The organism is Coprococcus aceti, from assembly GCF_025567285.1.
GTDB classification, from domain to species: domain Bacteria; phylum Bacillota; class Clostridia; order Lachnospirales; family Lachnospiraceae; genus Coprococcus; species Coprococcus aceti.
Map to the genome: position 1 here is coordinate 1 of NZ_JAOQJT010000009.1, position 57,671 is coordinate 57,671.

The 57,671-nt window shown below is 45.5% G+C and carries 46 protein-coding genes (1 of these 46 running past the window's edge); 6 read left to right on the plus strand and 40 right to left on the minus strand.

The features are described 5' to 3' along the window. Nucleotides 1-88 precede the first annotated feature (88 nt). The 11 genes from OCV54_RS11545 to OCV54_RS11595 form a co-directional block, all read right to left on the minus strand. Nucleotides 89-1,090, minus strand: coding sequence for an RNA-directed DNA polymerase (locus OCV54_RS11545; RefSeq protein ID WP_055224108.1), 1,002 nt, complete (start codon nucleotides 1,088-1,090; stop codon nucleotides 89-91). 223 nt (nucleotides 1,091-1,313) lie between these two features. Continuing rightward, a complete protein-coding gene (locus tag OCV54_RS11550; RefSeq protein ID WP_082431327.1) occupies nucleotides 1,314-6,131 on the minus strand; it encodes a PolC-type DNA polymerase III in 4,818 nt (1,605 codons plus the stop codon). Between the two features lie 47 nt (nucleotides 6,132-6,178). Beyond that, nucleotides 6,179-7,228, minus strand: a complete 1,050-nt coding sequence (gene ispG / locus OCV54_RS11555; RefSeq protein ID WP_022216771.1) for a flavodoxin-dependent (E)-4-hydroxy-3-methylbut-2-enyl-diphosphate synthase — start codon at nucleotides 7,226-7,228, stop codon at nucleotides 6,179-6,181. A gap of 58 nt (nucleotides 7,229-7,286) precedes the next feature. Then, nucleotides 7,287-8,384 (minus strand): M50 family metallopeptidase, encoded by a 1,098-nt coding sequence (locus OCV54_RS11560; protein ID WP_055144682.1) that lies wholly within the window; start codon nucleotides 8,382-8,384, stop codon nucleotides 7,287-7,289. Between the two features lies 1 nt (nucleotide 8,385). Continuing rightward, nucleotides 8,386-9,528, minus strand: coding sequence for a 1-deoxy-D-xylulose-5-phosphate reductoisomerase (gene dxr, locus OCV54_RS11565; RefSeq protein WP_055224111.1), 1,143 nt, complete (start codon nucleotides 9,526-9,528; stop codon nucleotides 8,386-8,388). Between the two features lie 92 nt (nucleotides 9,529-9,620). Next, on the minus strand, nucleotides 9,621-10,418 hold the full coding sequence (locus OCV54_RS11570; RefSeq protein ID WP_055224113.1) for a phosphatidate cytidylyltransferase: 798 nt from the start codon (nucleotides 10,416-10,418) through the stop codon (nucleotides 9,621-9,623). 21 nt (nucleotides 10,419-10,439) lie between these two features. Continuing rightward, a complete protein-coding gene (locus OCV54_RS11575) occupies nucleotides 10,440-11,168 on the minus strand; it encodes an undecaprenyl pyrophosphate synthase (RefSeq protein ID WP_055224115.1) in 729 nt (242 codons plus the stop codon). Between the two features lie 45 nt (nucleotides 11,169-11,213). Beyond that, entirely contained in the window at nucleotides 11,214-11,759 is a 546-nt protein-coding gene (frr, locus tag OCV54_RS11580; RefSeq protein WP_015534829.1) for a ribosome recycling factor, read from the minus strand. Nucleotides 11,760-11,804: 45 nt separating this feature from the next. After that, entirely contained in the window at nucleotides 11,805-12,503 is a 699-nt protein-coding gene (pyrH, locus tag OCV54_RS11585) for a UMP kinase (protein ID WP_055145001.1), read from the minus strand. 250 nt (nucleotides 12,504-12,753) lie between these two features. Continuing rightward, nucleotides 12,754-14,166: an LCP family protein gene (locus tag OCV54_RS11590; RefSeq protein WP_022216776.1), complete on the minus strand. Its 1,413-nt coding sequence runs from the start codon at nucleotides 14,164-14,166 to the stop codon at nucleotides 12,754-12,756. A gap of 120 nt (nucleotides 14,167-14,286) precedes the next feature. After that, nucleotides 14,287-15,099 carry a Cof-type HAD-IIB family hydrolase gene (locus OCV54_RS11595; RefSeq protein WP_055224117.1) on the minus strand — a complete coding sequence of 271 codons (813 nt, stop codon included), beginning with the start codon at nucleotides 15,097-15,099 and terminating at the stop codon, nucleotides 14,287-14,289. A 122-nt stretch (nucleotides 15,100-15,221) separates the two neighbouring features. Between OCV54_RS11595 and OCV54_RS11600 the strand changes: the two genes are divergently transcribed. After that, complete coding sequence (locus tag OCV54_RS11600; RefSeq protein WP_015534825.1) at nucleotides 15,222-15,620, plus strand: 23S rRNA (pseudouridine(1915)-N(3))-methyltransferase RlmH; 399 nt, start codon at nucleotides 15,222-15,224, stop codon at nucleotides 15,618-15,620. A 6-nt stretch (nucleotides 15,621-15,626) separates the two neighbouring features. Here the strand turns inward: OCV54_RS11600 and OCV54_RS11605 are convergent, their stop codons facing one another. Continuing rightward, nucleotides 15,627-16,082: a 23S rRNA (pseudouridine(1915)-N(3))-methyltransferase RlmH gene (locus tag OCV54_RS11605; RefSeq protein WP_015534824.1), complete on the minus strand. Its 456-nt coding sequence runs from the start codon at nucleotides 16,080-16,082 to the stop codon at nucleotides 15,627-15,629. Nucleotides 16,083-16,097: 15 nt separating this feature from the next. Beyond that, complete coding sequence (locus tag OCV54_RS11610) at nucleotides 16,098-17,546, minus strand: SLC5/6 family protein (protein WP_055224119.1); 1,449 nt, start codon at nucleotides 17,544-17,546, stop codon at nucleotides 16,098-16,100. A 272-nt stretch (nucleotides 17,547-17,818) separates the two neighbouring features. Between OCV54_RS11610 and OCV54_RS11615 the strand changes: the two genes are divergently transcribed. After that, nucleotides 17,819-19,843 carry a Na/Pi cotransporter family protein gene (locus tag OCV54_RS11615; RefSeq protein ID WP_242859654.1) on the plus strand — a complete coding sequence of 675 codons (2,025 nt, stop codon included), beginning with the start codon at nucleotides 17,819-17,821 and terminating at the stop codon, nucleotides 19,841-19,843. 110 nt (nucleotides 19,844-19,953) lie between these two features. Here the strand turns inward: OCV54_RS11615 and OCV54_RS11620 are convergent, their stop codons facing one another. From OCV54_RS11620 to glgA, 16 genes are all read right to left on the minus strand, one after another. After that, a complete protein-coding gene (locus OCV54_RS11620; RefSeq protein WP_055224121.1) occupies nucleotides 19,954-20,616 on the minus strand; it encodes a thiamine diphosphokinase in 663 nt (220 codons plus the stop codon). Nucleotides 20,617-20,638: 22 nt separating this feature from the next. Next, nucleotides 20,639-21,301, minus strand: a complete 663-nt coding sequence (gene rpe, locus OCV54_RS11625; protein WP_055224124.1) for a ribulose-phosphate 3-epimerase — start codon at nucleotides 21,299-21,301, stop codon at nucleotides 20,639-20,641. Further along, on the minus strand, nucleotides 21,301-22,173 hold the full coding sequence (gene rsgA, locus OCV54_RS11630; protein ID WP_055224231.1) for a ribosome small subunit-dependent GTPase A: 873 nt from the start codon (nucleotides 22,171-22,173) through the stop codon (nucleotides 21,301-21,303). The genes rpe and rsgA overlap by 1 nt, the downstream gene beginning before the upstream one ends. A gap of 14 nt (nucleotides 22,174-22,187) precedes the next feature. Further along, nucleotides 22,188-24,398, minus strand: coding sequence for a Stk1 family PASTA domain-containing Ser/Thr kinase (gene pknB, locus OCV54_RS11635; protein WP_055224126.1), 2,211 nt, complete (start codon nucleotides 24,396-24,398; stop codon nucleotides 22,188-22,190). Between the two features lie 6 nt (nucleotides 24,399-24,404). Further along, nucleotides 24,405-25,139, minus strand: a complete 735-nt coding sequence (locus tag OCV54_RS11640) for a Stp1/IreP family PP2C-type Ser/Thr phosphatase (protein WP_015534819.1) — start codon at nucleotides 25,137-25,139, stop codon at nucleotides 24,405-24,407. Nucleotides 25,140-25,222: 83 nt separating this feature from the next. After that, nucleotides 25,223-26,299 (minus strand): dual-specificity RNA methyltransferase RlmN, encoded by a 1,077-nt coding sequence (gene rlmN / locus OCV54_RS11645; RefSeq protein ID WP_015534818.1) that lies wholly within the window; start codon nucleotides 26,297-26,299, stop codon nucleotides 25,223-25,225. 30 nt (nucleotides 26,300-26,329) lie between these two features. After that, a complete protein-coding gene (rsmB, locus tag OCV54_RS11650; RefSeq protein WP_070099138.1) occupies nucleotides 26,330-27,682 on the minus strand; it encodes a 16S rRNA (cytosine(967)-C(5))-methyltransferase RsmB in 1,353 nt (450 codons plus the stop codon). 20 nt (nucleotides 27,683-27,702) lie between these two features. Continuing rightward, a complete protein-coding gene (gene fmt, locus OCV54_RS11655) occupies nucleotides 27,703-28,629 on the minus strand; it encodes a methionyl-tRNA formyltransferase (protein WP_055224128.1) in 927 nt (308 codons plus the stop codon). Nucleotides 28,630-28,663: 34 nt separating this feature from the next. Beyond that, nucleotides 28,664-29,131 carry a peptide deformylase gene (def, locus tag OCV54_RS11660; RefSeq protein ID WP_015534815.1) on the minus strand — a complete coding sequence of 156 codons (468 nt, stop codon included), beginning with the start codon at nucleotides 29,129-29,131 and terminating at the stop codon, nucleotides 28,664-28,666. A gap of 20 nt (nucleotides 29,132-29,151) precedes the next feature. Further along, the gene (priA, locus tag OCV54_RS11665) at nucleotides 29,152-31,410 is read right to left on the minus strand and encodes a replication restart helicase PriA (protein WP_055224130.1); all 2,259 of its coding nucleotides are present in this window, start codon (nucleotides 31,408-31,410) and stop codon (nucleotides 29,152-29,154) included. Continuing rightward, nucleotides 31,379-32,932 (minus strand): UDP-N-acetylmuramoyl-L-alanyl-D-glutamate--2,6-diaminopimelate ligase, encoded by a 1,554-nt coding sequence (locus OCV54_RS11670; RefSeq protein WP_070099140.1) that lies wholly within the window; start codon nucleotides 32,930-32,932, stop codon nucleotides 31,379-31,381. Before OCV54_RS11670 ends, priA begins: the two co-directional genes overlap by 32 nt. Before the next feature lie 137 nt (nucleotides 32,933-33,069). Beyond that, the gene (gene rpoZ, locus OCV54_RS11675) at nucleotides 33,070-33,309 is read right to left on the minus strand and encodes a DNA-directed RNA polymerase subunit omega (protein ID WP_015534811.1); all 240 of its coding nucleotides are present in this window, start codon (nucleotides 33,307-33,309) and stop codon (nucleotides 33,070-33,072) included. Between the two features lie 77 nt (nucleotides 33,310-33,386). Then, nucleotides 33,387-34,025: a guanylate kinase gene (gene gmk, locus OCV54_RS11680; RefSeq protein WP_015534810.1), complete on the minus strand. Its 639-nt coding sequence runs from the start codon at nucleotides 34,023-34,025 to the stop codon at nucleotides 33,387-33,389. A gap of 27 nt (nucleotides 34,026-34,052) precedes the next feature. Continuing rightward, nucleotides 34,053-34,931, minus strand: a complete 879-nt coding sequence (locus OCV54_RS11685; protein ID WP_022216788.1) for a YicC/YloC family endoribonuclease — start codon at nucleotides 34,929-34,931, stop codon at nucleotides 34,053-34,055. A 95-nt stretch (nucleotides 34,932-35,026) separates the two neighbouring features. After that, the gene (locus tag OCV54_RS11690; protein ID WP_055224234.1) at nucleotides 35,027-36,772 is read right to left on the minus strand and encodes an Rqc2 family fibronectin-binding protein; all 1,746 of its coding nucleotides are present in this window, start codon (nucleotides 36,770-36,772) and stop codon (nucleotides 35,027-35,029) included. A gap of 94 nt (nucleotides 36,773-36,866) precedes the next feature. Then, nucleotides 36,867-38,303, minus strand: a complete 1,437-nt coding sequence (gene glgA, locus OCV54_RS11695; protein ID WP_055224132.1) for a glycogen synthase GlgA — start codon at nucleotides 38,301-38,303, stop codon at nucleotides 36,867-36,869. A 182-nt stretch (nucleotides 38,304-38,485) separates the two neighbouring features. On the opposite strand from glgA, the gene OCV54_RS11700 reads away from it, so the two are divergent. Both OCV54_RS11700 and htpG read left to right on the plus strand, forming a co-directional pair. Continuing rightward, entirely contained in the window at nucleotides 38,486-38,983 is a 498-nt protein-coding gene (locus OCV54_RS11700; RefSeq protein ID WP_055144706.1) for a DUF5721 family protein, read from the plus strand. 249 nt (nucleotides 38,984-39,232) lie between these two features. Beyond that, on the plus strand, nucleotides 39,233-41,191 hold the full coding sequence (gene htpG, locus OCV54_RS11705; protein WP_055224134.1) for a molecular chaperone HtpG: 1,959 nt from the start codon (nucleotides 39,233-39,235) through the stop codon (nucleotides 41,189-41,191). 122 nt (nucleotides 41,192-41,313) lie between these two features. Here htpG and OCV54_RS11710 read toward each other — a convergent pair whose 3' ends face one another. The 9 genes from OCV54_RS11710 to OCV54_RS11750 all read right to left on the minus strand — a co-directional run bounded on the left by OCV54_RS11710 (nucleotide 41,314) and on the right by OCV54_RS11750 (nucleotide 53,076). Then, complete coding sequence (locus tag OCV54_RS11710; protein WP_055224136.1) at nucleotides 41,314-42,186, minus strand: methionyl aminopeptidase; 873 nt, start codon at nucleotides 42,184-42,186, stop codon at nucleotides 41,314-41,316. Between the two features lie 113 nt (nucleotides 42,187-42,299). After that, entirely contained in the window at nucleotides 42,300-44,405 is a 2,106-nt protein-coding gene (locus OCV54_RS11715) for an LTA synthase family protein (RefSeq protein ID WP_055224138.1), read from the minus strand. Nucleotides 44,406-44,517: 112 nt separating this feature from the next. Continuing rightward, nucleotides 44,518-45,192 (minus strand): orotate phosphoribosyltransferase, encoded by a 675-nt coding sequence (gene pyrE, locus OCV54_RS11720; RefSeq protein WP_055224141.1) that lies wholly within the window; start codon nucleotides 45,190-45,192, stop codon nucleotides 44,518-44,520. Nucleotides 45,193-45,271: 79 nt separating this feature from the next. Beyond that, a complete protein-coding gene (locus tag OCV54_RS11725; RefSeq protein ID WP_055224142.1) occupies nucleotides 45,272-48,808 on the minus strand; it encodes an EAL domain-containing protein in 3,537 nt (1,178 codons plus the stop codon). Between the two features lie 43 nt (nucleotides 48,809-48,851). Beyond that, nucleotides 48,852-49,754 (minus strand): dihydroorotate dehydrogenase, encoded by a 903-nt coding sequence (locus OCV54_RS11730; protein ID WP_172678748.1) that lies wholly within the window; start codon nucleotides 49,752-49,754, stop codon nucleotides 48,852-48,854. A gap of 11 nt (nucleotides 49,755-49,765) precedes the next feature. Further along, nucleotides 49,766-50,530 (minus strand): dihydroorotate dehydrogenase electron transfer subunit, encoded by a 765-nt coding sequence (locus OCV54_RS11735; protein WP_055224146.1) that lies wholly within the window; start codon nucleotides 50,528-50,530, stop codon nucleotides 49,766-49,768. Nucleotides 50,531-50,603: 73 nt separating this feature from the next. Next, the gene (pyrF, locus tag OCV54_RS11740; RefSeq protein ID WP_055224148.1) at nucleotides 50,604-51,530 is read right to left on the minus strand and encodes an orotidine-5'-phosphate decarboxylase; all 927 of its coding nucleotides are present in this window, start codon (nucleotides 51,528-51,530) and stop codon (nucleotides 50,604-50,606) included. 30 nt (nucleotides 51,531-51,560) lie between these two features. Beyond that, a complete protein-coding gene (locus OCV54_RS11745; RefSeq protein WP_022216797.1) occupies nucleotides 51,561-52,424 on the minus strand; it encodes a chorismate mutase in 864 nt (287 codons plus the stop codon). A 100-nt stretch (nucleotides 52,425-52,524) separates the two neighbouring features. After that, complete coding sequence (locus OCV54_RS11750; RefSeq protein WP_015534779.1) at nucleotides 52,525-53,076, minus strand: VanZ family protein; 552 nt, start codon at nucleotides 53,074-53,076, stop codon at nucleotides 52,525-52,527. Between the two features lie 161 nt (nucleotides 53,077-53,237). Here OCV54_RS11750 and OCV54_RS11755 point away from each other — a divergent pair, with 161 nt between their 5' ends. After that, nucleotides 53,238-54,233, plus strand: coding sequence for a DUF6709 family protein (locus tag OCV54_RS11755; RefSeq protein ID WP_055224149.1), 996 nt, complete (start codon nucleotides 53,238-53,240; stop codon nucleotides 54,231-54,233). Nucleotides 54,234-54,360: 127 nt separating this feature from the next. Here the strand turns inward: OCV54_RS11755 and OCV54_RS11760 are convergent, their stop codons facing one another. Both OCV54_RS11760 and OCV54_RS11765 read right to left on the minus strand, forming a co-directional pair. Then, nucleotides 54,361-54,951, minus strand: a complete 591-nt coding sequence (locus OCV54_RS11760; protein ID WP_055224152.1) for an NADH peroxidase — start codon at nucleotides 54,949-54,951, stop codon at nucleotides 54,361-54,363. Between the two features lie 342 nt (nucleotides 54,952-55,293). Then, nucleotides 55,294-57,123 carry a GGDEF domain-containing phosphodiesterase gene (locus OCV54_RS11765; protein ID WP_055224154.1) on the minus strand — a complete coding sequence of 610 codons (1,830 nt, stop codon included), beginning with the start codon at nucleotides 57,121-57,123 and terminating at the stop codon, nucleotides 55,294-55,296. Nucleotides 57,124-57,337: 214 nt separating this feature from the next. On the opposite strand from OCV54_RS11765, the gene OCV54_RS11770 reads away from it, so the two are divergent. After that, nucleotides 57,338-57,671: the beginning of a sodium:proton antiporter gene (locus OCV54_RS11770; RefSeq protein WP_055224156.1), read on the plus strand. Its footprint extends 1,112 nt past the window's final position; 334 of the gene's 1,446 nt are visible here — the first part of the coding sequence; its start codon is at nucleotides 57,338-57,340; its stop codon lies beyond the right edge, outside the window.

Here is a 57,671-nt window from a genome sequence, read left to right on the forward strand (position 1 = left end):
ACAAAATGGATGCCACCTGTACAATACAGGATAGCATCCATGTGTTCAGCCTAGTTCATAAATATGTGTCCAGGATTCTGGGTACATATCATTCATACATATCAACATATGACATGTTATATATACTCTTTTGAATCTCCGTTTTGTTATTGTTTATTCTAAGTCTATACTTATTCAAAATTCTTTGTACTAAAGGCAGTTTAGAATATATTTTCTCTAAAGAGTCTGAAAAAAAAGTTAAATCATCAACATATCTAATGTATGACACACCATCACCTATTACATTGTTTATTTCATAATCTACACAGAGCATAAGCAATTCAGCTGATATAGTTGAAGAATACACGCCTGACACAATTCCTTTTGTTTGATTATTATTTATTTTCATATTATAGTAATCTAAAAAATCAAAATAAGTGTCACACTCTATATTCCCCTTATACGGCTCTACATCCTTAATTTTACTAAGATAATGTGTGTATACATTTGGATAAAAAGACTCTATATCGACTTTAACTGAATACAGTTTTGCCCCTTGCTTTTTTAAGTATCTTACATTGTTTTCTTCAAGTGCAAGTTGTCCCGTGTTTTTATTATTCTTTACAGCAAATATGCCATGTTCAATAATTTCTTCACTTCCGTCATATAGTTTATACACATTAAATAACTCATTAAATAATATATAAGAGTTTGAATTGCAAACATATTTATCAAACTCCGGTTGATTATATAATTTGCTAAAAAGTTTATCGTAAACAGCAATTGTATTATAAACAAATGTGCAATAATATTTTAAATTAGGAATTTGCATCTCTCTTAATGCACCATTTTTCTTAAATTCAAAAAAAGTTACAGGCTCTATACCATCATTAAATATATATGTCGGCGACTCAGTATTTTTGTATTCGGTTATTAGACCATCTACTTTGTAAAAATCTTCATATGCATCTTTATCTATATTTTCTATTACTTCTTTTATTGAGTTCTTCATATTTTCTATATCAAGAATCGGTGGCAAATCCTCATACCAATATCCTTCTATTAACAAGTCAATGTTCATTTTTTGTATTCTATCATTTTTATCTATCATCATCTTCTCCATAAGCAATTGTATTGTTAGTTATTTAATAAACGTAGCTTGTGAATATAATATCATTTTTCAACTATTTCTGCATTATCTTTATAGCATAATAAAGTATTATAAATATAATTGTTTTTGTTTCTCTAAATCTTTTTCTCCCCAATAGAGTAATCTATTCCTTAACGAAAAATCCAGCCCCCAGTTTTTTTCAACTGGATGCTGGATTTTTATATTACATAAAATCAAACAGCGACAGCTGATTTGTCTCCGGCATTCCGTCCAGGATGCCCAGCTCACTCATCTTCTCGATGGTTCCCTTGCCGATCTTTGCACGCTCATTGATCTCCTCCTTGGAGAGGAACGGCCCCTTCTGGGCGGCATCGTAGAGCTGCTGTGCAGCCTTCTCTCCCATTCCTTCTATGGATGCGAAGGATGGCATGATCTTGCCGTCTATTATCTGGAACCTGTCAGCCTTTGCCTTGTATATATCTATTGGAACAAAGTCGTAGCCTCTTGCGTACATCTCGAGAACTATCTTCAGATCCTTGAGCTTGCCCTCGTCCTTGGCTGATCTCTTGTTCTTGTCCACCTTGCTTATCTCATTGATATGGAAGAGAACTCTCTCCTTGCCAAAGCACATCATCTCGTAGCTGAAATCATCAGCTCTGATACTGAAGAATGCTGTATAGTATTCAAGCGGATAATTGACCTTGAACCAGGCAATTCTCCACGCCATCATGACATAAGCCGCCGCATGGGCCTTTGGGAACATGTACTTAATCTTCTGACATGACCATACGTACCAGTCCGGTACTCCGTGGGCAGCCATCTCCGCCTTCCAGTCATCCCATTTGTCACATTTGCCCTTGGCAACTATTCCCTTACGAACCTTCTCCATGATGTTGAAGGCAAGTCCGGCATCAAGTCCCATGTGTATCAGATAAACCATAATATCGTCACGACAACAAATGGCTGTCGATATGGTACACTTGCCCGACTTGATGAGCTCCTGCGCGTTGCCCAGCCATACATCGGTTCCATGCGCCAGACCCGCTATTCGCACAAGATCTGAGAAACATGTCGGCTTGGCATCTATAAGCATCTGCATAGCAAAGTCCGTTCCGAACTCCGGCACCCCCAGGCTTCCAAGAGGTATCCCATTGATATCCTCCGGTGTGATCCCCAGAGACTTCGTGCTGTGGAAAAGCTCCATGACATCCTTGTCGTCAAGTCTTATCTTCGTGGCATCAAGTCCCGTCAGATCCTCAAGTCGCCTGATCATGGTCGGATCATCGTGTCCAAGAATATCGAGCTTCAGCAGGTTATGATCGATTGAATGGTACTCAAAATGTGACGTTATGATATCCGATGTCACATCATTTGCCGGGTGCTGTATAGGTGTAAATGAATATATCTCCTCGTGTCTCGGGAGAACTATCATACCACCCGGATGCTGACCCGTAGTTCTTCTGACACCAGTACATCCAAGAGCCAGACGCTCCATCTCACACCTTCTCTTTGTAACTGTTGCATTCTCCTCAGCGTACTTCTTCGCGGATTTCTCATCCATTCCGGATGCCTTGGCCTCCGCCATAAGCTCCTCTTTGGAGTGATCCTTGAAATAATTGTACACATATCCAAATGCTGTCTTTTCCGCAACACCACCTACGGTTCCCGCCTTGAATGCCTTGCCCTTGCCGAAGAGTACCTCGGTGTATGCATGTGCCTTCGACTGATACTCACCCGAGAAGTTCAGATCGATATCAGGCTCCTTGTCTCCGTTGAATCCAAGGAATGTCTCGAATGGTATATCGTGTCCTTCCTTTATAAGCGGTGTTCCACAATTCGGACAGTCTCTGTCCGGCATATCACATCCGCTCATTCCCGAATACGACTTTACAAGCTCTGAATCAAAATCCACAAAGTGGCATTTCGGACAGATATAGTGAGCCGACAGCGGATTTACCTCCGTGATACCGGCCATTGTTGCGACAAATGAAGATCCAACCGAACCTCGAGAACCAACCAGATATCCGTGGTCATTGGAATCCCACACAAGCTTCTGTGCGATGATGTACATAACCGCAAATCCATTTGAAATGATGGAGTGCAGCTCCCTGTCAAGTCTCTCCTGAACCTGAGGTGGCAGGTCTGGGCCATATATCTCATGTGCCTTGGTATAACATATATCCGTAAGTGTCTGATCCGAATTCTCGATGATAGGAGGCGCCTTGTCCGGTCTGACCGGCTCTATCCTCTCTATCATGTCCGCTATCATATTCGTGTTTGTGATGACGACCTCCTTGGCCTTGTCACTTCCAAGATACTGGAACTCTGCCAGCATCTCCTCCGTGGTACGGAAATACAGCGGTGGCTGCATATCAGCATCGTCAAAGCCCTTGCTCTTCATGATGATCGCCCTGTATATATAATCCTCAGGATCAAGGAAATGCACATCACAGGTTGCGACCACTGGCTTGTTGAACATCTCTCCGAGCTCCACGATCCTCTTGTTGTATCCGATCAGATCGTCCATGGTCTTTGGATTCCTTGTATCCCTCGTCATGAATTCATTGTTGCCAAGCGGCTGTATCTCAAGGTAGTCAAACCAGTTGACCAGTCTCACTATCTCCTCATCCGACGCATCATCAACTATGGCACGGAACAGCTCTCCCGCCTCACAGGCAGAGCCTATTATCAGACCCTCTCTGTATTTGTTGATGAGACTCATCGGCATACGCGGCCTTCGCGCAAAATATGTCAGATGAGACTCAGATATGAGCCTGTACAGATTGACTCTTCCTATCTCGTTCTTTGCCAGGATGATTCCGTGATATGTCTTATCCTTTTTGATCGCATCAGGTGAGGTGCTTCCAAGGACATTTAGATCATCCATGGTCTTAACATCTCTCTCCTTCAGCATGTCGAGCAGCTTGAAGAATACTTTCGCCGTGGCCTCCGCATCGTCTATGGCTCTGTGGTGATGCGCATTCACGACTTTGAGTTCCTTACACACTCTGTCCAGAGTGAATTTTCCGAGCTCCGGCAGCAGTATATGGCTGAGCGTCATGGTATCCAGAACCGTGTTGTCGAACTTAAGTCCAAGCTCCTCCGCATTCATTCTCACAAATCCCGTATCAAATGACGCATTGTGGGCAACCACGATATCGTCACCGCAGAACTCCACAAATCTCGGCACGATCACATCGAACATCGGCGCATCCTTTACCATATCATCATTGATGGATGTGAGCTGTTCTATCTGGTATGGGATAGGCACACCCGGATTTATAAATTCCGAGAATGTATCTACGACCTCTCCGTCCTTCACCTTGACCGCACCGATCTCTATGATCTTGTTGTGCTTCTTGGAAAGTCCCGTTGTCTCTATATCAAATACCACGTATTCCGAATCAAGGCTCTGATTCCTTGAGTTCTTGACCAGATCCTTCAGGTCATCGACAAAGTAACCCTCGACACCATATATGATCTTGAAATCTTTTCTGAGTCCCTTTGTATGGTTTGCTATAGGGAAAGCCTGAACAACACCGTGATCCGTGATCGCTATGGCAGGGTGTCCCCAGTCGCTGGCACGCTTCACGATGGTCTCTATATCGACCACGCTGTCCATCTCGCTCATCTTGGTATGCATGTGAAGCTCGACACGCTTCTCAGGATATGTATCCATACGAGGTACACGGAAGTCCTGAATGTGCTTCATACCGAGCACTCGGCATATCATAACCTCCTTGGCATACGAGTCGAACTCGGCAAGGCCCTTCATCCTATAGAACTTACCCTTCTGTATCTCCTCGCGGTAGACCTCCATATCCTCAGGACTGCAGAACATCTTGAAGCCTATGGTGTCTGTGAAATCTGTTATATATCCCGTCAGTATGATCTTGCCATTTCGGAGCTCTCTCTCCTCAGTGCTCATGATCTGTCCGTGGATGACGACCTCTCCGATACCATCGTTGATGCTGGATATCTCAAGCAGCTTGCCCTCCACATCTCTTCCTATGAACACCTCTGGATCATCTGAATATCTTCGCCTTCTTCCGAACTTCTCCTTTTCACCGCCATTTTTCTGGCCTGAATCGCCGCCGGATGATGCAGGAGCAGCCTTCTTCTCATCAGGCTTGTGTCCCTCGCTCTTCTTATTCTTATCTTCCTTCTTCGACACTCCGAGCTTATCCTTGTCCACGGCCTTTCCATCCACGATGATGTCGCCATGATCCCTGAGGTTGTTCAATATGGCATCTATCTTCTGCTGCTCAACAAGTGCACTGGCTCTCCTCAGCTTCTCCTTGTCCGCCTCACTGTACTCAAATGCAACATTGACATTCAGGTCAAATCTCTCCTGGAACATCTCCTCCATATACGCCTTTATTTTCTCAGCGTGTATATGCGCTATCTTACTGTCCTCTATAGCTATGGTTATCGCGTCTCCGTCACAGTACAGTTCTCCTATCGATCTGGATATAAGCCTGTAGCCCACATTGCTGAATGATCTTATATCGTAGAGTATGCTGTCCTGATATGCTTTGACTATTGCTTCGAGATTGTACTGTGTAGAAAGTGTATAGTGCTCCCGTATCTGGACCGTATACCTTTTATTGCCAAATACAAACTTACGGATACACTCCTCCGCCTTTTCTATATTCGGTCTGCTTATTATATGTCTCGATCTTATGTCAACCTGCAGGATATTTTTACTGTCATATATCGTGACTTTTGTCACATACACCTCGGTGAACAGACCTGCAAGCTCCTTAGTCATCTCCACTCCGGGGAACACCGTCATGAAGAGCTCCGCCTGCTCATTTCCGGCATCTGAAACCGCCGTTGCAGAGCCATCACTGACCACGTCTTCGGCCTCGGCATCTTCCTCCATATCATCTGCGATATGCCAGTCCGAGTCGTGAACATCCGCCTGGGTGTACGATGCGCTCTCCTGCTGCATATCAGCATACATCTGGCTCTCATACATCTCCTGTTCAGCCATCTGGGCTTCATAATCCATCTGAGTCTGCATCTCATCGGCATACATCTGATCTATATTCTCTTGTTCCAAAATACGATCTTCGTTGTTCAATCCTATTCACTCCAATTATCTAACTCGCGCTTCAGCGCCGGTATAAATTCATCCTCACTGAGTTTGCCAACTATCTCACCCTTTTTGATGAGCAGTCCGCAGCCCTTGCCTCCTGCAATACCAAGGTCTGCCTCCTTGGCCTCTCCCGGGCCGTTCACCACACACCCCATAACTGCGACTTTAATATTGAGATGGTCATAGTCTGACACAAGCTTTTCAACCTTGTTTGCAAGTCCGATAAGGTCAATCTCAGTACGTCCACAGGTCGGACATGACACAAGCTCTACTCCACCCTTTCTGAGTCCAAGAGCCTTGAGAATAAGCTTTGCCGACAGGATCTCATCCACCGGATCTCCTGTCAGGGACACTCTTATCGTATCGCCTATTCCCTCATGGAGTATGATTCCAAGTCCCACCGATGATTTGATATTTCCTCTTGTGACGGTTCCTGACTCCGTGATTCCCACATGCAGAGGGTAATCTGTCTTGTCCGCGATGAGCTCATGGGCTCTCACGCACATCATAACATCAGACGACTTGATGCTTATGACTATGTTGTGATAGTCAAGCTCCTCGATCATGCGCACCTTGTCAAGAGCGCTCTCAACTATTCCCTCTGCGGTCACTCCGCCGTACTTCTCCACGAGATTCTTCTCCAGAGAACCACTGTTTACACCGACCCTTATAGGAATATTTCTCTTTCTGGCAGCCTCGACTACCTTTGCCAGCTTCTCCTGTCCTCCGATATTCCCCGGATTTATCCTGATCTTGTCCACACCATTTTCTATGGCCTTTATGGCAAGCCTGTAGTCAAAATGTATGTCGCCCACAAGCGGAATGTGGATCTGTTTCTTTATAGCCGGGATTGCATCTGCTGCAGCCTCATCGTTTATCGTACATCTGATTATGTCACATCCGGCCTTCTCAAGCTGGAGTATCTGTGCAACCGTAGCCTCCACATCGCTCGTCTTTGTGTTGGTCATGGACTGTATAAGTATCGGATTGCCTCCGCCTATAACCCTGTCACCTATGTGGATCTCTCTTGTCTTCATATATACTCACAGCGCCAGTACATAAGCACTGGCGCCTTTCCTCCTTCTTTAATTGTCTTTAACTGAAAAATACATTCTTTATATCATTGAACAATATTACGACCATGAGGATCATGACCAGCACAAATCCCACAAATGTGACTATGTTTTCCTTGTCCTTCGGAACCTTCCGCCTGGTTATAAGCTCGATCAGCAGGAACAGGAAACGTCCTCCGTCAAGTCCCGGTATCGGAAGCATATTCATGATTCCAAGGTTGGCCGAGAGAAGCACTATATAGTTCATCCAGTTGAGGAGAACCGTAAGGACATCGACCTTTGCAGCCTCATTGAACGTATCGTTCATGGACTTTGCCACACCCACAGGGCCGGACACCTCATCTGAGCTGACCTGTCTGGTGACTATGAGCTTAAGGCTCAGGAACGTGGCCTTGACCCAGTATCTGACCTCATAGGCAGAATACTTCATCAGCTCGCCAAAATTCTGTGGCAAGACATAACCGCAGCTTACGATTCCCACCTTATAACCTGCACTTGTCTCCACCGGATATACAGTCGTATCGTACACCGTGCCATCCTTCTTCTGCATCTTGAGGTCTATAGGAGAACCGTCCCCGTATATCTCAAGATATATCTGAAGCTCCCTGAAGTTCTTGATCTTGCTTCCGCCGATCTCAAGGACGGTATCTCCATCCTCTATCCCGGCCTGCTCCGCAGGATAAACTCCATTGAACTCCTTGACAACATCCGCATACTCGCTTTCCTTCGCCATCTCGCTGTCGTACACCCTGCCGATAGTCGCAGGATCTGTACCACAGAAGTGGATTATGACCGCTGAAAAGATAAATGCTATAACTATGTTCATGAACGGACCGGCAAGAACCTCCGCCATACGCACCCATATGGACTTCTTCTCAAATGCGTTCTCGTCATCCTCATGACCTTCCTCGCCTTCGCTTAGCAGCATACAATAACCGCCCAGAGGTATGAGTCTCAGTGAATACTGTGTATCCTTCTTGGTAAACGAGAAGAGCTTTGGGCCAAGTCCCATGGAAAACTCAATTACCGATATATGATTGATCTTTGCGACAATAAAATGTCCAAGCTCATGAAAAAATATTATCACACCAAATACTAGAATTATGAGAATTATGTTCAATCTACCACCTGCTTTCTACAAAATCATATACCCAGCGCTCAGTGTCAAGTATCTGTGACACGTCAGGGTTTTCTATAACTGTATGACTCGCCATACACTCCTCTATTATCCTGTATATATCGAGGAAGCGTATCTTCCTGTCAAGGAATTTTGCCACTGCGCACTCATTTGCCGCATTGAATACAGTCGGCATTGAACCGCCATCTGCTATGGCAGAATACGCATACTTTAATCCCTTAAATGTATCCATGTCCGGCTTCTCAAGAAGAATCGAGTTCATAGTCCAGAAGTCCAGTCTGTCACCGGCCATGTATCTTCTCTCCGGATAACACAAAGCGTACTGTATCGGAAGCTTCATGTCCGGAGTTCCAAGCTGTGCTATGACTGCGCCATCCCTGTACTCAACCATCGAGTGGATTATGCTCTGTGGCTGGACTACCACCTGGATATTCTCCGGCTTCACATCAAAAAGCCACTTTGCCTCTATAACCTCAAGTCCCTTGTTGACCATGGTTGCTGAATCTATTGTTATCTTTCTTCCCATACTCCAGTTTGGATGCTTGAGCGCATCCTCCACCTGAACATTCTCAAGAAATGCGGTATCCTTTCCCCTGAAAGGCCCACCTGACGCTGTGAGCAGTATCTTCTCCACATCACCGTGCACATTTCCCTGAAGGGACTGGAATATAGCGGAATGTTCGCTGTCAACAGGCAGTATCGCTACATTCTTCTCCGCCGCCAGCGGCATGATGATATGTCCCGCTGTCACCAGAGTCTCTTTATTGGCAAGTGCTATGTCCTTTCCCGCATTTATGGCTGCTATAGTCGGTCTTATTCCGATCATGCCAACTATTGCCGTGACAAGGATGTCTGATGACGAAAGCTCTGCTATCTCTATCAATCCGTCCATGCCCGCAACAACTCTTATGTCAGTGTCCGCAAGGTACTCTCTGAGTCTCGCAGCATTCTCTTCGCTCCATATTCCCACAACCTCAGGCGAAAACTCCCTCGCCTGTTTTTCCAGGAGCTCTATATTACTTCCGGCGGCAAGCGCCACTATATTCAGATCTTCCTGAACCCTAACTATCTCAAGGGTCTGTGTTCCAATTGAACCTGTAGAGCCAATTATCGCTACATTCTTCATGTTATCCTCCTGTATCCGAATTTACCGGATCATCTATCCGAATATAATAGGCAGTATCCAGTGAACCCACTGGGCACTGCCCATCATGTATCCTACAGCAGATATACAAGCAGATAATAAATTATCGGTGCTGTAAATATTATGCTGTCAAATCTGTCCAATATTCCTCCGTGACCCGGAATCAGCTTTCCGTAGTCCTTGATGTCGTTATTTCTCTTTATCGCAGATGCTGCCAGATCTCCAATAACCGCCGGAAGTGCACCGACAGCGCCGACAACTGCAAAAAGTAATGGCGCATAGTTCATGGTGTCTACATACTTATCAAACAGTATGCCAAACACTGCTCCGAATACACCTGCTCCAACGATACCGCCGATAAGACCCTCTATGCTCTTCTTAGGGCTGAGCACAGGTGCCATCTTGTGCTTTCCGAGGGCTCTTCCCACGAAGTAAGCACATGTATCATTTATCCATGAGCTGACAAATATCAGCAGGACAAGTACCAGTCCATGCTCCATGTTTCTTATGAGATATACAAATGACAGCATGACACTTACATAGAAGAAATCCATAAATGCCGCCATGATCTGTTTATCACTGTATGTTGGGAATGTCAGCACATACACAGCAAGCATAACCAATAAATATACGACCATCATAGGAACAATAATGTCCATACGATCCAGGTATATGGCTATATAATACAGAACTGTCGCCAGGTAACACACGATTCCCGGAGTCTTCTTGTTCACTCCGTATACTCTGAGCAGCTCCATATTGCCCACAAGGGATACCAGAGCCATAAGGCCGCATGTTACTATCCCTCCAAAATATAATGTGATGGCCAGTATCACTACCAGAACCGCACCACTTATCACTCTCTGTTTCATTAACTAATATCCTCCGGATAACTATTTTGCATCTCCGAATCTTCTCTCTCTCTTATTGTAGTACCTCACGGCTTCTATCAGAGAATCCATGTCAAAATCAGGCCACAGTGTATCTGTGAAATAAAACTCAGAATATGCAAGCTGCCATGGGAGGAAGTTGGATGTTCTCTCCTCACCGCTTGTCCTTATTAGCAGATCAGGATCAGGCACACCCTTTGTGTCGAGATATTCCGCAAACAGGCTCTCGTCAATGTCATCCGCACTGATCTTTCCCGCATCGGCATCCTTCATGATCTTCTTCACCGCCCTGACAATCTCATCACGTCCACCGTAGTTTATCGCTATATGGAACTGAAGTCCTGTATTCCCCGCAGTCTCCCTCTCCAGCTCATCCATCTTCTGAACTATATCCTCCGGGAGGCCCTCTCGCTTACCTATGAGGTTAACCTTCATGTTGGAGTTGTTAGATCTCTCTATACTGTCAACCAGGTACTTTCTGAAAAGATTCATGATACCTGTGACTTCCTCAACAGACCTCTTCCAGTTCTCCGTGGAAAAAGCATACACTGTAAGATACTTTATTCCAAGCTTATCGCAATTTTCACATATAGCCTCTAGAGCCTTCGCACCCTCTGCGTGTCCATAGTTTCTGGGAAGAAATCTCTTCTTTGCCCATCTGCCATTTCCATCCATGATCACAGCCACGTGCTCCGGCACATTAAGTAATTCTCCGTTAATTTCTCTCTTCATATTCTCTCCGCATTCCATTTGAGGGATACATCATATCCATGATTATTATACTGTCATGATCTCCTTGGATTTTGACTCAACAGCCTTGTCGATCTGACCAACGTACTTATCTGTGAGCTTCTGGATCTTGTCCTCGTTGTCCTTGAGCTCGTCCTCGCTTATGTCTCCGTTCTTCTCCATCTTCTTGATGGCATCGTTGGCATCACGTCTGATGTTTCTTATAGCGACCTTTGCGCCCTCACCCTTCTTCTTGATATCCTTGACGAGCTCTTTTCTTCTGTCCTCTGTGAGCTCTGGGAAGTTGAGGATGATGTTTCTTCCATCGTTGTTAGGTGTGATTCCAAGATCAGAATTCATGATAGCCTTCTCTATCTCCTTGACAAGTGATGGCTCCCATGGTGCGATGACCAGTGTTCTGGCCTCTGGAACAGTTATATTTGCAAGCTGCTGCATAGGTGTTGGAACTCCATAATACTCAACCTTGATCTTGTTGAGGATGTTAGGGTTCGCTCTTCCTGCTCTGATTGTAGCATACTCAGCCTCAAGATTCTCAACTGACTTCTGCATCTTCTCTTCGTACTGTGTTAACATGATTCATTCCTCCTGGATTATATATTTTTCTTATTATTTTCCCTTTTATTCCGCATTCACATATGTTCCGGTGAAACCGCCTGTAACGGCTTTCACTATGCTGTTCTCATCATTCAGGCCAAACAGCATCATAGGCATCTTGTTCTCCATGGCAAGAACTGCTGAGGCAAGATCTATTACTCCGAGCTTGTTGTCTACTATATCGCTCATCTTCATGCTGTCATACTTCTTAGCGTTCGGATTGGTCTTAGGATCACTGTCATATACTCCATCGATGGCCTTACCTGAAAGAATGACATCTGCCTGAACCTCTATTGCCATAAGCACTGTCGCCATATCTGTTGAGAAATATGGATGGCCGATTCCACCTGCAAAAAATACGACATCTCCCTGCTCCATATATGCGATTGCCTTGTCCTTGTCAAAAAGCTCAGTCATATTACCACATACAAATGGTGTCATGATGTGTGTCTTTATTCCGCAGCTTCTGAAGCTGTCCGCTGTGTAGATACAGTTCATGACAGTTGCCAACATTCCTATGGAATCCGCCTTAACTCTGTCCATGTTGTCTGAGGTTCTTCCTCTCCAGAAGTTTCCTCCTCCTATTACTACACATACCTGTATTCCCTTGTCTACTATCTGCTTTACCTGATTGGACACATCTCTGACTGTCTCCTCGTCAAAACCATGTTTCTTATCACCGGCAAGAGCTTCACCGCTCATCTTGAGCAGAATTCTGTCCATCTTCATATCGCGATCCATCCTTTGTGTTCATATTTTATTATTCATATTATATATCGTCATATCCTGGCATGATAACCCATGCAGACATCTGCCTGACGACCTGATTCATTATAGCACATACCCTTTACATTTCAAAGTAAAAAAGAAAGGCACATATCACTGTGTACACGTGCATATGATATGTGCCTTGCTGTTATGCTTATTTCTGTTATATGTCACCCGACATCCTGCTTTCAGATCCCAGATATCATCAATAGCCATCAGAATAATCTGACTCCGTCGATACAATGGAATCCACATCATCCTGAACTGTAAATGTATCAAGATCGAGCTGATTCTCACAGCCTGAATCATTGATGATGTTGTAGCTTATATTCTGTACGGTAGCTGACGGTGTATAATTCATGTCGTCGAACAGGAATCTGTGAAGTGCTGTGGCATTCGTTGCGAGATCACAGGCAACGACATAGCTCACCTCATCCATGGTAGGACTGGCGATGGTAAACGGGAATCCTGTTGTAGTAGACAGCTTGTAGTTGAAGCAGGATTTTGCCATATCAATGATCTCTTCCTCTGTAAGGCTTGATGCAACATCATCCACAACCACGTTGATACAATCAAGCAGCTTGGAGATTCCTGCTGTCTTTGCCGCCTCTATCATCTTAGAGATAACTGTTCTCTGTCTCCATGTTCTTGTTATATCACCCTCATCTGTACTTCTGATTCTGGAGTATGCTGTAGCCTGCACACCGTTCAGATGAACGACACCTGTGTCATATACATAATCTGAATAAATACCATTTACACCCATCTGCTCGTCAATACACTGGTTGAGCTTATAAAGCTCCTCCTCCTTCAGCTCTATATCAATTCCACCCAGGGCATCGATGGCTTCTGTGAGGGCTGTGAAATTGACTGCAACGTAATCTGTTATATTCAGGTCAAGGTTCTTATTTATCATATTGACAGCGCCCTGTGCTCCGCCGTATGCGTATGCATGAGCCGCCTTCTCGTATGACTGGCTGTCATTACAGAGCTCAAGGTAAGTATCTCTGTACAGTGAGAGAAGCTTGACCTCCTGTGTATCATTGTTGATGCTGCAGATGATTATACTGTCTGAACGCACTCCTTCGTCAACCATGCCTGCATCTCTGGTATCTATACCAAACAATGCGATGTTGGTGTATCCTGTCATCTTCTTGACTGTTTCTTCATCCAGATCCTCATTTATATGAGTGTCCTTCAGCTCTTTGTACTGCATCTTGTTATATGTGTTGTTGATGTACGCCTTCACAAACAGAACGCCTATGACTATGGCTGCAACAACCTCGATTGCAAGTATGATTCCCCATACTCTGTTCTTTTTCTTTCTCTTCTGATCCTTCATATCCTGCTCTTCTTCCGCATATTCATCTTCATAATATTCATCATCCGATGTATAAGCTTCCTCTTCTGATGCCGCATCCTCTTCATCGTCTGCGCCCGGTCCAAATGCGCTGTCGGAATAATCATCCTTTGCAATACCGGTTCTGCCATGATCATCTGAATAATCGTCGGCATCGTCATCGTAATCATCTTCATCGTCAAAAAGCATCTCTCCGGCATATCTGCCCTTAACACGCTTCATATCATCGTCATCATGACCACTCATTTTATTTCCCATATTTTTCTCCTAAATATCGAATGTATCTGTCAAAATTTAACTCATATAACAATACATTTTACTACAAATATCTCATCAATTCAACGGGATACACATAATTCACACATTTTTTATACTTGATCAGTCAGCCAGGATAAACTTGTCCACCACCGGCACAAGTCCGTCCTCGTCATTTGACAATGTTATATAATCGGCATGTTCCTTCACTATGTCCTGTGCATTTGCCATGGCGACTCCCACCCCGGCATACTCTATCATCGTGAGGTCATTATATCCGTCACCGCACGCCACAAGATCCTTTCTGTCCATATCAAGGACCTCAAGAAGCTTCTCAAGGGATGTTGCCTTGTGAACATTTGGCGGCATGATCTCCACAAAATATGGCTCCGAGCGGAATATATTAAGCTGATCACCGAACTTTTCTGCAAGCTCCTGCTCTATCTTCTCCGCCTTGTCAGGATCTGCGGTAAGAAGACATTTGTTGAGAGGAAAATCGATATATTCCCTGAAGTTATCTATCCTCATGATCTCCATATGATTGATACTTGCCTCAAATGTCATGTATCCGTCTATATCAGTTCCGGTTATAACTCGGTCTCCATCGTATGTCACCATTCCGCAGCCCGCTTTCAGACAGTAATCATATATATCCCTCACCACATCATTGTCAAGCACAGCCTGATATACCACCTCGCCGGTACTGTAATCGACGATCCTTCCGCCGTTGAAAGCAAGCACATATCCGCCAAATCTGTCAAGCTCTATGGTGTCTGCTATCTTCCTTATTCCAGGCAGTGGACGTCCCGATGCTATCGCAACGATATGCCCCTTCTCCTGTGCCTCTATTATTTTCTCCAGCGTTGCCGGAGTAATATCCTTCTGAGTATTTGTCAGCGTTCCGTCAATATCAAGTGCCAGTAATTTTTTACTCATTTTATCCTCCATAATGTTATAACATAATTTGCTATATATTTTCTCCTTGATGCTATATAATGTCAGAGTTAGGATGCCGTTACGCCATCCTGCCGCCCATTTCTGACTTTAGGAGAAATCACATGGATATAAACATATACGTTAATCAGAAAAAAATCAACCCTTTGTATCAGAAAGCCATCGCCGAGTACGTCAAGAGACTTTCTCCATACTGTACTCTGTCTATAGTATGTGTTGCAGGGAAAATTAAATGCACCTCAGGGAAAAACACCACAAACTACTGCATATCCGGCTCCGATACCATCTCATCTGAGGACTACGCAGCCCGCATCAACAGTCTGACTTCAAGCGGTACCTCAAAGATAAACTTCTACATAGGGTACGATGAATCACTCACAGCTGATATGGAAAATTTCTCTCTCTGTTCAGTACAGCCGTCCGCCGAGATGACTGCCCTCCTGCTGTCCGAGCAGACCTACAGGGCATACACTATCCTGAACAACATAACCTACCACAAATAATCCCTGTCAGCTCCGGCTTATGATCGCAAGCTGCTCCGCCAGCGTCACCCTTATGAGCTGATGCGGAAATGTCATATCCGACACGCTCATCCTGTAATCAGCCCTCCTCACTATATCTGCAGCAAGTCCAAGAGATCCCCCTATCACAAATGTAACCGTGTCATGTCCGCGCTCCGATGCCCTGCGGACCTGATCGGCAAGTCCTTCCGTGGTCGTCTTCTTTCCTTCTATACACAGTGCGATAACATAGTCGTCTCTCCCGATCACATGTCTCAGCCTGTCCGCCTCGGCCTCAATGATCATGGCATTTACCTTGTCGCCAGCCTTCTGAGGTATCCTCTCGTCAGGAACCTCGCATATCTCCAGACGCCCTCTCTTGTCGATCTCCTTCTTATATTCATTTAACATCTGCGTAAAATGCTGTTCCTTTATCCTGCCGACGCAGGCAATCCTGTATATCATATGAACTCCTTCAGATCAGGCCTGATCAGCCCTCATCCTGTCAAATATCTTCAGTTCTTCCTCTGTATTTTTCTGCGTGCACACACTTACTCCAATGGTGAACAGCAGACTCACTGCAAATCCAACCACGTCACCGCTGATACCCGAGTATGCCGCCAGGCTGCCTCCGTTCACAAACGGGAGATATTTCCACATAACAAATGTGAGTATTCCTGCTATTATTCCGGCATACATGCCTTTTCCGGTCGCATGCCTGTACGTCAGTGTACAGAAAAGAGGAGCCGCAAGTGCCGCCGCACACAATCCCCAGTTTTCGGCGATCATATGCTCTCTGTTGAATTCAACAAACTCTGCCACCAGGAAAATGCAGCATCCGGTCAGCACAACAACACCTATATCTATAAGAAGCTTTGCGATTCCACCGGCTCTTGAGATTGCCGGAACAAGCCCTCTTATATGTTCGCATATATTTCTCATGAACGATTCCAGCATTACGACAACCGCCGCTATAAACACCATAAGCGCGGCAAATCTGAACACATACGCATAGGTTCCCGTTCCAAGCAGCTTCTTGAGCATCAGGTTGTACACCTGGAATGAGTTCATATTTGCCCATGCCTTCTCAGGATAGAGCACCGGTACGACCAGAAGTGCCAGTATACAGCTTGAAAGTATTGTGAACCCTTCAAAGATTACAGCCCATATTCTTCCGACATCGAGCTCCTTGTTATCCCGGATATTTAAGACACCCTTGTACATCAGCGGCATGGCTATACATCCAAGTCCTACTCCCGTCATGGATATCGCACTTCCTATATCCACTGTTTTGCCATCGTAATACAGTATATTCAGATAAATGCTGGTTCCCCCTGCAAGCCTTGATCTCCTGTAATTGTCAAGTATCTCCCTCGCATCCATCCTGTAAAATACCAGTCCGATCATCGTCAGACATACGATTATAACCATTATGAACACTATTGTCTTGATTATTCCCATCAGCTTATTGTCAACCAGTATGGTGGCAAGGATGAGAAATGACACTATGATGGCAAGGCTTATGCTCTCCGGCATGTCCATAAAATAGGCGACAACCGATACGATAACCTTGAGAACAGACACCAGTATCAGGCCAAGCGTCACTATCCATATGACGGACACCAGATCTTTCAACTTCCATGACCCATATCTTGCTGCGAACAGCTCCGGAGCATTGTGTATCTTTTTAGGGGATATCTCAGCATACGAATTCATACGCTTTGACAGAAATATCCATCCGACAACATTGCCCACGAACAATCCCATGGCCACAAGGCACTGTCCTGCACCATGTATTACTATATTAATAGGCAGCAGAAATATGACCCACAATATTACATCATTGGCGCATACCTGCCCTGCGGTGGACACACCGCCACAGTTCTGCCTTTTGATTCCAAATACTCTCTTATCACTAAAAACAGACATGTATCAGCCACTCCATTCTTTTATCTGAATCTTCGTTATCATTTTTATATAATATACCCTGCTCATTCTACCACAGTTGAAGTTTTGCCGCCACCATCATATTTATTGTGACATTTGCCGAAATGTTACCATCAATTGCATTATTTTTTCAATAGTACAAAAACTAGTGATGTGTTATAATCTGAATCGTATGGGATTTTACATATTTATTACATATTTTTTACCTGTCCGAAACACAGGTAAAATTCATTTTACTCAGGAGGGCTATAATTTTGGATTTATTTTCTATTTTAACATTGCTCGGAGGCGTAGGTTTATTTCTGTTCGGAATGAATCTCATGGGTGCCTCGCTGAAGAATCTCGCCGGTGGCAGTCTGGAAAAGGTTCTTGAGAAACTTACAACCGGAAAAAATCAGTTCACGGGAACTATCAAGGGTTTTACACTCGGTACAGCCGTAACAGCCATCATTCAGAGTTCGGCAGCAACGACCATCATGCTCATCGGCTTTGTAAATGCCGGAATCATGAAGCTTGGGCAGGCCATACCTGTCGTGTTTGGTGCCAACATCGGTAGTACCGCGACCGCACAGATCCTTCGTCTTGGAGATCTTGCGGAGACTAATATTCTTCTTAAACTTTTAAAACCGTCATCATTTGCTCCTATCCTTATATGTATAGGTGCATTTATCATACTATTTACAAATAACAACAAGAAACGTGATATTGCAAGTATTCTTGTTGGTCTTGGAATCCTCTTCCTCGGCATGAATACCATGGAGGGTGTATTTGCGCCACTTAAGGAATCAGAGAGCTTCCAGAATCTGTTCACATCGTTTAATAACCCATTACTTGGTATTTTAATAGGACTTGTGCTCACAGCCATCATACAGAGTTCATCTGCATCAGTAGGTATACTCCAGGCCATTTCGTCCACAGGCGTCGTTACATACGGAACAGCCATTCCTATCATTATCGGTCAGAACATCGGTAAGTGTATGACCATTATCCTCGGGGGAATCGGTGCGAACAAGAAGGCAAAGAGAGTTTCTCTCTCATATCTTCTCTTTAACATATTCGGAGCTGTGTTCTTTGTTATTGTCATATACGGACTTCAGCTTTTCATAGACATGCCTTTCATGGACAAGGTCGTAAACCGTGGTAACATTGCAAACGTCCACTTCCTGTTCAACTTTATCATAAGCCTGATACTTCTGCCATTCTCCAATCAGGTGGCAAAACTTACAGGAAAGATCATCAGGGACGACGAGGAGTCCAAGATCGACAAAGAGCTCGCCACACTGGATCCGAGACTTATCGCTACCCCTTCCATCGCTATTTCACAGGCAAGAAATGTCATGTTTGCCATGGCTGACTGCATAAGAGAGAACTTTGCAATAGCATGCAGACTCATCAGTGATTTCAATGAAGAAGATGCCGCCAAACTCGAGGAGAATGAGGATTTCATAGACAAATGTGAGAGCTCACTCAACAACTTCCTCCTCAAGGTAACATCACAGAACAACATGTCCAGATCCGAACGACTTGATGTGTCTGAGCTTCTGAACAGTCTGAGTGATATGGAAAGGATTGGTGACCACTGTGAGAATCTTCTCGTTGTATCGAGAAATATAATAGATCAGAAGATAAACTTCTCAGATCAGGGAATGAATGAGATCCAGACAGCGCTCAAGGCGACTAACAATATTATTGATATGACTCTGAACGCCTTCAAGGAGGACGATCTTCAGGCAATATCAAGAATAGAGCCACTTGCACAGACCATCAGCGAGATAACAGAGCTTATAAAGGATCACCACGTTGTGAGACTTCAGATGGGCGAATGTGGTATCCCTGGAGGATTTGCACTGGTTGACATTCTCACAAGTCTTGACAGGATCGGAAGCCACTGTAAGAACATCGGCCTTCACATTGCCAAGAAGATCAGGGGTATCCATATGGACGAGATGCACGGACACATCTACATCACCGGATACAAGACATCTGAGGAATACAAGGCTCTGTATGCATATTATTCATCCATGTATGCCGATCCGATAACAGAAAGCTTTGATGCCAGCATCCGCGAACTCCGTGAGTTAACAACACCTGATGAACCTGATAACAAAGCTAAGGTTTCCGGCGACGAGCAAAAGAATGAGTCAAAGAACGACCAGAAGTCCGACCAGAAGAAAAAGTCATCAGCAAAAAACAAAGTAGCCGACAGGCACGAAAAGATAAAAGAAAAGATAAACGAGAAATATCCTGAAAAGGGTAAAAAGAACTCCAAGAAAAAGTAAAGGAATATAACAAACTGCTATGTGAAAAAGCTCTGCACAGATAATACACTGTGCAGAGCTTTTTCGTTATATTTATATTGTAGTTTATATGCCTGGTCTTTTAAACCATATCAGTCACGGCTGTAATTGACGATCATATAGCCATCTTCTATCTCTATCCTTGCATCCTCCGATACAACCCGGTTGCTCACTCCAAGGCTGTCTCCTATCTCAAATGTACGATTCTCCACGTTGTATTCAAACCCTGTAAGTGTTACCCCCGTGACACATCCACCGTACGGTATAAAAGATATATAATCGTATCCCTCCAGCCGGCTTATTCCGGCACTGGAATTTATCATGGTTATTACATTATGGTCATCCTCTATATACGCATTTACGCCTTTATCCGCACATTCCTTGAGTAGCCCTATGTTTGCCATTGTGTGATCAAGTCTTGTTCCTGTGGCCCCCGATATATAAATATCCGTAGCACCTTCCTCCATGGCATGCATGATGGCTACATGAGTATCCGTGAAGTCCTTGTGTGTGTCCAGATCAACAAACTGTATGGAGTGCATCTTTTTAGCCATCTTCCTGTACACGCCCACAGTCACCTTGCTGGCTGAATCGAAGTCACCCACGATCACATCCGGTACTATTCCTATCTTATTGCAGGTCTCTATACCCTTGTCCACAGCTATCACTCTGCTGCTTTCAAGGTGTCTGTCCATGATTCCCTGAAGTGAATACAGATCAACTCTGCCTCCGGATATTATAATATAACTCTTCATATCACTATTTGCCCTTTATTATCTATGCCTCATATTTCTCAAATACTTTGAGAAAGCTGCAGCTGTTCTCATAAGCATCACCGCCGAATACCGCAGAACCGGCAACTATGACATTTGCACCGGCTTCTATGACGTCACCCACATTCTTCAAATTGACTCCACCATCCACCTCTATATTGAGCTCAAGGCCTCTGTCATCTGCCATTTTTCTGACCTCAGCCACCTTTCTGAGTGCTGAAGGAATAAATGACTGTCCGCCGAATCCCGGATTGACACTCATAACAAGTACCATATCCAGATCGTCTATCACATAGTCAAGCACTGATACAGGAGTTGCCGGATTGAGTGCCACTCCGGCCTTCATTCCAAGCTCATGTATCCTGGCAACGGTTCTGTGCAGATGCTTACAGCTCTCTGCATGTACGGTTACCCAGTCAGCACCTGCCTTCCTGAAATCCTCAAGATATCTGTCCGGCTCCTCTATCATGAGATGCACGTCAAATATCATGTTCGTCTCTTTTCTGAGACACTTTATGACAGGCGCACCAAATGATATGTTCGGAACAAACGCACCGTCCATAACGTCAAGGTGCAGCGCAGGAACTTTCGCTCTGTCAAGCTCTGCAATGCCGTCCGCAATATGTGCAAAATCAACTGACAATAATGAAGGTGAAAGAATTATCATTACCATTTCCTCTTTTCTTTTAAGTCGTTATATATCATTACATAATCTTCGTATCTTATACGGCTTATCTCTCCGTCCGCAACCGCCTGCTTTACCAGACAATCCGGCTCACTGACATGATTGCACATGTTGAATCTGCACTTTCCCGTATATGCCGCAATATCCGGGAAATACTCCTTGAGATCCTCCGCCTCTATGGAATCAACATAGAGCGATGAAAAGCCCGGTGTGTCCATAATATATGTCCTGCCGCCAATGTGCATGAGCTCAGAATGTCTCGTGGTGTGCTTGCCACGCTTTATCTTGTCACTTATAGCGCCTGTCTGGGCCTCCGCCTCTGGCTTGATCGCATTGAGAGTAGACGACTTGCCGACTCCCGATGGCCCCGCAAACACCGTTGTGCGGTCTTTTATGATCTCCCTGAGCCTGTCTATGCCCTCGCCTTCCCTGGCGCTTATGAAGATTGTCTCATACCCGCTCTTGCTGTATGATCTGCAAGCCTCCATATTGTCCGGCGAAAGATCCGTCTTGTTAAAACAAATGATAGTCTCAACACCGCTTTTCTCCATGCTGACAAGGAATCTGTCAAGCAGGTTAAAGTTCGGCTCAGGCTCGCTCACGGCAAATATTATGATCGTCTGATCCACATTTGCCACAGCAGGTCTTATTAAAGAGTTAAATCTAGGCAATATCTCAACGATATTACCTAGATTGTTCTCAGGATCAAGTATCTCTATATTCACATTATCTCCGACAAGGGGCTTGATCTTTTTGTTTCTGAAGATGCCCTTCGCCTTACATTCGTACAAATGTCCATCCTCGGCGTCTATATAATAGAATCCACCGATTCCTTTGATTATCTTTCCTGATATGATATCTGCCACTACTAATTACTCTCCTGTGTAAATGTAGCGGACAAACCGCCCGTGTTAAAGCTTGATGTGACATCTATTCCCTCTGAATCCGTGATGGTCACAGAGAATGATCCCTGGTTGCTCTCAAGTCCTGTAGGACCCTCAACTCCATCTATATTGATAGGGAAGTCTCCTGCACCAGCCTTGCCGCTGTATACAGAGAATGTCTGTCTGCCTATTGTGTATGAGATGTCAACTGTCACACTTCCAAATGTATCAAAATCAAACTCTATATTCGATATTGAACCGCTGAAAGATACAGAGTATGTAACCTTCTGAGGTCCCTTACTGACAACATATGACACGGTAGTTCCCTCGTCAACCTCAGTGTTGACCTCAGGATCCTGTGATATTACCTGGCCTTCCTTCACATCATCGCTGTACTCATAGCTTGGATTGCCTACCAGGTTGACCTCCTGAAGCTTAGCTGCTGCATCTGCCTCAGACCTACCCTTGAGGTTAGGAACTGCGATCTTCTTAGTCTCCTTACCGTTACTGATGATTATCTTGACTGTTGAGCCCTCCTCAACCTCTGTTCCGGCAACAGGATCTGAGGATATTACATGATCCTTCTCAACATTATCATCGTACGCATAGCCATGTGTTACCTTAAGTCCTGCCTCCTCGAGCAATGTTGTGGCCTGACTGTCCTCATATCCGAGAACATTCGGCACCTTGGTCTTTTCCTTGCCAGATGACACGTAAATAGTTATCTGTGTATCCTTTGTTATGGATGTTCCATCATCTATACTCTGTGATATTACATAGCCCTTCTCAACTGTGGCATCTGTCTTCTCCACAAATGTATAGTTGGTGAAGCCATTCTTCTTCATCTGCTCCTCAGCCGCAGTCTTATACAGACCTACTACATTGACCATAGGTACTGTCTCTTGTGCAGTTGTGTCGTTCGCTCCCTCTGTGGTTATGACATCGGTGCTTCCCTCCGTCTTACCCTTACCGCCCAGAATATTCCAACCGGCTATCTTGCCTATGAGAAGTATGGCAAGTATGGCAAGAACTACCGCGATGGCAATACTTGATACCATGATTATCTTCTTAAGCCTTGGATCAAGCTCCTCTTCTCCATCGTATTCCTGCTCCTGTTCTCCATCATCTGCCACTGACTCGTCCGTATCATCCTCTTCATCGTCGTCATCTGGGAACAGATCGTCGAACTGTGACGGCGGCATAACTGGCACGTTAGCCTTGATCTCTGACGTTCTCGGACTTACAGGTGGAATCTCCGTAGTATCTGCCTTATCGACCTGTCTTCCGGTCTTGATCATCTCCATCTCCTGCTTTGTCATCTCAATGGTAGGGGATGTAGGAACGCTGGTCTTAGGCACTACTATACAATCTATATTAGGATTCTCTTTTACTCTGTTGAGATCAGCTATAAGCGCATTTGCTGTGAGATATCGTCTCTCCGGCTTCTTCTGTGTACACTTTTTTATGATCTTCTCAAGGCTTGTAGGTATATCCGGGTAATACTCCCTAGGTGATACCATCTCGCCCTGAATGTGCATCAGCGCTATAGCCACATTGTTCTCGCCTTCAAATGGAACATGTCCTGTGAGCATCTCATACATGGTGATACCGAGTGAATAAATATCACTTCTCTCATCTGAGAATCCGCCCCTTGCCTGCTCCGGTGATATGTAGTGAACACTGCCCATCGCATTTGTCGTGGTCGTGCTTGACGATGCGGCTCTTGCGATTCCGAAATCAGTAACCTTCAGCGTGCCGTTGTTCGACATGATGATGTTCTGAGGCTTTATATCTCTGTGTATCGTGTGATGCTCATGGGCTGCCTGAAGTCCCTGGGCTATCTGTATGGCAAAATCAATCGCCTGCATAGGCTCTATTCTACCGTGGGCCTGTATATATTCCTTGAGGGTGGTTCCCTCCACAAGCTCCATTACTATATAATATATTCCGTTGTCCTCACCGACATCGTATACATTCACAATATTAGGATGTGACAGCCCCGCCGCAGACTGGGCCTCTATCCTGAACTTTGTAACAAAATTAACGTCTGAGCTGAACTCAGGCTTAAGCACCTTTATGGCAACATATCTGTTTAACACATGACATTTTGCCTTATATACCTCTGACATACCGCCAGATCCAACCAATTCTATGATCTCATAACGACCGCTGAGCATCGTTCCCGGATTTAACATACCAATTTATTCCTCCCAATCTATCGCAGCTACAACGGCAGATATATTGTCCTTGCCGCCGTAGTAATTCGCTCTCTCCACCAGCTTCTCACCGACTGTCTTAAGATCATCCGACTCTGATACAATGTCCCGAATCTCGTCGTCCTCTATCATGTTCGACAAACCATCAGAACATAGAAGGATCTTATCATCCGCTGAAAGTTCTACTTCAAAGAAATCCGGAACCACATCATCACCTATTCCAAGTGCTCGGGTTATAATGTTCTTCTCTGGATGATTCCGTCCCTTATTCCTGTCGAGCTGACCATTCCTTATCAGCTCCTCAACCAATGAGTGATCAAGTGTGACCTGTCTTATCTCATTGTTAACTATATATAATCTGCTGTCACCTATATTCGCGACATACATGATTCCATCATCGATCACTGCAGCTACAAATGTCGTTCCCATACCTGCGTAATCCTCCGGATTGCTGAGCGCAAGCTTATACACCTTGTCATTGGCATATATTATCGCCCTCTTGAGCAGCGATACAGGATTGCTTATCTCGCTTTCACTTATATATTCAACTGCGGCTTCAATCGCCGTTCTGGATGCAACGTCCCCGGCCTTATGACCGCCCATGCCATCCGCAACTATGTACAGATTGCTGATAGCCCCTATTGGCTCATCTGTATAAAATATGCTGTCCTGATTCATGGAACGCTTTTTTCCAACATCTGTTATTCCAAATGATTTCATATATTCTCTCCATCAGCCTAAAATATTATCTGATACGCCACCTTGCCTATTTTAGCACAACACATAAAAAAGAACAAGACGAACTATTTATCCGTCTTGTTCTCCTCCTCATATTTACGGCGGAGCTGTCCGCACGCTGCGTCTATGTCACGCCCCATGCTTCTTCGCACCGTAGCTGTTATCTGGTTTCTTTCCAGAATATTTTTGAAATTCTCAATGGCGCTGTTATCCGCCCTCTCGTAATCCCTCTCCTTGATCGGATTTACGGGAATGAGGTTCACATGGCAGTTTCTTCCCCTTATGAGACGCGCCAGCTCGCATGCCTTCTCAGGGCTGTCATTCTGCCCTTTTACAAGAGAATACTCAAATGTTATCCTCCTGCCCGTCCTGTCAAAGTAATAATCACAGGCGTCCAGAACCTCTGCAATGCTGTATCTGTTGGCTATCGGCATGAGTGCCCTTCTGTCCTCGTCATTTGGCGCGTGAAGCGACAATGCAAATGTAATGGAAAGCCCCATATCCGCAAGCCTCTTTATCTCAGGCACTAAACCGCAGCTCGACACTGTGACATTTCTCTGGCTTATGTTCAGTCCATTCTCGTCCGTCAGCATCTCTATGAACCTGACAAGATTGTCAAAGTTATCCAGCGGCTCTCCTGTTCCCATCACGACCACATTTGACACACGCTCACCTGTTATCTTCTGGATGCTGTATATCTGTGACAGCATCTCAGACGCTGTGAGATTCCTCACCAGCCCGCCTATGGTCGATGCACAGAACCTGCAGCCCATACGGCAGCCCACCTGGGATGATATGCACACGGAATTGCCATGCTTGTACTTCATGAGCACGCTCTCTATGACATTCCCATCATGGAGTCTGAACAGGAATTTATTTGTGCCGTCATCCTCTGAAATGAGTCTGGTGACAACGCTCACACCATATATTCCATATTCATCCATCTTCTCTCTGAGGCTTTTCGGCAGATTGGTCATCTCCTCCGTTCCGTCCGCAAGCTTCACATGAAACCACTGATATATCTGCTTCGCCCTGAATGCCGGCTGACCGGCACCGGTGACCCAGTTCCTGAGTTCTTCCATATTCATTGATTTCAAATCCGGCTGTCTAATATCCTTATCTTCTCTATCCTTTACTTCCATACTCTGTCCAATCTTTTATACATGTTCTATCTATTTTGTACGCACGAACTTCGATATGAAAAATCCATCACACTCATCTACTCCCTGTAACAGAGTTACATATCCTTTATCGCCACCGTGCCTCGGTACGATCTCATCTATACTCACAGTCTCAAAATCATGATTTTCCACAAACCACTTAACATTGTTCTGATTCTCCCTGCTGTCTATAGTACATGTCGAATACACCAGTGTTCCACCCGTTTTCACATATCTGGATACAGTGTCAAGAATATCCCTTTGAAGCTGTGCCAGCTCGTCTATGCTGTCACCTGTCACATTGTACTTGATATCGTTCTTCCTGCCCATTATGCCAAGTCCCGAACACGGAAGGTCTGCTATTACCACATCAGCCTTTCCGACAAGGTTCTCATCAAGGTCTCTCGCATCCCATGCCTCAACAGTGACATTTGTCAGTCCAAGTCTGTCCACGTTCTCCTCTATGAGCTCCGTCTTGTTCTCGGTGAGATCCCTTGAGATAACCCTTCCTGTCTGTCCCGCAAGACTTGCGGCATACATGGTTTTGCCGCCCGGTGCTGCACACACATCCACCACCAGATCTCCATTCTGTATACCTGCTGCCCTTACAGCCAGACACGAACTCTGATCCTGTACAACAAATTCTCCATCCATGAATCCTGGGATCCTTCTGACATAATCATATCCCTTTATAAGAAGTGATGTGTCATTCAGGCTTCCTCGCACTGTCTCTATTCCAGCGGTCTCCAGCTTCCTCTCGACTTCATCAACGCTTATCCTGTCTGTATTCACCCTTATGGATGTCGGACGCATTTCGTAGCTGCTTCCGAGTATCCTGTCCACCGTTTCGCTGTCATAGTCCTGCAGCAGTATCTCCACAAGCTCCACAGGAACTGAATATTCAACCGAATAGTATTCCAAAGGTGATGTGTTCTTATCAGGGTATTTTATACCATCCCTGTTTCTTGCGATATTTCTGAGCACTCCGTTGACAAAGCCTCTGAGGCTTCCAAATCCATGATCCACCGCCAGCTTCACCGACAGGTTGCAGGCAGCCGAATCCGGAACAGAATCCATAAAGAACAGCTCGTAAGTTCCCATCCTGAGGACGCACCTAATGAGCGGCTTGCACTTGTTCACCTTTGTTTTGGAAAACTGGTTTATTATGTAGTCCAGCTTTATCCTCTGCTCTGTGACTCCCTCGACCATTCTCGTGATGTACGCCCTGTCCTGTTTGCTCATGAACTGGTTGGCGCGGAGTGCCGTTCCAAGTGCTATATTTGAAAATGTATGATTTTTCTCTATGTCCAGTAATGTGGTCAGAACCACCTCTCGAGTCTTTGTATCCATTCTACCTCTGTCCATTCTTCATCAGATATATTTGATCAGATGTGCTCTCCGGCTGTGAGTTTATTGCCCGCAAGGAACGCCGCCGCATCCATAGGCTTCTTGCCCTCAGGCTGTAATCTTGTTATCTGGAGTGCATCCTGTCCACACGCTATGGCAAATGTCTTCTTGGTCACCATGGTTATCTCACCCGGTGCAATGCCATCCTCACGGCTCACTACCTTTGCCCCATATATCTTGACATTCTTGCCGCCTATCCCTGTGTATGCACAAGGCCATGGCTGAAGGCCTCTCACAAGTCTCTCTATCTTCTCTGCCGGCTCATTGAAATCTATATCTCCCATACCCTTGTTCAACATGGAAGCGTAACAGCTCAGGCTGTCATCCTGAGGTGTCCGGACCGCAGTTCCATTCTCAAGCTTTTCAAGGGTTGACAGTATAAGCTGCGCACCGCTTGCCGCAAGCTTGTCCGTCAATGTCTCTCCAGTGTCATCGTCACCGATAGACACAATCGAATGTTCTATCATATCTCCGGTATCAAGTCCCTTTGCCATGTACATGGTGGTGACTCCGGTCTCCTTCTCGCCGTCAATGATCGCCCACTCGATAGGCGCCGCACCGCGGTACTTCGGGAGCAGCGATGCATGGATATTGACACATCCGTACTTCGGAATATTGAGTATGCTCTCAGGGAGTATCTGGCCATATGCTGCCACAACTATCACATCAGGTGCATACTCTCTGATGATGTCCACGTTCTCCTGCTCACGGAGCTTCACCGGCTGATATACCGGAATATCATATTCCATTGCCTGTACCTTCACCGGTGTCGGTTGAAGCTTTTTGCTCCTTCCCTTTGCCTTGTCCGGCTGCGTAAAGCATGCCACAACGTCATGTCCCGCTTCCACTATGGATACAAGTGCGTGCACGGCAAAATCAGGGGTTCCCATATATATAACTCTCATCTGCATGTCCTCCTTGTTATAGGTTAAGTATCTCTTAATTCTGCTCTACCTCGTGAAGGCCATCCTCGACAAGATCCTTGTAGAGCTTTCCGTCAAGATGATCAAGCTCGTGGCAGATAGCTCTCGCCAGAAGTCCCTCTCCCTCGACTGTAAACTCCTCCATATTCTCGTCAAATGCCTTGCATATTACATGCATAGGTCTTGTAACTGTTCCAAATTTTCCAGGAAGGCTGAGGCATCCCTCCTCACCTGTCTGCTCTCCGTCTGATTCTGTTATCACAGGATTTATAAGACAGAGTGGATTGTCATCGCCGACATCAATAACAACTATCCTCTTGAGGATTCCAACCTGAGGTGCGGCAAGTCCAACTCCATTTGCCTCATACATGGTATCAAACATGTCATCTATGAGTGTAAGTGTTCTGTCATCCATCTTCTCAACCGGTCTGCACACCTTTCTGAGTATGTCATCTCCGTCATATCTTATATTTCTTATCGCCATGTCCACAAATCTCCTTTTCACTAATACATATTTACCGGATTCAGGTCAAAGAATACGCTCACATCGTTCTCTCCGTTCTCCTTAAGCCATTCCTCGACATAATCCTTGACATCCACCAGCATCCTGTAATCCCGGTGTTTTATATACAACACCCGCCTGTACACATCCTTTATCTTTGATATGGCCGGTTCCGAAGGACCGATCACCGACAGATGTCCTGCATTTATATATTTTCCCCTTATAAGAGAATACATCCTATCCATTATATTGGCAAGCTGTTCTTCGTCCATGCCCGCGCCCATTATGACCATCATATTCCACTCCGGCGGATACCTCATGAGTGATCTGTACGCCTCCTCGATATCGTAGAATGCCCTGTAATCCTGGGACGCTGCCGCAGTTATGGCGTAGTTGTCCGGCTTGTAGGTCTGTATCACAACCTTTCCGGGCACATCACCTCTTCCGGCTCTTCCCGCAGCCTGGGTCAGCAGGTCAAATGTCCTCTCACCGGCTCTGTAGTCTCCGCTGAACAGTGTGAGATCCGCCAGCAGCACACCCACAAGTGTCACTCTGGAAAAGTCATGTCCCTTGACTATCATCTGGGTTCCTATGAGTATGTCCGCATCGCCTCTTCCGAAGCTCTCAAGTATCTGCTCATGAGAATTCTTCTTCGAGGTCGTATCCCTGTCCATCCTTAAGGTCCTGGCCTCCGGGAACAACCTGCGTACCTCCTGCTCGACCTTCTCGGTTCCGACTCCATAGCCTCCTATGAGCTTTGAACCGCACGCCGGACATTTGTCCGGCTCCGGCATTCTGAATCCGCAGTAGTGGCACACAAGCACGCCCTTCTGTGTATTATTTCCAGAGTGCAGTGCCATGGACACGTCACAGTGCGGGCATTTCACTGCCTCTCCGCAGCTCCTGCAGGATACAAAGCTGTTATATCCCCGCTTGTTGATGAACAGCATGATCTGTTCCCGCTTGCTGAGCCTGTCCGCTATATCATTTGCAAGCTCGTCGCTTATTATGGATCTGTTGCCCCGGTGGAGTTCATCCCTGAGATCTACTATGCTTGTCTCTGCCATGGCTCTGCCCTCAACACGGCTGTCCATGGTCCACAGCCTGTACTCACCCGCCAGTGCACGCTTGTAGCTCTCCACAGAAGGAGTTGCGGAACCGAGTATGACACTCGCCCCCTCAAGCCTTGCACGTTCTATGGCAGTCTCCCTTGCGTGATATTTTGGCGGGCTGTCACTCTTATAGCTGCTCTCATGCTCCTCATCTATTATTATAAGTCCCAGCTTCTCAAATGGGGTAAACAGCGCAGACCTCGGGCCTATCACCACATCCACATCGCCCTTCCTTGCGCGCTCAAACTGATCATACTTCTCCCCGCTGCTGAGCTTTGAGTTGACCATGGTCACACGGTTACCAAAGTATCTGGAGAAATATGTCAGTGTCTGATACGTGAGTGCTATCTCAGGTATCAGCACGATCGCCTGTCTGCCCGCGCGGACGACTTCACGGATACACCTCACATACACCTCAGTCTTGCCGCTTCCCGTCACGCCATGAAGAAGATATGTCCTGTGTATACCCTGATCTGCATCACTTACGAAATCATCGACTATCCTCTGCTGGTCACTGTTAAGCTCTATATCAGGAGCCTCAAATGCCTGCTGCCTCACCGCGTCAGACACCACATCCCGGTATCTGCTGTCCTCAACGATACGAACGACACCTTCGTCCTCCATGGCCTTAACCGCCTGATGTGACACATTCAAAGTCCCGGTGGCCTCCGTCATTGGGAGCTCAGGTCTCACCATAAGCTCGCGGAGGAGCCTGAGCTTTGCCCTGGCATTCTTCTTCATATATCTGTATTCCCATGTGTCCACATCCTCGCATGAAAGGACAACATATCTGACCACCACGGACTTAACCGTTTTTTTCACCGGCATCACCGTCTGGATGGCATTTATCATGGTGGAGCCGTAGTTCTCCTTTATCCACGCCGCAAGGGCAAGGAGCCTTCCCGGAGCTGCCACGCCGTCCTCGCACAGAGAATCTATAGACTTTATCCTGCTCTCATCATATTCCGTGGAATCCGATATCCCTATGACATAGCCTTTTCTCAGATTATTTCCCTTGCCAAATGGAATGTTGACCTGACTTCCTATCTGTATCCTGCCGGCAATATCGTCAGGAATAGCATATTGAAATGTTCTGTCTATCGCCTCATGGGATATATCAATTATCACATCTGCGTACAATCCCCGCATTTTTCTCCTCCAATATCTGCCGTATCATTTCTCTCTCGTCCATTTGTGTCCTGCGTCCCTCTATATCCTGATATGTCTCATGGCCTTTGCCGGCCAGAAGGACTATATCATCCCTGTCCGAAATCTCCAGAGCGTATCTTATAGCATCCAGACGGCTGCATATCTTTACATATTCTCCTCCGCCCTCGAGAACCCCGGTCTCAATATCCGTCATTATCGCCTCCGGGGATTCAAACCTCGGGTTATCACTTGTTATGACCGTCATATCCGCCAGCCTGCCCGACACAAATCCCATGCCTTTTCGGCGCCCGGCTGATCTGTTGCCGCCGCATCCGAACAGACATATAAGCCTCTTCGGCCTGTACTGTCTGAGGGTGGTCAGTACATTTTCCAGGCTCACGGCATTGTGGGCATAATCGATGAATATCCTTGCGTATCCCGGGATCTCCACCGGCTCGAGTCTGCCCCTCACCTTCATATCCGACTGCGAATCCTGCATTACCTCCATCGGTATCCCGATGATCCCGCAAGTGGTTACCGCAGCAAGAGAATTGTACACATTGAACTCTCCCGGTATGCCAACAGTCATGTAAGTGCTCTCCCCGTCCGTTCTCTCACACTCATAGCCTATCCCCATAACTCTATGGAGAATTAGCCTGTGTATTGCTCCCGCCATACACACATTGCCATCCCCGGCTGCAGTGTGATTCCTCACACCATAATATACCACTTCAGCCCCTGCATTCACAGCCTCGGCAGCAATACACCCAGAATACATGTCATCTGCATTTATCACCGCAGTCTTACACTTTGAGAACAGGCTTCTCTTCCATCTCCCATACTCGGCAAATGTGCGGTGTTCATTCCGCCCAATGTGATCCGGAGCAAGATTTGTATATACGCATATATCAAATTCTACCCCTGACACACGGCCGTGCATAAGCCCCTGTGACGATACCTCCATAACGCAGTATTCCGCACCATTTGCCACCATGTCTGCAAGCTTGCGATGGAGATATATCGTTCCCGGAGTGGTGTTCACAGATGGTATCTTCCGGATACAGTCATCGATCTCTATGGTTCCCACAAGACCGGTTCTACGCCCCCATCTGTCCAGCATAGACTTTATCATACATGCGACCGTGGTCTTTCCCTTTGTCCCGGTCACACCTATAACCTTCATACTTCGTGACGGAAAATTCCAAAAATTATTACATATCATTCCTATACCGTAGCGATAGTCATACAGTCTCACGATCAGTACACCATCTGTATCCCCCCAGCGTCCGGCTGACCGCTCCGCAGGTATGCCGATATCATCTGTCACGACTATACACGCTGCGCCCCTTGCCACGGCATCATCTATATAGCGATGTCCATCTGTTCTCGCACCTCTCCGGCACACAAAAAGAGTTCCCTGTGTGACATCTCTGGAATCATCTGCCAGATCCGTAATCTGACAGTCAATGTCCCCTGCCAGGATCTCATAGACCGTGCCTTTTAGAACATCTGACGCCCTCATGATACACCTCCCGTCGACATATTCCTGTTTATTTAGAATATGCCACATCCGGCACAGTTGTGTATCAGAAAAATAGGAGGCTGTGCTAAAAGCTCCAACCTCCATTCTTCTCACTTACCGCTATATATTCCGGTCTGTTAATCCTCGTCTGCTCCGACGATCTTTACCTTTCCATGGTAAACTTCATCTACAGCGATGGATAATGGCTTCTTCTTTGGGTCTGCTGCCACCATAGGCTCCTGACCATCAATGATCTCTCTTGCTCTCTTTGCTGTTGCAAGAACGATTGAATATCTGCTGTTTACTACAGGCTGCTCACCTGGCTCAACCTCTGCATTTACTACTGACATTAAGTCTGTGTATGATGGATGTAACATGATATTATATCCCCTTTCTTATATGATTATTGAAATATTCTTCTAAACTGCTGTCCACTGTTATCCAGTCTAATTTATCAGAGTTTCTTTATCTCTGCAAGCTCTTCTTTTATTCCGGCTATATATCCAAGCTGATTATCTCTTCTGCAGCCATAGCTTCTGATGACTGAATCCACGGTGTGTATACACTCGTCCAGATCATCGTTGACTATGATGTAGTCGTACTTGTCCATGTCCTCAGCTTCCTCTGTGGCCTTTCGGAGTCTCTTGATTATGGTCTCCTCCGACTCTGTTCCTCTTCCTGCCAGTCTGCTCTTAAGCTCGCTTATGCTTGGAGCTGATATAAATATGAGAAGCGCATCAGGGAACTGCTTCTTGACATTGAGTGCACCCATGACCTCTATCTCGAGTATGACGTCCTTGCCATCAGCAAGCTTCTCCTCAACATACTTCTTTGGAGTTCCATAATAATTCTCTACATACTGTGTCCACTCGATAAATCCGCCGTAGTCAATGAGATTCTCAAAATCCTTGCGATCCATGAAATAATACTCTCTTCCATCGACCTCACCCTCTCTCGGTGATCTTGTCGTCGCCGACACTGAAAGGTTATATCCAAAATCCGACACAAGTCTCTTGACAACTGTGCCCTTTCCAACTCCTGAAAAACCGGATATGACTATGAGCGATCCACGCTTTGTATTCTTATCTGCCATCATCATTACCTCTAAAAATTATGTATTCTATTCCAGATTCTGTATCTGCTCTCTGACCTTCTCTATGTCAGTCTTGAGCTGTATCGCCTTGTCTGACACATCAAGTGAATTGGCCTTTGAAAGTATCGTGTTCGCCTCTCTGTTCATCTCCTGTGCGATGAAGTCCAGCTTCCTGCCAACGCTTCCGCCATCCTCCAGAATCTTCTTCGTGCTGCTGATATGGCTCTTAAGCCTTACAGTCTCCTCGTCCACACATATCTTATCCGCATATATAACGACCTCTGTGGCGATCCTGTTCTCATCTATAACAGGATTGTCAAGAACCTCTGTGATCTTGTCCGTGAGCTTGCGCCTGTACTCCTCCACAAGTTCAGGTGATATCTCCTCTATATAATCAACGGCAGCTCTCATTCCGTCAAGCTTGTCGATCATGTCCTTCTTAAGGTTCTCTCCCTCTGTTATCCTCGACTGCACGAACATCTTCGCAGCCTCGTCAAGGGATGTCTCTATTATCTTCCACAGCTCATCCTGGTCGACCGCCTGCTCCTCAACCGTGAACACGTCAGGGAAGCCTCCAAGCTGTGCAGGTGTTATGCTGTTCTCAATTCCAAAATCCTTGGACATCTCCTCGAAATATCCCATGTACTTCTCGGCAACGTCCTTGTTGTACTTCAGCTTGACATTGTCATCCGAGAAATCCTCGTATGTGATGAACACGTCAACCTTTCCTCTCTCAATATATTTTTTGAGATATGTTCTTATGTTTGTCTCAAAGAAACTTATCTTCTTCGGGAGCTTTATATTGATGTCGCAGAATCTGTGATTGACTGACTTCATCTCTACAACTATCTTGTATGCATCAGTCACCCTCTCGCTGCGACCAAATCCTGTCATGCTTTTTACCATATCTGTCTCCTAATATTCCCAGGTTATATGTTGTTTTCAATTACCTGATAACAGATAATATATTATACTTCACACCTGTTTAAAAATCAAATTATTTATTGTACTTCCTCTATTCCCGCAATCCTCGGCTCTGCGATCATCGAGTAATTCGTATGATATATTACAAATCCAGGCTTTGCCCCCGCAGGCTTTTTGATATTTCTGCGCTCAGTATAGTCTATCTCCACCTTCGGTGCCGTCCTTCCAGACGAATAATACGCTGCAAGTCTTGCCGCCTCCTCATATGTAGAATCAGGAAGTTCTCCCGCACCCTCAAGTCTCACGATGACATGGGAACCCGGCATCTTCTTAGCATGGAACCACATATCCCCACCATTTGCGAATTTAAATGTGAGCTCATCGTTCTGGATATTATTCTTGCCCACATACATATGGAATCCATCGCTGGATATGTAGTGCAGCGGTTTTGACTTTGACTTTTTCCTGTCGCCCTTGCGTCCGTAATGTCCCTTTACATATCCGCAGGCTACGAGCTCCTCCTTGACCTGTGCCAGTGAATTCTCATCTATCGCCATATCAAGGAACGTCTGTACCGACTGAAGATGCTCCAGCTCACTCTTCGTCTCGACAGTGAGCTGTGTAAGTGCCTCATAAGTCCTCTTGAGCTTGTTGTATCTCGCAAAATATCTCTTGGAGTTGTCCATAACAGATATGGTCTTGTCAAGCGGGATCTTTATCATCTCGTTAGTATAGTAGTTGAGAGCCTCAAAACTGTCCGCTCCCTGTTCTATATTGTAACCATATGTGTTGATCAGTTCTCCGTACACACGGTACTTTTCCCTGGATTCAGTGTCCTTTAACTGAGCGAGCTGCAGGTCGTACTTCTTGCTCGTTCTCTCAATGGCATTCGAGACGATCTTTCTGAGATCCGATGACTTCTGTCTTATCCTTGTGACCGCACTCTTTCTGTAGAAATACTCATCAAGCACCTTTGAAATGTCATCCCTTGATTCTATGGTCTTGTCGCTGTACATCGACAGATGCACCGACGAGAACTCCACTGGAGTGTAACCGTCCAGTATGATCTCAGGAGTATAGTTCCCGTTCCTTATATCAGATACTATCCCGGCAAATTCATCATAAAGCCTTGCGACATCCGCCTCGCTCATGCTGTCCACAGGCATGTTGCCGTCAAGTCCTGCCCTGTAGGTTATCTCACTCGCCACAACCGGTGAAAATCCGGTTATGTTCTGGTATATCGCCTTTATGATATTCGTAGGGCTCGAGCTCACACGCTCTATGAAGTCCCCGCGCTCTATCTCAAGCGGGGATACCTTTCCTCCCGCCGGAGGATACTCATAAGTCCTGCCCGGAAGAACCTCCCTCACTGAGCTCACCATATGGGATATATGCTTTATGCTGTCGATGATGACATTCTCATCCGTGGCAAATATGATATTGCTGTGCTTACCCATGATCTCTATGATGAGTTTCTTTCTCTTTAGATCTCCAAGCTCGTCCAGATGCTCGATGACCATGACAACTATTCTCTCAAAGCCCGGCTGATACACATCAACTATCCTTCCGTTGTTGATATGCTTCCTGAGAAGCATACAGAAATTCGGCGCTGTCATAGGATTCTCTTTGGCGGACTGCTGAAAGTATATAAGCGGGAGGCTTGCATCCGCAGACATGAGCAGCCTGTAATTCTCCCTGTTATTCTTTATTACTATGTTGAGCTCGTCCTTCTCCGGCTGATATATCTTATATATCCTTCCGTCGATGAGTTTCTCCTTCATGTCTCTTACCACATTGGATATCACTATTCCGTCAAACGCCATATCTGTCTCTCCTATATCCCTGAAAAAAGGCAGAAAATGCAAATTCATTCTCTGCCTCTTCCATATCTACTACCACATTACTGCTATCCTGATCCTACAGTGAATTGTAGAGATCCTTATATATATTCGCTGAGTTATACCATGAGTAATCCTGTCTCATGCCACGCTCCTGGATTCCATACCATGCCTCTTTGTTGTTATAGTACACTTCCTTTGCATAGTTTATGGCATTGAGGAGCTCATATGCATCATAATTAGCAAATGAAAATCCTGTTCCTGTACCCTCGAACTGATTATAAGCCTCAACAGTATCTGCAAGACCACCTGTCTCTCTTACTACTGGAACTGTGCCATATCTGAGTGCCATGAGCTGTGTGAGTCCACATGGCTCAAATCTTGAAGGCACGAGCATCACATCGCAGCCTGCATACATCTTATGAGATCTCTCATCTGAATAATAGATGTTCGCTGATACCTTTGCAGGATGTATTCCCTGATAATACTTGAACATGTTCTCGTACTTGCCGTCACCGGTGCCGAGGACGATGAACTGTACTCCGTCACAGCATATATCGTTCATGATCCTGTCAACCAGATCAAGACCCTTCTGGTCTGTGAGTCTGGATATGATTCCTATTACAAACTGATTCTCATCCTGAGGAAGTCCACATTCCTTCTGCAGTTCGATCTTGTTGATCTTCTTGAGCTGTCTGAAGTTATCCACGCTGTAGTTCTTATATACCTGTGGATCTGTTGCAGGATTCCATACCTCGTAATCTATACCGTTGACAATGCCCCAGAGTGACTGCCATCTGGCACTTAAGAGCCCGTCAAGTCCCTCTCCATAATATGGAGTCTGTATCTCCTTGGCATATGTGTTACTTACCGTTGTTATCTTATCTGCATATACAAGTCCGCCCTTGAGCATGGCAGCATCCTTCTGGATTTCCAGCTTGTCCGGTGTAAATACATAATCAGGGAGTCCTGAATACTCCTGAATGGTCTTTATATCCCACTTGCCCTGGAACTGGAGATTATGAATAGTCATAACAGACTTCATGCTTGTATAGAACATATCTCCTGCAAACAGAGTCTTGAGATATACAGGCACAAGTCCTGCCTGCCAGTCATGACAGTGAAGTATATCCGGCTGGAAACCGATCGATGGAAGGATCGAAAGCGCTGCCTTTGAGAAATAACAGAACTTCTCGATATCCCACTTTACATCACCATAAGGTGTAAATCCGTTAAAGTAATACTCGTTATCTATGAAATATACCTTGACACCCTCATACTCCAGATACATAACGCCAACATAATCATTCTTGTAACCGATGTCCATATAAAAATGCGTTATATACTGCATCTTCTCCCTGTACTTGTTCGGAATACAGAGATAATTCGGCATGATGACTCTCACATCATACTCGTTCTTATCAAATATCTTTGGCAGTGTTCCAACTACATCCGCAAGACCACCCGTCTTTATAAATGGCACACACTCTGATGCTATATATGCAACCTTCTTCATCAAATAAACCCTCCATAACATTTAGACATTAAATCCTTGTACATTATATCACACGGGTATCCATAATTCAATAAATCAGTGTATCTATATTGTTGCATTTGCCACATTCCGCTGATATACTTTTAGCATGCAGCCGCACGCAGATACGGCTGGATCACAATCCAGAAAACAGGAGATTTTCAATGTTAGACATCACCATCACCGAGACCAGGGACTTCGTGAAGAAGCTTCTGATGGACAATACATTTGACCGTTTTCTCGCCATGGAGGCATTTGTAAAAAGCGGGATAACATACAGCTTTGACGGAAGGGTAAACAAGGATTTCTATGACAAGGAGGAGCTGGAGCTCATGGCTTCCACATCCTACGCCTCATGGGAGTCCATAAAACCACATGTATATAATGTTATAAGAGGGAAGAAGCTGCCACTGAGCTTCAAGATAGTGCTCGTGCTCTCCCAGCCGGACATCATGGATATGCTTGAGAAGAACCATCTCACCATACCGGTATCCGATGTGGCAAATCTCACCTTGAACGTCTACTATGACGGCATGAGCATACAACTCACATCCATGGCGACCCAGAACATATTCACCATGGATAAGACCCTTGAGCATGTGTGGGATGCGGAGATCAGGGATTTCCTGAAGACTGCCGGAATATATTTCACCGAAAGCTGATTTTTTGAAGAAATTTAATATGATTTTTGAAGATCCGGCACCTCATCTGATGCCGGATTTCTTACGCGCCGTCCCTGTTAGCACTCATTTTGTCCGAGTGCTAATTTTTTCTTGACTTTAGTTCCCAGCTGATTTATCATACCTTTTAGCCTGATGTGTCAGTGTACATTTCTATTAAGATTGAACACAGATCGGGGATGACACATCTTTCATTGAAAACCATTATATTTTAAGGAGATGTATACAATTATGAAGAACGGAAATTTATCGATCAACAGTGAAAACATTTTCCCTGTCATCAAGAAGTGGCTGTATTCAGACCACGATATATTTGTCAGGGAGCTTATATCAAACGGCTGTGATGCCGTGACAAAGCTTAAGAAGCTGTCTCTCATGGGCGAATTTGACGAGCCGGATGAGCCATATCGTATAGATGTGACCACAAGTGCCAACGACAAGACCATCACATTTACCGATAACGGTATCGGTATGACTGAGGAGGAGGTTGAGAAATATATCAACCAGATCGCTTTCTCAGGAGCCGAGGCATTCCTTGAGCAGTACAAGGACAAGGCAACAGAGGAACAGATCATCGGTCACTTCGGACTGGGCTTCTACTCCGCATTCATGGTTGCCGACAAGGTCACCATCGAGACAAAGTCATACAAGGACGGCGAGGACGCTGTATACTGGGAGTGCAAGGACGGTCTTGAATACTCCATGAAGAAGTGCATTAAGGCTGACCGAGGTACTACCATCACCCTTTATCTGAACGAGGACAGCTATGAATTTGCAAATGAATACAGAATCAAGGAGGTCATCGACAAGTATTGTTCGTTCATGCCTGTTGAGATCTACTACACCAACGCAGACGAGCCACAGGAAGATCCTAAGGATGCTACTGTAGACGTGGATGCAAAGGAAGTCAGCGACACAGCAGATAATGCTGAGGACAGCAAGGGCCCAGACGCAGACGATACAAAGACCGAGGAGAAGAAGCCTGAAGCTCCTAAGCCACTCAACACCACTACCCCACTGTGGGCAAAGCATCCAAACGACTGCACCGACGAGGAATACAAGGAGTTCTACAGAAAGGTATTCCACGACTACAAGGAGCCTCTGTTCTGGATACACCTGAACATGGACTACCCATTCAACCTGAAAGGTATCCTGTACTTCCCTAAGATCAATACACAGTATGACAACCTTGAGGGAACGATCAAGCTGTACAACAACCAGGTATTCGTCGCCGACAATATCAAGGAAGTAATCCCTGAATTTCTCATGCTCTTAAAGGGATGTATCGACTGTCCTGATCTTCCACTGAACGTATCACGTAGTGCGCTCCAGAATGACGGATTTGTCAAGAAGATCTCAGACTACATCACCAAGAAGGTTGCAGACAAGCTGTCCGGCATGTACAAGACACACAGAGAGGACTACGAGAAGTACTGGGATGACATCAACCCATTTATCAAGTTTGGTTGTCTGAAGGATCTCAAGTTTCTCGACAAGATGAAGGACTTCTGTATATACAAGAATCTTGATGGCAAGTATATAACTCTCCCTGAGTATCTTGAGGCAGGAAAAGAGAAATACGAGAACAAGGTATTCTATGTAACCGACGAGCAGGCTCAGTCACAGTACATCAATATGTTCAAGGCTGAGGGCATGGACGCGCTGATCATGACGCAGACCATCGACAGCCCATTCATCACACTGCTTGAGCAGAAGAATGAGAATGTTCACTTCTACAGAATAGACGCTGAGCTCTCTGACAACTTTGTCGGCGAGGAGCTCTCCGAGGAGACTGCAAAGGAATACAAGGATAAGCTCACAGCTACATTTGAGAAAGCTCTCGACATGAAGAACCTGAATGTAAAGGTTGAATCCCTGAAGGATGAGAATACATCTTCTATCCTCACCCAGCCTGAGGAGACAAGACGTATGCAGGAAATGATGAAGATGTACGGCATGGCCGGTATGGATCCATCAATGTTCGGTCAGGGCGAGGGAGAGACACTCATCCTGAACAGCAACAACAAGCTTGTTAAATACGTTCTGGACAACCCTGACAGCGACAACACAGCTACGATCTGCTGCCAGTTATATGATCTGGCCGTACTTGCCAACCGTCCACTGTCAGCAGAGGCAATGACCAAGTTCATCGCAAGAAGCAACGAAATCCTTGGAATACTTACAAAGTAATATAATCTGTCTGCCGGTTTACGGCAGCAGATCCTAATGGATAACTAACACAACAAAAAGCAGCAGCCCGATATGTCTTTGATAGCATATCAGGCTGCTGCTCTTTTATTCTATTCCACTCCCTAGTGGGCAAGTATCTCCACTCCATGTTCTGTCATAACCAGTGTGTACTCCCACTGTGCCGATGGTGAGCCATCCTCCGTGTAGATAGTCCAGCCGTCATCTGCATCCTGATATACATCAGGGCCGCCCATGTTGATCATAGGTTCAATGGTGAACACCATTCCCGGAGCAAGCACATAATCCTTGCCAGGCTGTCCTATATGACTTACATAAGGCTCCTCATGAATTGCAAGACCTACTCCATGGCCGCCTATCTCACGGACAACCGAATAGCCCTGATCCTGTGCAAATTTGTTGATGGCATATCCTATATCTCCTATGGTCACATATGGCTTGCTGCACACCTCAACACCTATATCAAGAGCCTTCTTTGTATCCTCTACAAGCTTCTTCCATGCGGGATCAACATTTCCCAGCATGAACATTCTTGATGAGTCTCCGAAATATCCCTTGTACTCTGTTGTACAGTCGATATTAACTATATCTCCATCCTGGAGAATAATGTCATCACTTGGAATGCCGTGGCATACCACATCATTTACCGATATACACACACTCTTAGGATATCCCTCATATCCAAGACATGCAGGAATAGCGTCTATGGACTTTGTATAGTTATAGATAAGGTCATCCAGCTCTCTGGTAGACACTCCTATCTTGACAAATGGAGTTATGTAGTCGAGCACAGATGTGTTGACCTTTGAAGCCTCCCTGATTCCCTCGATCTGCTCTGCGTTCTTGATCATCGCATGTGTAGGGATCTTGAATCCTCTGTTCTTCATATCCTCAAGCTTATCGTCAAGAGCCAGGTGACAGGCCTTGTATTTCTTACCACTTCCGCACCAGCACATATCATTTCTACCAAGTTTCATAATTAACCTCTTTCTTTATTGCATAATATTTTCATTACATACCTATGGTATTAGCCACAAATACTATAATACGTTTTTGAGAATAATTCCACATTTTAATATGATAAATATTGTCAATTATCCTCGTCTATCCCCAGATACCTGGCAACATATGTATAATACCCCGACTCTGTTATGTTGTCAGCTGCTGTAAATTTATCCGCGACATATAGCTGCATCGCAATGAAGCTGTCATCCGATACCTCCGCACCCGTGTGGGATGTCAGCGTGTCCGTGACTGCGTTATATTCAAATGCATCCGTTATAAAGCTTCTGTCCGGGAACAGCACCAGTCCTGTACTGTCTGACAGGATATCCCTTCCTATGATGAGCCTCGAATCATAATCCACTCCCATGAAATTGAGCATGGTCGGCAGGATATCTATACTGCTGCACACCTTGTCAACTCTCACCGGCTTCTCCATCGACGCCGACCATATGACAAGTCTGCTCCTGTACGCCTCAAGACTGTTTCCAAAGTTCTCCCCTGCCAGTTCATCCACAACGTCCATATTGTCATACGGTACATGATCCCCCGCCAGGACGATAACAGTATTGTCCAGCAGCCCCTTCTTCTCAAGTCTCTTCATCATATATTCAAGCATCTTTTCCATTTCGTACTGGGATGCCAGATATGCCTTTGTCGTATCCAGGACATAGTTAAGGTTACTGACCACAGCCTTGTTCTTCTCCGCCATGGCATTTGCCGCACCGTATCCATATGGCACATGACCGCTGACCGTCAGGTAGTACAGGTGGAACGGCTGCGTCTCTGTATACTTGTCAAATGTCTCCTCCATCATGACAAGATCCGACTGAGGCCACATGTCCTGCCCGTTCTCGTCAGTCTGGTACTCAAGCCCATTACCGCTGGCTATCCACTCGTATCCCAGCGCCGTATGGGTGATATTCCTGTCATAATATGTATAGTCGTTGTCATGGAATCCGTAACAGCTATAGCCGAGTCTCTTGAGCGTATTCGCCATGGAAAACAGCATGCCATTCTCATTGTCGGCAGCCCTGCACATACTGAGGTATGAACCGTTCTTAGTCGGGCTTCCCATCAGGTTTGCATACTCTCCGCCTAATGTTGAACCATACCATAGCGGCTGATAGTAATTTTCAAAGACAAAGCCCTCGTCCGCAAGTTTTGACAGTGTAGGGAACAGACCGGAATCAAGCGCATAGCCTGAGAACCCCTCCGCAGTTATCCATATGACATTATAGCCCTCGAACATACCTGTATATTCATTCTTATTTGTCGGGGGTATATTTGCAAAATATTCGCTGAGCGATGAAACCGCATCATTTCCCGCAAGGTCATTTATGGCATCAAAATCCAGATCCAGGACATTCGGGGATATGTCGATCACAACCTCCTCTGTGGTCGCTTCCGCGACATCCACCGTCTCGGTGGTAATCTCCTGCATCGTTGTGCTCTCTGTGGAGGCAAGTGAGTCGATATCGACCTCACCACCCGAGGCAAAGTTTATCCTGCTCTGTGCTGAGCTCTTGCCTGCGATACCCTCTCTGACATCCACCACAAAACTCTCCATGACGCCGAGCTTTTCAACAGAGAGATCAACCGATGTATATTCCTTGTATAAATTGTACGGACTGTACACATCCGAGTCCACAGCCCACATCAAAAACAGTGTTGTGGCATACACCAGAGCTGTTCCGGCGGCACCTATGAGGTTCACCCACCACCTTCTCCTGTCAAATGCCATAAATGTCCATATGCACACGATCATTATGAGCACCGGGACAGCCAGAAGAATAACGTCCACTATCTGTGCCTTTATATTGGATATGACCGTGTCCGCATTGTCCACAGCCTGATTGCCGAATTTTATGGTTCCCATAACAGACAGATAGTTGTTGAAGACAGAATGATATACGTACTGGGCGATGAAGATCACACCCGTAAACAACGTGAACAGCGTTGCAAGTATCTTATTGATGACCGGCGGAAAAAATCCTGTCAGCACGCCGAACACGCCTCCCGCCACCACCGCAAATGCTATTATAGCGGCTATGTTTCCATCATCCAGGCTGAAATTCATGCCGTGAAACAGCAATTCATAATACAGGATCAACACAGTGAACAGTATCCACCCCGACCATTTTCTGAAATATTCCCTTACATCCCCAAACATCGCCTTAAAAAACTTTATCATACGTTGAAATCTCCCATATAAACAAAAAAAATAAAGATATGGCCCTTAACTCCATATCTTTATTTTATATAATATTTTAAGACTTTTTACAATATTTTAAGATATATTATATCTACTTTACACCGTACTGATCGTAGTAAGCGTCGATAGCGGCCTTAAGGGTGTCATCTATGATAACTCTTCCCTTATACTCTCTGTTGTAAAGATGCTCCACTACCTCTGCCATTGTTACGATAGCTGTTGTCTTGATTCCGTAGTTCTCCTCGATCTCTGTCAGCGCACTCTTCTCGCCCTGGCCTCTCTCCATTCTGTCTACTGAAACCACAAGACCCATGACATCCACGTCGCCCTGTGCCTTGATGATAGGAAGTGTCTCCTGAATAGATGTTCCGGCTGTTGTGACATCCTCGATGATGACAACCTTATCGCCATCCTCTATAGGACTTCCAAGGAGTATTCCCTTGTCGCCGTGATCCTTTACCTCTTTTCTGTTTGAGCAATACTTGATGTCCTCATCGTACATCTCTGCTATGGACATAGTTGTCGCAACTGTGAGAGGTATTCCCTTGTATGCAGGGCCAAATAACACATCAAAGTCCAGACCGAACTCTGCATTTATAGCCTCAGCATAATACTCGCCAAGTCTCTTGAGCTGGGCACCTGTTCTGTAAAAGCCTGTATTGACAAAAAATGGTGTCTTTCTTCCACTCTTTGTAACGAAATCTCCAAACTTGAGTACGTTACAGTCAATCATAAATTCGATAAATTCCTTCTTGTACTGTTCCATGTCTCTGCGAATCCTCCTGTTTTCAGGCTTTTTTGCCCTTTTTCTTACACATACTACCATAATCCATATAAAGATTCAATTATTTATTGGTGTACGGCTGTGATATGCCTCTTTCCCTGCACATCTCCACATACTTTTCTTTCTCCAGCGGCCTGCTGCACAGATACCCCTGTATACAAGCCAGTCCCATGCTGCTGAGCGCATCCGCCTGATCCTCGGTCTCCACACCCTCAGCTATACAGAACATTCCCAGTTCATTGCACATGTTTATGAGATGACTCATAACCGTGCGATCCACCGGATTGACAGTTATGTCATTTATCATGCTCTTGTCGAACTTGATAATGTCAAATCCCATGTGGGCAAGCATGGCGACATTTGAGTATTTTGTTCCAAAATCGTCCATCGCGATCCTGAAGCCCAGTTCATGTATATTGTTCGAAATGTTCACCAGAGTATCATGCTCCTGCTCACTGACCGACTCCGTTATCTCTATCTCGACCACATCATGCGGTATTCCGTACCTGTCAACCACTGCTGCTATCTGCTTGGCCACATCGCTCTCTATAAGCGACATTCTGGAAAAGTTACAGGATACCGGGATGTATGGCATTCCCTCTTCATGCCATTTTGCCAGATCTCTGCACACATTCTCAAGCACGTAAAAATCCACATATTTTACAGTCCTGCTCTTCTCAAGCCTGTCGATAACATCCGCCAAGTCATCATTTCCGGAATATCTTACAAGGGCCTCCGCCCCGCATATCTTTCCTGACGGATACAGCATCTTCGGCTGATAAAGGACATAGAACAGTCCTTCCTCAAGCTCCTTCTTCACCATATCCTTTTTCAGCGTATTCCACTTCACCGAATGACAGTCCTGCTGTTCATACCACCGCTGCTTCTCGGAATACAGGAGATTTGCCGCATGATCCTCCATCCTGCGGACATCAATATTGCAATCTGTCCAGACATAGCCACAGCATGCCGTGAACTCACCGTAGAGCAGATTTTCCCTAAGTCTTGAAGCGTATACATTGAACTTCAACTGCTCAATATTCTCACATATGATTATAAAGCTGTCATAGCCCATACGGAACACCCTGTCGTCCGGGAACGTCTTTCTTATCCTTCCGACAAGCTGCAGAATCACATCGTCCGCATAATCCGGTCCGAACATCTCTGCGATGCCCCTTATCTCATTGATATCCACAGCAACCAGTCCCAGACTGCTCAAATTCTTTCTGCTTCTTATATAGTCTATGTAACTGTTCCTGTTAAAGCATTTTGTCTGCTTATCATGGGTGAACTCAAACTGCTGGTCCTCCTTCAGATGTCTCTGATATATCTCACTTCCGATAAAGGCAGCAAAGTTCTTCATGAGTCTTATGTTTCCATTGTGCTTCTCCGGATTGAACACAAATACCCTGCCGAGCAGTTCATCTTCCACTATGATCGGAACCGCATACAGTGACCATATCCTGCTGTCACTCAGCATCCGTGCAAATCCTGTTTCAGGATTCCTTAACGGATGGGAACGGTTCACTATGAGAACCTCGGCCCTGAGGACTTCCTTCTCCAGTTCATCCCTCATTTTCTGTGTGACAAGAGCCTTCAGACCATCCTCTATCGACTCCTCGTCTGATGATTTCCAGTAATAAAGCTCCCCTGTGCCATCCTGTCCATACTCCACAAGGCAGGCGTTCTTGGAATTGTAGAAAGTTCCCATCACCTCGAGCAGACTGGTATATTTCTCCTCACTGCTCTGCTTTGAAGTTATATTCGCCATGAAATTGACAAGGGCATCCTCTATGTCATAGCTGTCCGCCAGAACCTGTGTTGTCTTATCTATGTCAGACACGTCAACTGCAATCTCAAGCCGGCTCTTTCTTCCGTGCCAGTCAACTATCTTATCCTTCACCACATACAGTCCCTTTGCCTTGCTGTTGTAGTGATTCCATACATAACTCTGTCCGGGAACCAGTATCTCATTAGAACAAAATGGGCACTGGTCATCACCGCCCTGGGTTATCTCAAAGCACTTTTTACCCTTGTAAGAATCGTCGTTCTCCGCAATTCCAAGGCTTCTCTTCGCCGCCTTGTTGAGGAAATACATCTCGTGGGTCTTCATGTCCGCAACATATGCTATATGAGATATCTCATCCAGCATAAGACCTTCGTCATCATTGTAGGCATATCCGCTGTGATGCGAATCACATGAATGCATATCCGCTGAGTCGGCATAGTCACAGTAACGGTTCTTGCCGCCCCTCTTTGCTGCGTACAACGCCTGATCCGACTCACTGTATAGAAGGTCAAAATCTATACCACCCTCTATCCTGTGGATACTTATTCCCATCGACATAGTATGCGGCAGACTGCAATTGATCGTGGTGAGTCTGGTCTGTATATTCTCAGCCAGCTTATACACGTCCTCTCTTCTGTCGACTATCGGGATAAACAGTGCAAATTCATCGCCGCCCAGTCGTCCTGAGAATCCTCCGGCTGCCGACGCAACCTCCTCCAGCGTCACTGCAACATCACACAGAAGATCATCTCCCGCATAATGTCCAAATGCGTCATTTATATGCTTAAAGTCATCTATATCCATAATATAAAAAGCGCACAGTTCACCCGAGAAAGACTCTAGCATATCCGTAATCTTGTGCTGAAATGTGACATGATTGTAAAGTCCCGTCAGAGAATCCCTCTCCGCCCTGAGCTGAAGCTCCTGACTTCTTATCTTCTCATCGTTTATGGAGTAATATTTGCCGAATATCTTGCGGACCTTCTTCTTGGAATCCCTGAGAGGAACAAAGAGCACTCTGTACCACTCACATTTGCCTCCTCCATTCATATCAAGGCGCAGATCACCCATCAGCCTGTCACAGTTGGTTCCATCCTTGTCAAGAAGCTTTCTGAACATGCCTGTCACGGCATCTCTGTCGTCAGAGTGTACTATCCTGTTCGTATCGATATCCTTATAAAAATTCTCATATTTCATGGTGGTGACCATCCCACCATCCACGACCTTCTCATTTATCAGAGTATCCGTCAGGACATCGTACACGATTATGGACTCTCCGCTTCCCTGAAGTATCAGCCTGAGCATCTCAGACTGCGCCTTGTTCTCCAGCTCCGCCTCCATCTTGCTTGTCACATCGATAAACACCGCACACAATGCGATGATTCCATTTTTTATGGACATGACAGAAAGACAGACCTGTATCCAGAAATATCCACCGGTATTCACGTCCGTAAAGCGGATGTCACGCACCGTGGTCTTGTTACTCGTTATGGTCTCCAGGATCTGCTTCTTAAGCACAGACCGATCCTCTGGAATGGCCAGCATCACGTAGTCACTGGCATATCCACTCATCTGATCCTCGGTCACATTGAACAGCTTGTAAAAGCTTTTGCTCATGTACCTGACAGCCGGCTTATTCCCGTGAAGTTCAAATATACCCACGCCGCCTGCCAGATTGTCCAGAGCCTTCTCCAGCATCCTTGCATGGTCAGATATCTCCTCGCTGAGCTCTTCATTTCTGCCAAGTGCCTCATCCAGTTCCATGCGGAGTTTTTGTGCATATTTTTCAATATCTATGTTATCTTCCATAACCCAACACCCCTTAAAACTCTTACAGAAGACTTATATCGTTCTATTTTACACAGCCTATCAGCTCATGGATATCGCTGATGGAATTCTTCTTCATATACTCCTCAATACCCTTTATGATCTCCACTGTCGCATAAGGATTGTGGAAGTTCGCCGTTCCAACTGCCACCGCACTTGCGCCGACCATGATCATCTCAAGGGCATCCTCCGTGGTAGCCACACCGCCCATTCCGATGATAGGAAGCTTTATTGCATTTGCCACCTGGTATACCATTCTGACTGCTATCGGATGGATAGCAGGGCCTGACACACCTGCAGTCTTATTCGCCACTGCAAATGTTCTTCTGTTAACATCTATCTTCATACCTGTCAGTGTATTGATGAGTGATACCGCATCAGCACCGCCAGCCTCTGCAGCTCTGGCCATCTCTGTTATGTCTGTGACATTCGGACTCAGCTTCATGATGATAGGCTGCTTTGCCGCTGCCTTGACTGCCTTTGTTATATCGTAGAGCGCATCCGGCTGCTGGCCAAATGCGATTCCGCCCTCTTTTACATTCGGACATGACACGTTGATCTCAAGCAGATCCACATCACAATCGCCAAGCTTCTCAACGCAGTCAACATAGTCCTCCTTGGACTTTCCACACACGTTTACGATGATCTTTGTATCATAATCCCTGAGGAATGGTATATCTCTCTTCTTGAACACATCGATTCCAGGATTCTGAAGTCCTATGGCGTTCATCATGCCGCCGTAAGTCTCAGCTATACGTGGAGTTGGATTGCCCGGCCATGGAATATTTGCCACCCCCTTGGTGGTCACTGCTCCGAGCTGTGACAGATCCACGAACTCACTGTACTCCATACCTGATCCAAATGTTCCTGACGCCACCGTTATAGGATTCTTGAGGGTAACTCCCGCTATATCAACTGACATATTGATCTTATCTGACATTACAGCTCCACCTCCTCAGCATAGAATACAGGGCCATCCTTGCATATTCTCCTATTGTGCACCTGTGAGTGCTCATCTATCTCCTTTGTCTTGCATACGCAGGCAAGACATGCGCCCACGCCGCACGCCATCTTCTCCTCCATGGATATCTGGCACTCGATGCCCTTCTCCATGGCGTATGCCTTGATTCCCCGAAGCATAGGAGTAGGGCCACACGCATATATGACAGCGCCGTCCACGCCGTATTCCTTTATGGCATCTATTACGTTGCCCTTCACACCGTGCTGTCCATCCTCAGATGACATATACACCTGTGCGTATGGCTCAAATTCCTCGTTCAGGAATATCTCATCCCTGTAGCCGAGCACGACTGACTTCTCACAGTCCAGCTCCTTTGCAAGCTGTAACATAGGTGGGATTCCTATTCCACCGCCTATAAGTATTGCCTTCTTATCCGACTTCATGAAGCCGTTGCCGAGAGGCCCCAATATATCGACCGTATCTCCAGCCGCAAGCTGTGAAAATTCCTTTGTTCCAAATCCAACCACTCTGTATACAAGGCGGAGTGTTCCCGCCTCCCTGTCTATCCCGCAGAGGCTGATAGGTCTCGGGAGCATCTTGCTGCCATCATGAGTATATACAGACACGAACTGTCCTGCTATAGCCTGTGAAGCTATCTCTGGAGCTTCAAGCACCAGACTGTATACGTCAGTGGCAAGAGTCTCCTGGCTGACCACCTTTGCTGTCATCTTAAGTTTGCCCATAGTCTTCCTCCATCATCATTCTATTATCAGTGTCCGGGGACAAGCCTCGTCCACCGGACACCTTTCTGCTTAATTATGCGTCAAGTGCGCCGTTGATATCCTCGATCATGTCTACAACCGCCTGTCTTGAAGCGTCAGCGTAGTTCTCAGCTCCGAACTGTGCATACTTGTCCTGCTTGTAAGCAGCTATGATTCCTCTTGATGAGTTGACGATCGCACCGAGTCTGTCCTCGTTGAAGTAGTGTACAAGATCTGCAGCCTTGCCACCCTGTGCTCCGTAACCAGGAACAAGGATGAATGACTTTGGCATAACCTTTCTGAGCACCTTGCCCATCTCAGGATATGTTGCACCTACAACCGCTCCAACTGCTGAGTAACCTGACTCACCTACGACATCGCTGCCCCACTTGTCAACCATATCTCCGACTATCTCATAGAGTGGACGTCCGTCAATCAGTCTGTCCTGGAACTCACCTGATGATGGATTGGATGTCTTGACGAGAACGAATATACCCTTGTTCTCCTCCTTGCACACATCCACAAATGGCTTGATTCCGTCTGTTCCAAGATACGGGTTTACTGTGATGAAATCCTCATCAAATCCAGCATATGTCTTGCTTCCCACCTGTACCTTTCCGATATGACCAACCGCATATGCTGTTGATGTTGAACCTATATCGCCTCTTTTTATATCTCCGATAACGACAAGTCCCTTCTCCTTGCAATAGTCAACTGTCTTCTTGAATGCCTTGAGTCCCTCGATTCCGAACTGCTCATACATGGCTATCTGTGGCTTAACTGCAGGTATAAGATCATATGTAGCGTCAACTATTCCCTTGTTGAACTGCCATATAGCCTCACCAGCACCCTCAAGTGTCTCGCCATACTCTGCAAATGCAGCTTTCTGGATATGCTCCGGTACATAGTTGAGCATTGGATCAAGTCCAACTACTATAGGTGCATTTGTCTTCTGGATATTCTTTACTAACTTGTCTATCATGATATTTTCTCCTTAAAAATTATTTTTTCTCTAAAACTGTTCCTCGTCACAGGCATAGCTTCCGAGGATCGTAAACTCCTCCGTCTCGTTCATGAGCTGGAACACTAAAGCCTGTATATCCTTCTTCAGTAAATTGGCAGACAGCTCCACATAGAATCTGTAATTCCAATGCTCCTGCCTGTTTGGTGCCGAGTGTATCTCTGTGAGGTTCACCCCGTAATCAGAGATCATGGACAGTATGCTGCTGAGACTTCCGCTCTTATTCTTACATACGAACATCACCTTCAGCCTGTTGTGGTTCTCCTCCACTATGAGGTGGTCTGAAAATGTGACAACCTTCTTGTTGTGTCCATTCTCATTTACAATGTTACATCTGTATATATACAGCTTGTTGTTGGTGAGCACCTCGTGAAGTGCATCCGAAACTCCGTAGCTTATGTCCTCAAGTATTCCCATTCCGGCGTCTACCTTGCCAGTCTTTATGAGCTCATACACCTCATCGTATGAGTCCACCGCAATGACCTTGTCCCTCGAGCATCCCTGACAAATGTACAGCTCCGGCTTTATCATCGCCACCGCATCTATGTCAGGCTCCTTCACATCATACTCCACATCTAGGCAGTTCCTGAGCTCCAGAGTCCTTCCATACTGGTACTTTCTGCTTATCTCCATGATTCTCTTGATAAGCGCCGTGTACTCCATCTTGATGTTATCATCCACATCCCCTGTGAGATTGGATATGATGGTCTCCTCGCGGTCTGGCTTATATATGTCATCCTCGGTCTCTGCCTTGACCTGAGCAACATTGTCCGCAAGAACCATTCTCTCCTTGAAGAGCTGCTTGATCTCCTTGTCGACCCGATCTATGTTCTTTCTAACATCTGCTAATGTCATTCTGCATCCTCCAGTCAGCATCGGTAATGTGATGCTCATAGTCTTTTTTAATATACCATCTGCCCCACTCTAATTCAAGGCTGCCAATACTAAATGCGCTCTAAAAAGGCCACAGGAAAAGGAACATAACCGCTGCCACCAGCACTATCCCTATCACAAAGCCCATTATTATCCTTCCCCTTGTGCTCTTTGATCCCCATATAATAAGAAGAGCTGCCAATGCGCCGCACATATCTATAAGCACATCCGTGCCCCTGCCTGCCCTGTCAGCGACAAAGAGCTGATGAATCTCATCGGAGCACGCATAGACAAATGTTATCACAACTGACCATATATACACGCCAGCCGAAGCCATCCTTCCGCCGGCCTTTCTGACCGCCAGGGCCAGCAGAGCCAGAAGGATTCCATATTCCGTCATGTGTGCACCCTTTCTGACCATGATCTCCACCACTCCCGTCATCCTGTCAACCACGGGCGCGGAATCATTTCTCACCTTCTGGAACAAACCCACTATAAAGTCTGTCATGGGGTTGCTCACCGCCGACGAGTCATCTCCTGTTCTGGACGACATGTAAAATATGAATATCATCCACAGCACTGCCGGAATTATATATATGTACTTTTTCTCATTCTTTTTTGTTTTCTTTGCCATAAAATCACCACCATGAATGAGTATACCATAAAAAATGTCTAATTTTTTTTGATTTTGCCTTTTTTACTTGAAATATTAGTTTTTTACCTGTACTGTAGAAAAGTGAGGTATGGAAGTGGTTATGTATAATTCATAACAAATAAAAAAAGTGAGGTAACATTATGGCAAGAACAAGAAAAAAGGGGAATCCCATCGTATCAGCAGTTGTTTTCGGTATATTCGGAATAGTTCTTTTATTCCTGGGTATACGAACATTTATCGGTTTACACGGAAAGCTTCTAAACGTTACTACATGTGACGAATCGGAAGTTAAACCGGGAGTGTATGTGGAGGGAACACTCACCTACGGATACGGAGCTTACATTGAGAAGACTACAACGTACAATCACACGGTCACCAAGACCGACGGATACTACTATCTCGTTGATATCTGCGACAAGAATGAAGACGGCTCAAAAAGAGACACATCCAAGTGGATCGGAATATCGATCTCCAAGAGTGATGACGCCAAATTTGACGCGATCTCATCTGCTGACGATGCAGAACCAATCTACATAACAGGAGTCATCCGCAAGAACAGCGACAAGGTGCAGGGCTTCCTTGACGACTACATCACCAAGTATGTCGACGCATACGCACAATATTATGGATACACTCCTACAAGTGAGGACTATGCGACCGCAAAGGCAGAAGCTTTTCCTTACTATATAGAGATGGTTGACTCTTCAGATTACATATTCAAGCTTGTCCTCGGAGCTGTATTTCTACTGGCAGCAGTGATCATGATCCTGAAGGCAACAAGAAGCAAGAACACCATCAGCGCATCTGCACAGCCAGCAGGCACAGGTTACTATGACGGTACAGGCGATTTCAACGGCGTGTACACTCCGGGTAGCACAGGCAGCCCAAATAACGGCAGCTATACACAGCAGTATGGCAGTACAGACAGTGGCAGCTATACACAGCAGTACGGCACTACAAACAGTGGCAGCTACGACACTGCAGAACAGACACAGGCACCTCAGACGTCTTACAGTGATCCGTTCTACTCACAGCAGCCGGCAGCTTCAGAGCAGGATGCCCACGCATCTAATCCTTATACAACAACAAGCTCAACTACATCTTCCTCTTCCTTCAGTCTCAAGAAAGATGAGTAACAATTAAATAGCACACATAAATCTAAAAAAGGTATATACGGATCGCAGCCTGACTGCTTTCCGCATATACCTTTTTTAGATTTATGTGTAAGACTGACTATCCTTATGAATAATCTTTACCTTCTTCTTACTTACCGAAGTATCTGTCAAGAAGTCCCTTGAGAGCCTTGCCGTGTCTTGCCTCGTCTCTTGCCATCTCATGAACTGAATCATGGATCGCATCCAGATTGTTCTTCTTAGCGCACTTTGCAAGATCTACCTTTCCTGCTGTCGCACCGAACTCGCAGTCAACTCTCCATGCAAGATTCTTCTCTGTTGAAGCTGTCATGTTCTGCTCAAGGTCTGATCCAAGCATCTCTGCGAACTTAGCTGCATGCTCAGCCTCCTCGTACGCTGCCTTCTCCCAGTAGAGACCGATCTCAGGATAGCCCTCGCGATGTGCTACACGAGCCATGCAGAGATACATTCCAACCTCTGAGCACTCTCCCTCGAAGTTAGCCTTGAGCTGCTCGTAGATATACTTCTTGTCCTCATCGCTTATCTCTGGATTGTTCTTAACTGTCTCAGCATATACGCCAAACTCATGCTCTGCTGCAAGTGTGAGCTCTCCCTCTACCTTCTTGAACTTATCTGCTCCTGCGTGACAGATAGGACACTCTGCTGGTGCCTGCTCTCCCTCATAGATATAACCGCATACTGTACATACAAACTTTGCCATAACTTAATTCTCCTTTTCTCTTTTAAATAATCTAATCAATATCCATCATTGATCGTTAAAATATATTCTGCCTTCTTTGTTGATGTTTATTTATCAACTATGTCTTATTATACCTATTTTTTGATCAAAGTCAACCCCTATTGGGAATGATTCTTAATTATTTTTTTAGTAGGTTGTTGATTATATATACAAGACTTGTAAATTATATACATTACATTATTGGGATTACATCCTGTTAAGGTCCAATATAAATAGAAAAAGAGGATCGATACATTCATATATCAATCCTCTTATACTCTTCTGTATATTCTCTATATGTCGCTATATAGCATCACTATCCGGCTAGCTCTGTCCCAGCATTATCTTCTTGAGAAGATATTCATATCCCGTGATAGGTATAGGCTTGCTGTAGTAATAACCCTGAATGTAGTGGCATCCCCACTCTCTCAGGTATTCCTTCTGCTCAAATGTCTCAACACCCTCCGCAAGACTTCTGATTCCCAGATGCCTTGACATGGCAAGGATATCCTGTGTCATGAGCATGTCCTTGTTGTTCGGCTCGCCGGTGGCTATTCCGTCAATAAAGCTCTTGTCTATCTTGATTATATCCAGCGGCATATCCTTAAGAAGTGCCATACTGGAGTATCCTGTTCCAAAATCGTCCATGGATATCTTGAAGCCCTCAGCCTTCAGATCCTTGAGCACCTTTATCAGATACTGCACGTCAGCGAAATCTGCACTCTCAGTTATCTCAAAGTCTATAAGCGAGTGATCCACTCCGTATTCATCGACTATATCACACAGTATATATATAAGATCCGGTCTCGATATCTGGTGTCTCGAGAGGTTACAGGATATCGGGTAGAGCGGGTAGCCAAGCTCCTTCCACTCCTTGAACTTCTTGCACACCTGTCTCAGCACATATCTGTCTATGATGTCTATAGTTCCGTCAGTCTCAAACTGCGGCACGAAATACTTCGGCAAGAGAATATCTCCGCCCTTGTAGAACCATCTTATCAGAGCCTCAGCACCGGTCAGGGTGTCGTTCTGTGGATTGTACTTCGGCTGAAGATATACCATGAGATCCTCATTCTCTATGGCATCCGGAAGCTCCAGCTTGTACTGCTGTGCCATGATGTATTCCTTCTTCATCTCCGATGTGTATATCTTTATCTCATTTACATTGGTCTTGATACACTGGAGGTGTGCCATCTGCGCCATGTCCTCAATGCGCATTGACATGCTGAGTTTCTCGAATTCATCATAGAATACGATACCACAGCTATAGAATATCTTATACTTCCTGTTCGACGGAAGCTGTCCTATCTCCTCAAAGAATGTATATAGCCGGTTCATTATCTCATCCTCCGGCATATACTTTATAATCATGGCAAAATCGTCACTCTCACACTTTGCAGAGTACAATATCCAGTCCTGCTTGGTCATAGCGTCACATATATATCTGAACAGATCCTTCGCCACCTCACGACCCATAACGTTGTTGATGAGCCTGAAGCCCTTTATGTCGAATCTGGCAAATATAAACTGATCCAGTCCTATATATTCACACTGCTCAAGCTTCTCCTTGAGCCATGTCCAGTTGTAATGTCCGGTGGCAGGCTCCCTGTATGCTATCTCATAGAGATCTCTCTTACTCATGTTGTCAAGAGTCAGCATCTCCTCCGTCTTGGTCTTCTTGGACCATACCGGAATCTCCACGCACAGACTGTCTGCGCTCTCCATGTAACATATATATGGAAGCTTGTGGTTAGAAACAATGTGCAGCTTCTCCGTCTCTATATACAACTTGGCATATGAATACGCCATGGTCATGAGTCTCGGTATATCCTCTATCAGAGATATATCAAATCCCTTTATATCCACAACGTCGAATCCCGGAACCGTGATGCTCACACAGTTCTGAGGAACCACCTCCATATCACTGTATCCTATCTCCACTCCTCCACACAAACGCGAATATCCGGCGTCCATCATCTTCTCAGGCATATAAAACAAAGCCCTGTTTGCCAGCGGCCTGTATATGTTGCTAAAGCACTTGTACCAGTCATAGCCATTCTCCTGACAAAAATCGTCAAATCCCTCTGACTCTCTGGACCTCAGCACGTAAAGTTTTCTCTTTGGTTTGTATGCCTTTGACCATTGATGTTCCATAATATATCAATTACCTCTGTTCTGCCCTAAGGCCATAGTATTGCATTTTTCAACCTTTTTCATTCTATCACAGATCCATCATTTGGGCTATACTTATTATTTTTTTGTTCTGGAAAATAAATGGTTAAGTTTCGATTTTTTTCGTTGAATTTTTACCATATATTTGTTAGCATAGATAAGGTTTTTCAATTATAATTAATAGGAGGCAAAAACGATGAAAAACAGGTTATTTCTAGGTCTCGGCACAGTCATCTCAGTTCTTGGGCTGTCACAGGTAAGTGTCCTGGCGGCAGACAGCGAATCCGGTACTGAAACACTCGGTGCTACGCTTCCACTTACATGGTGTATACCATTTGTGTGTATGCTTCTGTGCATAGCTGTTATGCCCCTTATCGCCGGTGAGTGGTGGGAAAAGCACAAACAGTGGGCTGTTGCAGGCTGGTCTCTTTTATTTTTAATTCCATTTGCCATATTCCATGGCTTTGGTACGATGGGCGAACAATTGCTCGAGGTAATGATCGGTGACTATCTCACCTTCATTGTATTGC

Coding starts and splice junctions, on each gene's coding strand:
- OCV54_RS11545 (WP_055224108.1), bottom strand. CDS start 1,090: ATGATAGATAAAAATGATAGAATACAAAAAATGAACATTGACTTGTTA.
- OCV54_RS11550 (WP_082431327.1), bottom strand. CDS start 6,131: ATGTATGCCGATGAGATGCAGACTCAGATGGATTATGAAGCCCAGATG.
- ispG (WP_022216771.1), bottom strand. CDS start 7,228: ATGAAGACAAGAGAGATCCACATAGGTGACAGGGTTATAGGCGGAGGC.
- dxr (WP_055224111.1), bottom strand. CDS start 9,528: ATGAAGAATGTAGCGATAATTGGCTCTACAGGTTCAATTGGAACACAG.
- OCV54_RS11570 (WP_055224113.1), bottom strand. CDS start 10,418: ATGAAACAGAGAGTGATAAGTGGTGCGGTTCTGGTAGTGATACTGGCC.
- OCV54_RS11575 (WP_055224115.1), bottom strand. CDS start 11,168: ATGAAGAGAGAAATTAACGGAGAATTACTTAATGTGCCGGAGCACGTG.
- frr (WP_015534829.1), bottom strand. CDS start 11,759: ATGTTAACACAGTACGAAGAGAAGATGCAGAAGTCAGTTGAGAATCTT.
- pyrH (WP_055145001.1), bottom strand. CDS start 12,503: ATGGACAGAATTCTGCTCAAGATGAGCGGTGAAGCTCTTGCCGGTGAT.
- OCV54_RS11590 (WP_022216776.1), bottom strand. CDS start 14,166: ATGGGAAATAAAATGAGTGGTCATGATGACGATGATATGAAGCGTGTT.
- OCV54_RS11595 (WP_055224117.1), bottom strand. CDS start 15,099: ATGAGTAAAAAATTACTGGCACTTGATATTGACGGAACGCTGACAAAT.
- OCV54_RS11600 (WP_015534825.1), top strand. CDS start 15,222: ATGGATATAAACATATACGTTAATCAGAAAAAAATCAACCCTTTGTAT.
- OCV54_RS11605 (WP_015534824.1), bottom strand. CDS start 16,082: ATGATATACAGGATTGCCTGCGTCGGCAGGATAAAGGAACAGCATTTT.
- OCV54_RS11610 (WP_055224119.1), bottom strand. CDS start 17,546: ATGTCTGTTTTTAGTGATAAGAGAGTATTTGGAATCAAAAGGCAGAAC.
- OCV54_RS11620 (WP_055224121.1), bottom strand. CDS start 20,616: ATGAAGAGTTATATTATAATATCCGGAGGCAGAGTTGATCTGTATTCA.
- rpe (WP_055224124.1), bottom strand. CDS start 21,301: ATGATAATTCTTTCACCTTCATTATTGTCAGTTGATTTTGCACATATT.
- pknB (WP_055224126.1), bottom strand. CDS start 24,398: ATGTTAAATCCGGGAACGATGCTCAGCGGTCGTTATGAGATCATAGAA.
- OCV54_RS11640 (WP_015534819.1), bottom strand. CDS start 25,139: ATGAAATCATTTGGAATAACAGATGTTGGAAAAAAGCGTTCCATGAAT.
- rlmN (WP_015534818.1), bottom strand. CDS start 26,299: ATGGAAGTAAAGGATAGAGAAGATAAGGATATTAGACAGCCGGATTTG.
- rsmB (WP_070099138.1), bottom strand. CDS start 27,682: ATGGACAGAGGTAGAATGGATACAAAGACTCGAGAGGTGGTTCTGACC.
- fmt (WP_055224128.1), bottom strand. CDS start 28,629: ATGAGAGTTATATATATGGGAACCCCTGATTTTGCCGTGCACGCACTT.
- def (WP_015534815.1), bottom strand. CDS start 29,131: ATGGCGATAAGAAATATAAGATATGACGGAGATGACATACTCAGAAAG.
- priA (WP_055224130.1), bottom strand. CDS start 31,410: ATGCGGGGATTGTACGCAGATGTGATAATTGATATATCCCATGAGGCG.
- OCV54_RS11670 (WP_070099140.1), bottom strand. CDS start 32,932: ATGAGGGCGTCAGATGTTCTAAAAGGCACGGTCTATGAGATCCTGGCA.
- rpoZ (WP_015534811.1), bottom strand. CDS start 33,309: ATGTTACATCCATCATACACAGACTTAATGTCAGTAGTAAATGCAGAG.
- gmk (WP_015534810.1), bottom strand. CDS start 34,025: ATGGCAGATAAGAATACAAAGCGTGGATCGCTCATAGTCATATCCGGT.
- OCV54_RS11685 (WP_022216788.1), bottom strand. CDS start 34,931: ATGGTAAAAAGCATGACAGGATTTGGTCGCAGCGAGAGGGTGACTGAT.
- OCV54_RS11690 (WP_055224234.1), bottom strand. CDS start 36,772: ATGGCGTTTGACGGAATAGTGATATCCAATGTGGTAAGAGACATGAAG.
- glgA (WP_055224132.1), bottom strand. CDS start 38,303: ATGAAGAAGGTTGCATATATAGCATCAGAGTGTGTGCCATTTATAAAG.
- OCV54_RS11700 (WP_055144706.1), top strand. CDS start 38,486: ATGTTAGACATCACCATCACCGAGACCAGGGACTTCGTGAAGAAGCTT.
- htpG (WP_055224134.1), top strand. CDS start 39,233: ATGAAGAACGGAAATTTATCGATCAACAGTGAAAACATTTTCCCTGTC.
- OCV54_RS11710 (WP_055224136.1), bottom strand. CDS start 42,186: ATGAAACTTGGTAGAAATGATATGTGCTGGTGCGGAAGTGGTAAGAAA.
- OCV54_RS11715 (WP_055224138.1), bottom strand. CDS start 44,405: ATGATAAAGTTTTTTAAGGCGATGTTTGGGGATGTAAGGGAATATTTC.
- pyrE (WP_055224141.1), bottom strand. CDS start 45,192: ATGGAACAGTACAAGAAGGAATTTATCGAATTTATGATTGACTGTAAC.
- OCV54_RS11725 (WP_055224142.1), bottom strand. CDS start 48,808: ATGGAAGATAACATAGATATTGAAAAATATGCACAAAAACTCCGCATG.
- OCV54_RS11735 (WP_055224146.1), bottom strand. CDS start 50,530: ATGGGCAAACTTAAGATGACAGCAAAGGTGGTCAGCCAGGAGACTCTT.
- pyrF (WP_055224148.1), bottom strand. CDS start 51,530: ATGATAGACAAGTTAGTAAAGAATATCCAGAAGACAAATGCACCTATA.
- OCV54_RS11745 (WP_022216797.1), bottom strand. CDS start 52,424: ATGACATTAGCAGATGTTAGAAAGAACATAGATCGGGTCGACAAGGAG.
- OCV54_RS11750 (WP_015534779.1), bottom strand. CDS start 53,076: ATGGCAAAGAAAACAAAAAAGAATGAGAAAAAGTACATATATATAATT.
- OCV54_RS11755 (WP_055224149.1), top strand. CDS start 53,238: ATGGCAAGAACAAGAAAAAAGGGGAATCCCATCGTATCAGCAGTTGTT.
- OCV54_RS11760 (WP_055224152.1), bottom strand. CDS start 54,951: ATGGCAAAGTTTGTATGTACAGTATGCGGTTATATCTATGAGGGAGAG.
- OCV54_RS11765 (WP_055224154.1), bottom strand. CDS start 57,123: ATGGAACATCAATGGTCAAAGGCATACAAACCAAAGAGAAAACTTTAC.